The organism is Microvirga medicaginis (assembly GCF_052658925.1).
Genome location: NZ_JBQWEL010000031.1, coordinates 1 through 45,198, shown reverse-complemented (window position 1 = coordinate 45,198; position 45,198 = coordinate 1). Strand labels below are relative to the sequence as shown.

Sequence of the window (45,198 nt, the reverse complement as noted above, 5' to 3'; positions counted from 1 at the left end):
TCAGCATGGCCTTGTCTGCACCGGCCGGCGAGAACCCGAACGATTATTATGTCGACACGACCTATTCCTATGCGGTCACGGCCGTGATGGAGAACGGGGCCGAGACGGTGCGCAGCGCCGCCGTCTCGACGAACAATGACATCCGGTTCTATCCGGCGAACTACAACGTCATCAACTGGAACGCGGTCGCGGGCGCGCTGTTCTACAACGTCTACAAGATCGAGAACGGCTATTACGGGTTGATCGGCACGACGGAATCGACGACGTTCCGCGACCAGAACTATAAGCCGGACCTGCAGCAATCGCCGCCCACGGGCAAGAACCCGTTCAACGGCTCGGGCAAGTATCCGCGCGCTTCCGCGATCTTCCAGCAGCGGCGCCTGTTCGGCGGCACAATCAGCCAGCCGCAGACGACCTGGGGCTCGGTCTCGGGCAATTACAGCAACTTCACCGCCTCGCGTCCGGCCAAGGACAACGACGCGCTGGAATTCACGATCGCGGCGCGCAAGCTGCAGAAGATCCGGCACTATATCGCCTTAAAAGATCTGCTGATCTTCACCGAGACCGGCGAGTGGCGCGTGAGCGGTCCCGACAACGGAATCCTGACGCCGAGTTCGATCAAGTTCGACGCGCAATCCGAATACGGCATCGGGGACGTGCCGCCCATGGTGGCGGGCGATCAGGTGCTCTTTGTGCTGCGCGACGGCAAGCAGGTGCGCGATCTCGGCTATAAATTCGAGAGCGACAATTACGGCGGCTCCGATCTCACCATCCTGTCGCACCATCTCTTCGAGGCCAAGAAGGTGCGCGAATGGGCGCATCAACGCTACCCGAACGGGATCATCTGGTGCGTGATGGACGACGGCACCGTGAACGCGCTGACCTATATGCGCGAGCATGAGGTCTGGGGCTGGGCGCAGCACACCACTGACGGCACCTTCGAGAGCGTGGCGGTGGTGCAGGAGAACGATATCGACGTGCCTTACTTCGTGGTGCGGCGCTTCATCGGCGGCACCTGGCGGCGCTACATCGAGCGCATGAACCCGATGCGGCCCGCGACCCGTGCCGAGGCGTTCTTCGTCGATTCCGGCCTGTCCTATTCCGGGCCTGCGGTCACGACCTTTTCCGGCATGGTCCACCTCGAGGGGCGGCAGGTGGTCGGGCTTGCGGACGGGGCCGTGGTCGGCATGGACGGCGAACTGACGGTGGCGGGCGGCTCCGTCACCCTGCCGTTCGCGGCGTCGACCGTGCATCTGGGCCTCGCCTATGAAAGCCTCCTCGAGACCCTGTCGTTCACGCTGGGCGACCGGGTGACCGATGGCGTGATCAAGGCGGTGGGCGAGGTCACGATCGGCGTCAAGGACACGAGCGGGCTGGAGGTCGGGGCCTCCTTCGACGACATGAACGAGTTCAAGGCGCGCAGCTTCGAGGATTACGGCGAGGCGCCAGATCTCGTGACCGGATCGGACAGCATTCCGGCACCCTCGGATTACAACCGGGTCGGCGGCGTGTGCATCCGTCAACGCTATCCGCTGCCGGCCACCATCCTGTCGATCTCGCCGGATATCGACTATGCGGGCTAGGATCGAGGTACGCCCGGCGACGGCGGAGGATATCTCAGCCATCGTCGCCAACATCCGCGAGGCTGACCGGCGCGAATGCCTGGCCCAGACGATGCTGCCCCCTGCCGATGCGCTGGCCGCGACCATGAACAGCGCCCTGCGGGCCTGGGTCGGGCTGGTCGATGGCGTGCCGGCCTGCCTCTTCGGGGTGTCGCGCTCCTCGACGCTGACGCCGGAATGGGGGCGACCCTGGCTTGTGGGGACGCCGCTGCTCGAACGGCATGAGCGCGCATTCCTGCGCCGCAATAAGGCTTACATATCTGAATTCATATCTATAGCGCCTAAGCTGGAAAATTGGGTTGATATGCGCAACGAAAAAGCGGTGCGCTGGCTTGCATGGCTGGGCTTTAAAATTCATGATGCAGAACCGCACGGCCCGCTCGGGCGGTTGTTCCACCGCTTCACCATGGGGGTCTGACAATGTGTGTTGATCCGGTCTCTCTCGGCATGATGGCGTCCGTGGCCTCGGCTGCGGTCGGTGCGGTCGGCGCGATCCAGCAGGGCAACGCCACGGCGGCGGCGAACAAGTATCAGGCGGCGGTGAACGAGAACAACGCCATTCTGGCACAGCGCAATGCGGATGACGCGAGGAAGCGCGGCGAGGTGGCGGAGGAAGAACACCGCCGCAAGGTGGCGCAGCTCCAGGGCCGGCAATCGGCCGTCATGGCGGCGAACGGGCTGGATCTCACGTCCGGTTCGCCGCTCGACATCCTGGCCGACACGGCGCAGATGGGCGAGCTCGACGCGCTCACGATCCGCAACAACGCCGAACGCGAGGCCAAGGGCCACCAGGCGCAGGGCATGAATTTCCGGGCCGAAGCCGAGTTGAACCGCGCCAGCGCCAAATCCGCCAAAACGGCCGGGATGATCGGTGCCGTCGGCTCGGTGGTGTCCGGGATCGGGGGCGTGGCCGACAAATGGTATCGCATGGGCTCTAGCGTCGGGAAGATCGGATAATGCCAACAGTCCCCACTTACGACAGCCGGCAGGTCCGGGACGCGGCCGCGCCGGATCAGTATCAGCGCATTTCCGCCAGCCCGGACGATTTCGGGGCGGCGACGGGGCGGGCCTTGCAGGGGGCCGCCAACGATCTGGAGCGCACCGGGAGGGTCTTTACGGCAATCGCGGAGCAGGAACAGGAAAAGGATCAGGCGGCGCTGCTGCTCAACGCGCAGGCCGAATATTCCCGCCGGATCAATGCGGCCCTGTATTCCGACGAGACCGGCCCGGACGGCACCGTGCGCAAGGGGCTGTTCACGACGCAGGGCTCCGAGGCCATGGGCGTGGCCGGTCGTTTCGCCACGCTCGAGGACGACGTTTACAAGCAGATCGTCGGTACGCTGCCCGATCCGCGCCTGCAGGAAAAATTCAACCAGATCCGCACGCGCTCGCGCTCGAACTACGAGACGGCGGCGATGAAGCACGAGGCGGACAACCGGCTCAAGTTTCAGTCCGAGGCGCAGGACGCGAGCGTGAAGACCGCGACCCTGAACGCCGTCAACGCCTTCGACAAGCCTGAGATCGTGTCGGGCGAGATCGACAACATCCGGCGCGCGGTGGTGGCGTCGAACGTCGGGGCTCCGCCGGAAGTGCTGCAGTACAAGACCCGCGTGGCCGTGTCGGGCGTGCACAAGTCGATTGTGGGCCGGATGCTGTCGGACGACCCCAAGGGCGCGCAGGCCTATTACGAAGCGCACAAGGGCGATATTGAGGGCGGCGATCATCTGGAGATCCAGCGGGCGCTGGAAGTGCCGATGCGCCGGGTGCGCGGCGAAGAGACCGTGAACCGGATCATCGGCGGGGCGGGCAATGCCGGGTCGAAACTCGTGCGGGCCATGGTGCAGCAGGAGAGCTCCGGCAACCCGCGCGCGGAATCTCCCGTCGGCGCGTCCGGTCTGATGCAGGTGATGCCGGAGACGGGCCGGTATATCTCCGACAACATCAAGGACGGCACGAATCTGCGCGGCATGTCGGATGCCGAGATCAAGGAATTCTACAAGTCGAACCCTGCGGTAAACCTCGCTCATGGCGCCTGGTACATGCAGGAGCAGTTGACCCGCTACGGCGGCGACATCGAGGCGGCGCTCGTGGCCTACAATGCCGGGCCCCGCAATGCCGACAAGTTCGTGAACGCCAAGGCCGCGGGCAACCCCGATCCCTATTCGGTCCTGCCGAAACGCTCCGAGACGGAGCCCTATGTGCGCAAGATCATGGCGAACTTCGTTCGTGGCGGCGGCGATGCGCAGTTCACCGGACAGACCGGCGTTGCCACGCGCGGCCAGTCGGTGATCGATCCGGGCGCGACCTTGAACGGCCTCCCGGTGCCGGGCAACATGGCGGCGTTCGCCTCGGGTGCCCGCAATCCGGCGGCAGCTCCTGCGGCGGAAGCCCTGGCCGAAACAAGCGCGGCCTCGGCTGCAGCCTCGCTGACGCCGTTCATTGCGCCGCCGACTGACGATGAGGCGCCGGCCGCAACCGCCGTCCAGCCGGTGCCGGATGCGGCGGAAGCCGGCAAGCCCGTGCGCGTGCGCGTCGACGATTTCGACCCGGACGAATTGCGGGCGCAGGCTCAAGCCGCGGCGGAAGCCGACCCGGAAAACGCGATCATGATCCAGCGCAAGGTGGACGCCTATATCGCCCGGCGCGAGCGCGAGAAGAAGTCAGTCTTGAAAGAGGTTGCGAATACCGGCTGGGCCCATGTGATCCAGGGTGGCGATACAACCGACCTGCCGCCCGAGGTCTATTCCGCCCTGGTGGCGGACAATCCGCAGGTGATCAAATCCATGGAGGAGTTCGTCGACCGGCGCGAGCGGCGGCAGGACAAGACCGACGAGGCGACCTATTACAAGCTGTCCCAGATGAAGCCGGAAGATCTGACGGCGGACGATTTCAACCTGATGGACTACGCCAACAAGCTGTCGGGCGAGCATCTGCGGTTCTTCGCCCAGAAGCAGGCAGACGCGCGCAAGGGCATCCGGGACATCACCCAAGGGGCCGGAATCCTGACCGTCAAAGAGTTGGGCAACATGGCGCTGGGTAAGATGGGGATCGCCACCACGGGCAAGGACGGGGCCAAGCCTGAGAACGAGGCGCGGGCCGGGCTGTTCTTCATGCGGCTGGAGCAGGAGGTTTCCGCCCTGCAGGCGGCGCAGAAGCGCAAAGCCACAAATGAAGAAGTGCAGAAAATCGTGGATGCGCTGTCGACGCCGGTTTCGGAAGGCTGGCGCACGAGCGGCAACAAGTACCGTTTCGAGATGGGCACGGCGGCCGAGAACGAGCAGCGGCTCGCCTCCAACCTGCCGCCGATCGGGGAGGAAACGGGCGTGTTCGAGGCGGCCTCGGAGCCGAAGGATATCCCCCTCCCGGCGCTGCAGCAGATCAGCCAGACGCACCGCAGGCTCTACGGCGACGATCCGACGCCGACAAAAGCGGTCAACATATACAACGAAATATTGACGGCTTCGACCGGTCGTCCGGTGCCAGTTCCGTCTGACAAAATAAACTCGTTCAAAAGTGCCATGGCAAAGGCGCTTCAAAGGGTGCCAGATGACAAAGAATTGCCTATGCTATATTCACGTTGGTTACGTCGCGAATATCCCTTACGCATAGGTGAGTAAATGTCTGAGTTCGACGCGTTCGCCCAAGAGGTGGCCCAAGAGGAAACCAACCGGACGCGTCAACTCAGCGAGGCAACCAGTCTCGGCGCGGCGACCACCTTCGAGCCTGCGGGCCAAGGCAAGGCCCTGCCGAACCTGCCCGCGGCGTCCGAATTCGACGGCCTGGCGGAAGAGATCGCCAAGGAAGAAAATGACAAGGTTTCGCAGGGGCTCAAGCTCGCGGCCCAGGTCGACCCCGAGAAATACGGCTGGTCGAAGCTGATCGCGGACCGGGACGAGATCCCGGTTGATTACGTCTATTCCAACCTGCCCGAGCTTCAGAAGCGCGAAACCGTGTCCAAGATGCGCGGGGCGCTGGAGCAGAATCCCGGCTTGCGGGAATGGTTCAAGCAGGGTGACAACGCGGCGTTGCTCAAGGTCGACGAACTCGACCGGCTGTCCGGCCTGCCGTGGCTGTTCGGCGCGACGGGCGGCAAATTCTCGGAAGGCCAGCGGCAGGTCCGCTTGGGCGAGATCGGCGCGGCGATCCTGTCCGGCAAGGCCACGCCTGACCTGATCGAAGAGGGCGAGCGCCTGAACGCGATCCCGTCGCGCGAGATCGACACGGGCGGATTCCTGACCGGGGCACTGCCGTCCTTTGCCGAAATGCTGCCCTCCACGCTGGCGTCCCTCGGGGCCGGGTTCAAGGGCGCGGCCACGGGCGGTGCCACGGGCGCCACCATCGGCGGCGTCTCGGGCGCGGTCGGCGGCGCGGCGGCGGGTGGCGTTGGGGCGATCCCCGGTGCTCTGGCCGGCGCATCGGTCGGTCTCACCATCGGCGCACCGGCTGGCGCGACGGCAGGGGCGGCGCTCAAGGCCTACGAGCTTGAGGCGGGCGGGGCCTATTGGGAGTTCTCGCAATTCCGCGACGAGACCGGCAAGCCGCTTGATCCGGCTGCCGTCAAGGTGGCGTCGGTGCTGGCCGGCACGGTCAACGCGGGCCTGGAAATGTTCGGCCTCGAGACCATGGCGAAGCAGATTCCCGGCGTCGGCAAGGGCGTCGGCCTGTTCGGGCGCACGGCCTTGAAGGAGGCCCTGAAGCGTCCGGCCTTCCGCGACATGTTTACGAATTTCGCCAAGGGCTTCGGTGAGACCGTCGGGGCGGAAGTCGGAACGGAAGTTCTGCAGGAGTTCACGACCATGTTCGCCGGGGAACTGGCGAAGCAGGCGAGCGAGGGCGAGTTCACGCCGCTGACGGCGGGCGAGTGGGGCGAGCGGCTGCTTGATACGGCCAAGCAGACGGCCCAGGCCATGACCGTGATGGGGCCGCTGCTCGGGGGCTCGCGGGTGGCGAAGGATTATTCCGAGGCCAAGCGGGCGCAACGGACGGTCGATCTGTTCACGGCCCTGAACGAGACCGTGGCCGATAGCACGCTGCGGGCCAACAACCCCAAGGCGTTCAAGGAAGCCTTCGAGGCGGCGAGCGGCGACAGTCCCAAAGCCGTGTATGTGCCCGTGGAGCAGTTGAACGAACTGTTCCAGAGCTTCAACGTCAATCCTGCGGACCTGACGGATTTCACCGGATTCGGGGACAGCTACCGGGACGCGCTGCTGACCGGCGGCGATGTAGAAATACGATTGTCCGATTATGCGACGAAGCTGGCCGCCACCCCGTTCGGGGATGCGCTGGTGCCGCATATCCGCATGGACCCGGAAGGCATGACGCAAGCCGAGGCGCAGGCCTTTAACGAGGCGTGGGCCGAGACGCGCGAGCAGTTGCTTGCGGAGGATCTCGACCGGCTCAAGGGCGAGCAGGCGCGATCGGCTCCGGGCGAGGCGGTGTTTCAGGACGTGCGCGACAAGGCGGTGGCGGCCGGGCGCTCGCTCGACGTGGCGGAGCAATACGCGACCGTATGGCAGGCGTTCTTCTCGACGCTGGCCGAAAAGACAGGCGGCGATGCATTCCAACTGTATCAGGACCGGGGCGTGGAGATCCGCTTCGCGTTCCCGGAGCAACTGTCATACAAGAGCACGGACGATCTCGACCTGCTGCTCGACGACCTGCGCGCGGGCCGTGAGGTGGCGATCGACCGGGAACGGCGCAAGGCGCTGGGGCCGTCTCTGTCCACCTTCCTGCGGTCCAAGGGCGGGTTGAATGACAGCGGCGGCGAATTGCGGTCGCGCGACGTGGGCGGCACGCTGCTGGCCAAGAACGGAAAGGGGCTGAATCTCGACGACGCTGCGCTGGCGGCGTGGGAGGCGGGATACTTCCCGCAGTTCGCGGAGGAACGTCCGTCGATCGACGACCTGCTGAGTGCGATCGACAACGAACTGGCGGGCTCGCCGGTTTACAAGGACGGCCTGACGCCGGAAGCGGTCGACCTGTCGTCGGAATACTTGGCGCGGCTCGACACGATGGGCCGGACCCTCGACGAGTTGGGCCTGCCGGTGCAGTCGCTGAGTAACGAGGCGATCCGGCAGGAGCTGGAATCCGTTATCAATCAGGATGCGGAGCAGGGGGCGCTGTTTCAGTTCGCGGGCATTCAAGCCGCAGTACGTCTCGGCACGGCGGAAGTCCCGGCGCTGTACGAAGCCACGCGCATGCAGGCGGAGGGGGCTTACCCTGACGAGATCTTCGAGGCCACCGGGTGGTTCCAGGGCGTCGATGGCGCATGGCGTTTCGAGATTGCCGACACGGACGCGACCGTGGACACGTCGAAGTTCACGGACCCGGACCCCGACGAGGACGGGCGGCGGACCTATGCCGGACGGCTGGGCGATGTGTTGAGCCATCCGAACCTTTATCGGGCCTATCCGGCACTGGCTGATGCCGAAGTGACGCTTGTGCTCGGGGGCAAGGAGTCCGGCGCGTTCTATCCGGACACGGGCGAGATCGAGGCGCAGGCCCCCACTGAGGCGGCCTTGCGCTCCGTCCTGCTGCACGAGGTCGCCCACTGGATCCAGGGAACGGAAGGGTTCGCGCCTGGCGGCGATCTGAACATGGGAGAGATTTACGAGGGTGAGGCGGTCGAACGGCTCCAAGCGGAGGTGCGGCGCCTCTCGCAACAATCGGCCCTCAAGCCTGCGGACGAACTGCTGACCGCCAAACAGAGGCTAGTCCAGGCCGCTCGGTACGAATACTACCGCCGTATTGCTGGCGAGGTGGAAGCGCGCAACGTGGAGGAGCGCGACCGGCTGCGGCAGGCGGGGGAATTCGTCGACACGCCGAGTTGGACGCAGGACGTGCCGGACGATCAGCAGATCATTATCGCGCGCACGGATACGCACGGCGAGGCCATGCGGTCGGTGGGGGCTCCTGGGGAATCTGCCGCCAATCCGCTTGTGCAGGTCTCGACCGATCCGAATACGCCGGTTGAGGTCGTCAAGTCCGGGTACTTGGTCGAGAGCGTCGGGACGTGGCAGGAAGAAATCGCATGGCTGAAGGAGAACCTGCAGGGCCGCACGGTCACGGGACCGGACGGCCGCGAGATCCGCATTTCTCAACAGACCCGCAAGGCGTTGTCGTCCAACCGTGGCAGCAAACTCAAGGCCGTGGCCGTTCGCGCTCTGCCTGAACTCCTGGCCACGGCGCGGATCTACAACACCGCGCCTGACCGTCAAGGCCGCTCTAACCTGTCCTATGCCTATGCGGCGGGCGCAATCGAGATCGACGGGCAGACCTATAGCGTGGCATTGCGCTACCGGGTCGACGGTGGAGGCAACGCGATCGCCTACCAGCTTGAAGGGTACGAGGTGCGGTCTGGCGGTAGCATCTCTGCCGAAACTGCCGGGGCAGCGTCTAAGCAGCCTTCACCAGACCGCACCCTTACTGTAGGCGATGTGGTCGCATCTTTCAACGGTCGGGTGCTGTTCCAGAAGGACGATCTCGGCGGCCCGCGTGCGGACAAGCGCGGATCGATCCAGTTCTCGCAGGACAAGAGCCGGACGATCATCAACCTGTTCGAGAAGGCGGACCTGTCCACCTTCCTGCACGAGAGCGGTCACTTCTTCCTTGAGGTGACGCGCGACATGGCGCTGCGCGAAGGGGCACCGCAGGCCCTCGTCGACGACTGGCAGGCGATCAAGGACTGGCTGGGGCTCAAGGACGACACGGTAACGGTTGACGCGCACGAGCAATTCGCGCGCGGCTTCGAGGCCTACCTGTTCGAGGGCAAGGCCCCATCCGAATCTCTCCGCTCGGCGTTCGCCCGCTTCCGGGCGTGGCTCACCTTCATCTATCGCAAGATTACGCGCCTGAACGTCAACGTGACGCCTGAGATTCGCGCCGTGTTCGACCGCATGCTGGCGACGGAGGAGGAGATCAACGCGCAGGCCAACGCCAAGGAATTCCGCGGCTGGATGGATGCGGCTCAAGCCGGGATGGAGGAGGCGGAGTTCCAGGCCTATCGCAAGCTGGCCGATCAGGCGACGGAGCAGGCCAAGGCGGATTATCAGGCCAAACTCTTGGCGGACGTGAAGCGCGAAACCACGCGCGAGTGGAACGAGAACAAGAAAGCCGTGCGGGCGGAGGTGGTGGCGGAGTTCTCCCGCATGCCGGTCTATCAGGTGACGCATTACCTGCGGACGGGTCAGGCCATTTCCGAGGACGTGACGGTGCCGGGCGCGCGCCTGGTGCTCGACCGCGCCTATCTGGTCGACCGCTACGGCGACAGCGTGCTCACGCGCCTGCCGCGCTACGTGCCGCCGGTCTATGCCGATCCGGCGACCAACAAGCGCAAGGACGTGACGCCGGTTCATCCGGATATCCTGGCGGAGGCGTTCGGCTATGAGAGCGGCGACGCGCTGGTGCAGGACCTGCTCTCCGCTCCTCCGATGGCGCGGGCGATCACCGAGGAGGTGAACCTTCGCATGCGCGACCGCTACGGCGACCTGCTGAACGATCAGGCGCGGCGGGCGGACGAGGCGGTGGCCGCCATGCACAACGACAAGCGGGCGGAGTTCATCGAGACCGAAATGCGCGTGCTGTCCCGGCGCGGCGGCGTGCAGAACCCCATGCCGCGCCAGGTGGCGGCCCGGATGGCGCGCGACATCATCGCGGGCAAGAAGGTGGCGGACGCCACGCGCGTGGGGCTCTACGCAAGGCAGGAAGCCAAGGCGGCCAGGGATGCCGAAGCCGCCATGCTGGCGGGCGATTACAAAGCAGCGGCGGAGCACAAGCGGCGGCAGCTCTTCGCCCATTACCTCGCCATGGAGGCGCGACGGGCCAAGGAAGAAGTCGAGAGCGCGACCCGCTACCTGAACCGGTTCGGCAACCGCAAGCGTCCGGCGGCGGTCGACCCGGATTATCTCGATCAGATCGAGGGCCTGCTGGAGCGGTTCGACATGCGGCCCGGCACGAGCCTGCGCACGATCGCGAAACGCAAGGCCCTGGCGGAGTTCATCCGCGAGAAGGAAGTGGCGGGCGAGGCCATCGCGATTCCGCAGCATCTGAGGGACGAGGCGGCAACGGTCTCCTACAAGGACCTGACCGTGGACGACCTGCGGGCGGTGGTCGATAGCGTCAAGAATCTCGAGCACCTCGGCAAGCTCAAGAACAAGCTCCTGCTGAACCGCAAGGCGCTGGCTTTCCAGAACGTCAAGGACGAGCTCACGGCCTCGGCTCAGGCGAACGTCGACGCGCGCAAGAAAATCGAGGGGTTCAATCCGAACAGGTGGGAGGCCTTCAATCTCAACGTTCTCGGCGCGGCGGCGGTCATGGCGCGCATGGAACAGGTGATCGAATGGCTCGACGGCGGCGATATCAACGGGCCGTGGCGGCGCTATCTGTGGGCGCCCATGGCGGAGGCGCAGCGGCGTGAGGCGGATCTGCGCGAAAAGGTCATGGCGCCGATCCTGGCCGTGTGGGACAGCTTCCCGAAGGGCTATCTGGCGGAGAACCATTACTTCAAGTCGTTCGACCGCAACCTGAAGAAGTCGGAAATCTTCGCGCTCGCCCTCAACACAGGCACGGAATCGAACCTCGATCGTCTCTTGAAGGGTGAGCGGCTGCGGCAAGGCGGCGGCGTCGACACGCAAGGGAAGCTCGACGAGGTGCTGGCCGTCCTGACCAAACAGGATTGGGACGCGATCCAGACCATCTGGGACCAGATCAATTCCCTGTGGCCGGAAGCCTCCGCGCTCGAAAAGCGCCTCACGGGCCTGGAGCCGGTGAAGGTGGAGGCGCGCGAGGTGGTGACGCCGCACGGCACCTACAAGGGCGGCTATTATCCCCTGGTCTATGACAACGCGCAGGCGGTCGACGTGTCGGCGCGGCTGATGTCCAAGGAAGACCTCAAGATGGACCCGCAATTCGCGCGGCTCGGGCGCGAGGCCGGCTACCTGAAAACCCGCGTGGAGGATTACAGCGAACCGCTTTCCACAAAGCTGGACGTGATTACCCGCCACATCGAAAAGGTGGTGCACGACATCACCCATTGGGAGGCGGTGAAGGAGGTCAACAAGATCGTCATGGACCCGGAGATCGCGACCGTGATCCGCGACCATCTCGGGCAACCGTTCCACGACGAGTTCAAGAAATGGCTCAAGCGCATCTGGCACGGCGACGACCTGGGGGCGGACTTCAACGCCTTCCAGCGCGTGCTGGGACGGCTGCGCACGAATGCCGGGATCTATGCCCTGGCCTATCGCTTCACGACCGTGCTCACGCAGTTTGCGGGCTTCGGGCCGTCCGCTGGCCGCGTCGGCGTGGGTCCGCTCGCCTCAGCCATGAAACAATACTGGCTCGCCGGTCCGTCCTGGGGCGACAAGCGGAACGCCGTGGAAGAGTTCGCGTTCTCGAAGTCCTCCGAGATGAAGCACCGGGCGGGCTCGATCGACCGCGATATCCGGCTCGGCCTCGCCAAGCTGGAGGGCAAGAGCGGCACGCTGGCGGAGATGCAGCGCATCGGCTTCATGGGCATTGCCATTGCCGACCGCTGGGTATCCGTGCCGACCTGGCTCGCGGGCTACAACAAGCACATTGCCGAGTTCCCGGCGGACGAGCAGGGCGCGATCGAGGCAGGCGACCGGGCGGTGCGTCTGTCTCAAGGATCCGGCGGCACCAAGGACGTGAGCTCGATCCAGGTCGACCCGCGCATGCAGCCGTTCACGATGTTCTACGGGCCGTTCAACATCCTGTTCAACAACCTGTGGAGCCTCGGGCGGGATGCGAAGAGGATCGCGCGCGAGGGCGGGGCACCGCGCGAATACTTCGACGTGTTCGCCCGTGCCATGTTCTTCGTCGTGATTCCGGCCGTGATGGCGGACCTGATCACCGGCAAGGGGCCGGACGACGAGGACAAGGAGGAGAGGGGGACGGGGCTCGCCTATGCGCAATGGGCGGCGGCCAAGGTGGCGCTCTATCCGCTCGGCACGATCCCGATCCTGCGGGATGCCGCGTCCTTCGTCGATCTCGGGTTCGAGACCAATCCCTCGCCGGCCGGCCGCATGGTGAATGCCGCCGTCAAGACCGGCAAGGAACTGGCGAAGGGCTCGGAGGCGAGCCCGCGCGTGGTGGTCAAGAACTCCGCCGACACGCTCGGGATGCTCCTGGGGCTGCCGATCGGGCAGGCGACCACGACCGTGAACAACGTCTGGCGCCATGCGGAGGAGGACGATCTGCAGGTGCGGGACTTCCTGTTCTCCCGCCGATAATATGTTGACAGATATGTCAACCGAAATTCACGCCTAGAAATATCAGACCAAACCCGTTAAAAAGGATGCCGAATATGTAATGCGTTTTGGAAGGCATGACCATGACTGTTCCGGTTGGAAACGGGCGTTCCTCTCTGTGGGCCGCCGATGGCGTCAACCGGGACTGGGCCTTCCCGTTCAAGGTCGTGGACGCCTCGCATGTCCAGCTTGAGGTGACGGACGGCAACGGCGTGACCGCCACGGTCACGTCGGGCTTTACCGTCTCGGGCGTCGGTGAGGATGCCGGCGGCACCGTGACCTATCCCCTGTCGCCCACGGCTCCGCTGGCCGCTCCCGTCAAGGTGCGGGTGGTGCGCGACGTGCCGTTCTCGCAGCCCGACCGGATCGGCAATCAGGGCGCCTTCCACGCCAAGGTGCACGAGGACGCACTCGACCTTCTTTCGATGCAGATCCAGCAGCTCGCGGGCGAGAACGACGATCTGCACGAGCGGGCCGTGCTGGCTCCGGTGGGGGACAGCGGCCTCGTCTTCCCCAGTGTCGCGGCGCGTGCCGGGCGTGCGCTCTGGTTCACTGAGACCGGCGCCATGGACCTGCGCGATATCACGGTCGCGCCGCTTCCTGCGGGCGTCGAATACTCGACGGTGGCGGCGCTCGCCTTGGCGAACGTCCCGGCTCCGGTGAGCTACGTCCGAACGATAGGGTACACCACGGCGGGCGACGGCGGCGGGGCGCTTCTCGTGAGAGACGCTGCCGGCACGTTCCTGTCGGCCGACGGCGCCAAGTGGAAGGTGGCCGAACGGGTCGTGACGCCGCTCATGTTCGGCGCGAAGGGCGACAACGCCACCGACGACCGCAACGCGATCCAGGCCGCGATCGATTCCGGTTCACCCGTGGTCGACGGCCTCGGCAAGAGCTACCGCGTCGATACCGGCCTGACGGTCCGTTCCGATCTCGAACTGCGCAACGCCTTCTTCAATGTCTCGAATGCTGCCGCCGGCCTGACACTCCTGTCCGGGTCGGGCTCGCTGGGTTCGGCCAAGCCCGCGATCACCATCGACGCCAAGGGTGGCCAGAATCTGACGGTGACGGCGAGCGATGCCGCGCTCATGCCGCGCGACACGCTGGTCCGGATCGCCTCGGCCAACAAGTTCGACGCCAGCAACACCAACACGTTCCAGGGCGAGTTCAATATCGTCAGGACATCGAACGGCGGCACAGGCGCCATGACGGTGTTCAACCCGCTGCAGGGCACCTACTCCTCGAGCCCGACGATCGCTCCCGTCTTCCCGCTGAAAAACCTGCGCCTGATCAATCTCGGGGCGATCGGTCGCGCGACCGACGACAACGCGCAGCGCGGCGTCGTTATCGTGCTCGGTCAGAACGTGCTGATCTCGCATTGCCGCTTCGAGGAATTCGACGACCGCGCGGTGATGCTGCAGGACACGATCAATTCCACGGTGCGCGACTGCTTCATCTACAAGGCACGCACCAACGGCACCGGGTACGGCGTGAGCGTGGCCGACGCCTCGCAGGATATCGTCGTCCAGGGCAACCACTTTCAGGACGTGCGGCACGCCTTCTCGACGAATAACAGCGTCTCGCCCGGCGGTGTCACGCGGCGCATCACGTTCGCCAACAACAGCGTCTTTCTCTCGGCTACCACGATCGGCGGCGCGGGCGGGGACGCGATCGACACGCACGGCGCTGCCGAGAATATTACGATCGAAGGCAACACCGTGACCGGGGCATCGGGGAACGGCATCAACATCGAATGCCGTTCGGCCAAGGTGTCGGGCAACACCATCCGGAACGCGACACTTGCGGGCATCAGCGCCCGCAACGAAAGCGATTTCGACGGCGATATCACCATCTCCGATAACACGATCGAGGTCTGCGGAGACCGGGGCATCTACGTCTATCGCGGCACGCGCGGCACGAATGCGACCTGGCGCACGGTGGTCGTCAAGGGCAACGACATCATTCAGCCGGGCGTGACCGGCATTACGGTGACGGATCCCGGCAACGCAGTGAAACTGCGCGGTGTCGCGATCAGCGGCAACGTCATTACCGCGCCCGGCTCGCACGGCATCTTCGCGAACCAGGTGAAGGGCGGCAGCATCTCCGGCAACACCATCAACGATGTGGCGGGCGCGAACAACGGCATCCGCCTCACCGACTGCATCACGATGGCGGTGGGTGGTGGACAGACGATCGAGATGCTGACCGGGGCCACCGGTAGCGCCATTGCCGTGACAGCATCGGCGGCGTCGGGATCCTCGCGCGTCAACGTCAGCGGCAACACGGCGGCGATGGCGACGGGCACCTCGGCGACAGCCGCGATCGTGTTCGACAACAACACCACCTATTCGTCGATGTACGCCAACAACATCCGGTCGATGGGTGCCGTCAGCATCGGCACCGGCACCGGCAACGCTCAAGCGGACAATCTGGTTTAAGGGGCAGGCATGAATCTCGACCGGGCCGAATTCTTCAGGAGCGTGCGCGCCTCGCTGTTTGGCGGACGGCTGACGGAAACGCAGGTGCGGGGCATGGAAGCCATGCTCGACGCAGCCCCGGCCCGGTTCGCACCGGAGCCCCTCGCCTATTGCCTCGCGACCGCCTTCCACGAGACCGACGCGACCATGCAGCCGGTAACGGAGAATCTGAACTATTCGTCGGTGGCCCGTATCCGGGCGGTGTGGCCGTCGCGGTTCCCGTCCGATGCTTCGGCCAGGCCCTATGTGCGCAACCCGCAGGCCCTCGCGAACCGGGTCTATGGCGGACGCATGGGCAATGTCGGCGCGGACGACGGCTGGCTCTATCGCGGGCGCGGGCTTGTCCAGATCACGGGCCGCGAGAACTACGCGCGGGCCTCGCGCATCCTCGGCATCGATCTGCTCACCCGTCCGGATCTTGCCACGGATCCCAAGATCGCGGCGCTGATCCTGTACTGCGGCATGGCCGATGGCTGGTTCACCGGCAAGAAGCTTTCCGATTATTTCGGGCCCGGCCTCGAGGACCCGTACAACGCGCGCCGGATCGTCAACGGGCTCGATCGGGCGGCGGACGTGGCGGTCTATTACCGCAAGTTCCTCGCGGCCCTGCGCGCGGCCACGCCCGTGGAGAAGCCTGAATCCATCCCTGTTGCGGACGCTCATCCCGTCCCGCCGCCGCCGGATATCGAACCGATCCCGGAGCCCGTGAAGACGGGCTGGCTCTATGCGGGGCTGAAGGCGTTGCTCGAAGCCCTGTTCGGAAGGAAAGCATGATGCCCCCGATCATTGGACTGCTCCTCCAATACGCGCCCGACCTGATCGGGTTGTTCGCCGGCAAGAACGCCGGGGCCGCAGCCGGGAAGGTGACCGATGCGGCCAAGGTGGTCTTCGGCACGGACGACGCCCGGCAGGTGCAGCAGCAGATCGAGGCGACCCCGGAGCTGCTCACCGCTTTCGTGGAGAAGGCCCGCGCTGAACTCGGCTACATGACGCAGGCCAACCAGGCGCAGTCCGCCCTGGCGCTGGCCGAGGTCGAAAAGAGTTTCTGGCATTCCGGCTGGCGGCCGGCGCTGTCATGGATGCTGATCTTCATGTGGCTGTGGAACGTCTGCGTGGGATGGACCGTGCAGGTTCTGTCCGGCGTCCCGGTTCCGATCATTCCGTGGGAGCACCTTCTCGCCTTCTCGGGGCTCTGGCTCGCGATCTATGGCGGCGGCCACACGATCAAGAGCATCATGGGCGGGCGCTGACCATGCAGTTTTCCTGGGACATCAACCTGTCGACCATCTTCATGATCGGGGCTGCGGCTCTGGGCGTGATCCGGTTCTGGATCCTGGCGGAGCAGAAAGCCCTGGCGGCCGAGAAGCGGGCGCAGGAGGCGGAGGACAAGGCCGACAAGGCACACGAGAAGATCGCCATCCTGCAGGCCTCGGTGAACGCGCACCAGATCACGCAGGCGGAGCGGCTTGTGTCGCGCGAGGTGCTGCGGGAAGTCGAAGAACGCCTCGCCAAGGCCATCGAGAAGCTCGGCTCGCAGCTTCAGGATCTCGTCAAGGAGTTCATCAAGGGCAACCACGGCCCATAGGATCTCCGCCGCTTCGCCTCCTTCTGCGGTGGGATAGGGCGGCTCGCGTTAGGAATGGCTGGCGCGGGCCGCTTTCTCTTTGATAACCCTAGCGGTTTTCGGCGGAATCGTAGGAAAGCTCGGCCTTGCTACGGTCGCCCGGATAGAAGATCGAGCAGAACAGAACCTTTTGATCCTCCTGCCACTGCGCCAGCCATTGGGCGATTTCCTGCTCCTCTCCGGGGAAGAAGTTCTTGGAGAGGGCACCCTCTTCCTCGTGATGAACATATCCGATTGCTATTGGCCCCATGGGTATTTTTCCGGCTATTCGGATTTAGGTGTGGATTTAGCATGATGCGTGAACCACTCGTCGGTGTGGAATTGATTGCACCGCCAACATATGACGAAGCCGTTCTGAGGAGGGTGCGACATGGCGAGTCCTTCAAGATGGGCTGCCGGAAGGAAGTGGTCAGTGCTTACCGGGAACTGCCCCAGGCAGGACTCACAGACCATCCAACGCTTCTCATTGAGCCTCGGCATGGTCAGCGCCTTGGCCCGGATAGCCTCAAACCGATAGCCACGGCCCGCACGGTTGACGATCTTGATCAGCCCGTTAGCGGACTCAGTGTAGGCGTTGGTGTAGCGGTGGTCGAAGTAGACGAAGACCTCCTCCCGCCAGTTCTCGACGGTCTTGGCGAGAGCCCCAAAGTCTCCCTGGACCTCGCTGGGAAGATTGGCCTTCCAGTGGTCGAAGAGGGCTTCCGCCTCGCTCCGGTTCGCCGCGTCCCAGATATCGTAGAACGCCTCCTTGGTGTGCCAAGCCGCCGAGAGAAGGTCGTTGTTCTTCAGCATCCCGTCGAGAAGAAGCGCCCTCTGCGGCGAGAGGTTCTTGCCGCGGGCCTGGATCAGCCGTCGCGCCTTCCACGGGTTCTTGCGGGCCTTCCCCTTGGCCGCTCTGCGCTGCCGGTTGCGGATCACGTCCAGGAGTTCGTTGACCTTCTTCTGGATGTGCCACCTGTCGGCCACGATGATGGCTTCCGGCAGGATCGCTCGGACGGCCTCGCGGTAAGGCCCCCACATGTCCATCGTGACCAACTGGATGCGCTTCCGGTTGGGCAGGGTGTAGAGCCAGCGGTCCACCTGAGAGCGGTTCATACCGTCCATCAGGTCGATCACACGGCGCTCGCCCACATCGGTGAAGATGGTGCGCTTCTTATGGAGGAGCGTCAGTTCGTCGATCCCGAGGATGACCGGGGCATAGGGTTGGTGAGACGCCAGAAGTCTGTCGATCTCCTCGTTACAGATGTCGCGGACGGTCTTCTCCGTCACGCCGATCTCGCGGGCGAGTTGCGTATAGGGACGGAGAAGACCTTGTTCCTTGATGTGCTCGACACAGCGGCGGGTCATCTGCCGCTTGGGGTCCATGTCGGGCAGGGGTTGCATGAACGTTCCGCCGCAGTCGCGACAGCGATAGCGTTGAACCTCAACGTCTACGACCGTGCGCCAGCCGTGGACCGGAGCATCGACGTATTCGATCACCCTCGGCCCATGGCCGTAGGGCTTCCGGATCGAGCCGCACTTCGGGCAATGGCTGGGCTCGACATCGTATCGAGCCTCAAGCCGGTAGCCGTTTTTGGTTTTGTGCAGCTTCTCCACGGTCCAATCGTCCAGATAGAGAGCGTTGACCATACCTTAGGAGCCGGTATCCACATCGACGTTGATCAGGTCGTATGGGTTCGGCTCAACCGCCAAATCAATATTCTCGTCGTCGGGCGCTTCTGTCGCCATGCCATTGGCAAAGGCGCAGCGCACACCTTCCCCGGAGCCGTCGTCGTAGAGATAGACGATGGGCATAGAGTTGTCGCGGCGGTCGGTGCAGATGATGCGAGCCTTCCAGCCATTGCGGAGGCGGACAGGTTTAGCCGGGTCGAACGTCATGTCTTATTCTCCACACTTAAATCCGAAATGAGAGTAGCATGAACCATGTCCGTTTCAACACTAAAATCCGAATACCCATTTTTCCTTTGCTGTGCCGGATTCCAGTAAAATAATCCTTCCGTTGCGGCAACTGGTATTGTCCGCGCCTCGGAGTTCCTGTGTTTCAGAAACGTCTTCAAACGATCAGATGCTCGCAACAAGCGAAAGTGTACAAAGCGCCTAAGCGGCCTGTCTGACGGCAGTTCGTGCGATTGAAATCAGGAGGTCGCGGAACTCAGCTGGTGTGGCATCGCGAATGCGGGTCTTGTCCTTGCCCCCGATCATTGCCATCCAGCCGATCCGCCGCGCCTTCTCATAACCATGCAGTTCGAGGGCGCGAGGATGGATGCGCTGGCCGCTCTTGCCCCATTTCAGTTCCGGCAGATCGACACCAGCCGCATAGAGCCAGGTCGCCTTGCGGGAGAAATGACCGTAGTGGCCCTGTTCAACGCAGCAGGTCCAGCCACCGAAGTCGTCTGCCTTTATCCATCCGCCTGTGCCAGGTGGGATTGCTAGGCCGAAGTAGCGCCAGGCGTGTGAGTCTTTCGGATGCTCAAGCACACCGCCGAAATTGCGCACTGAGTTAAGGGCGGCAGCGAAGCATCCTTGATCCGCGCCGAGCTTGTACTGATGCGGCTTGTTGGGTGCGCCGTGCCAGTAGCGGCCCCACCGCTGACAGGGCGGGTGCGCCACGACCGGATGAGGTCCGGCATAGGTGCGGGCGTCTCTTGTGACATCCCAAGGATCTACGCCGGGAAGGCCAAAGTACGCGCCATCGGTTTCGACATACAACGCAGCAATCACTGTCTGCTCCTATTTTCCTAATTAGGAACGCCGAGATTTTATTCAGGCGCTCTGATCTACGTTTCTAAACGAACGTTTGAACGCGTGGATCAGCGCGGGAACTCGCGCTCCAGGATCTCGCGCAGCACGTCCGCCATCGGCTCGCCGCGATCGGCGCAGGCCTTCTTGATCCGGGTGTGCAGCGAGCGCGGCACGTCGAGCGTGAACCGCTTCATGGGCTCGCCGGCTGCGGGCTGGATCTGGCGGCCGGCCATCACGAATTCGTCCGCCGTGCGCGGCTTGGGCGGGGCCTTGGTGAGGCCTGTCTTCTTAGCCATTCGGGGTTCCTAATGCTGTGGCCACGTCCGCAAGCATGGCCTCGTAGTCGTCGCCAGCCCTGCGGATCTCGGCGGCGAGGTTGCGGATCTCTTCAGCGGCAGGATTGTTCGGCTCGTACTCTTCGACCGCCAATCCTTCCGCGGCGCTCTCGGAGAACGCCACGCGCGAAACGATGTGCGTCTTGAGCGTCGGAATCTCGTACTGCGCCAAGGCCTCCGTCACCTCACGGCCGATCACCGTATTTGGGATTTTGCGATTGACCGCAAACACGGCTTTCAGATTTTCCTTAAACACGCGCGCCTCGTTCACGAGCGCCACGGTGTCGGCTGCGGACCACACGTCATAGGGCGAGGGCTGGACCGGGATCACCACCATGTCGCTGGCGAGGACCACGGAGCGGCCGATCTCCGCGAGCTGCGGGGCACCGTCGATAATCGTAATGTCGTAATTCTTCGCGACCGCCGGCAGGTCCTTGTGCAGCGTGGGCTTGGCCATGCCGATGACCGGGAACAGTTGCTCGATCTCGCGGGCCGAGCTCCATCGGGTGGCGCTCTTCGACTGCGGGTCGGCGTCCACGAGCAGCACGCGCGCGCCCTGACTGGCGTAGACGTGAGCCACGTTGGTGGATACGCTCGTTTTGCCGACGCCGCCCTTTTGATTGATGATGCCGATGATCACGGGCGTGCCCTCCGGACAGCGCGCAATTCTTCTTCTGCCTCGCTAAGCTCCTCGTCGGACAATTCATCCAGCCGCTTGCCATTGTAATAGGTGACTAGGCCAAGCGCCTTGTCTTGTTCCATCCTCGCGGCCAGGACAGTGGAGCGCATCGCTTCGGCTTCTGCCCGGTCCTGCCTTTCGATTTCTCGATAAATGGCCCTCGGGTCTGGTTGGTCGTGGAAACGAGCCTCCTTTTCAAAAGGCGCGCGGTACCAGAATTGCTTGCTCATCTCTAATTCCCCGTCTGTGCCGTAAAAGCGTATCTACGATAACCCGCTTCCCTTGCGCGTCAAGCGTCTCGTAAATACGCCTTTGCGGTTTTACGATTAGACGGGCCGGAAAAAGGACGGCGCTCAGGCCGCCCTCTTCCTGGCCCTACTTCTTAGTTGAGGGTGACTTCCTCGTATCGCTGCGCGACGGTTCGGCCAAATCGTCCGCCGCGCTGCTGCTGGGATGAGGCAGACTCCTCGTCCGTCTCTTCCTCTCCGGCCCGGCCGGTGCCGGTGTTCCAGCTCGTGAAGGTCTGCTTGAATTCCTTGATCTCGAATTCCTGGCTGTCCAGCAGGCCGGCAATGTCGCCGCCCTCTGCCTTCTGCACAGCCTTGGCCTTCGCGATCGTGTCGGAGATATCCTTCTGGTCCACCGGCAGGCGGAGCCGCAGGACGATTTCGTAACCGGCTTGTCTAGCCATCTGCTTTTTCCTTCAAGGTTAGTTTTTCTTGTTCTCGAAAGGGCAGGTGTTGCTGCACCAGCCCCTCCGTCTTCAGATCACGTCGCCTTCGGTTGTGTCCCCCAGGTCGTCCGTGGTCTGCTCAGTCGGCGCCTCGTCGTGCGCCTCTCTGAACTCTGCATCCTCGATTTCGCCGGTCTCGGGGTCGTGCGGGGTCTCTTGATTGAGAACTGCTGCCGCTGCCCCCTGGCGCTTTCGAGTGGGCCTTGCGGGCTGGGCGTCGGGTGCTTTGACCTCTTCCGCCTCACCCTCAAGGGTCGTTCCGCCGTCGTAGTCGTCGCTCTCGAAGATCCTGCGCAGGTCGGCGTCCATGGGTAGGTCTTTGGAATGGCGCCGCAGGCAGGTTTTCTTCATCATCTCTTCATAATCGGTCACCCAAGGCCCTGAATTAGCGGAGCGGGACCGGGCCCTAATCTTGTCGACCTGATCCCTCCGCATAACGCAGCGCGAAATGGAGCCATCACGAAGCCGAGCGATGCTATAAACAAGGACTGGTTTGCCTGGATCACGGTCATAGATCGGCTCATGCTTGATATACCCGTCGTCGCCGGCCTTCCAGACGAATCGTCCTTGAGCGATTTCTTCCTCATAAACAACCGTCTGGTCAAGTGTGCTGACTTCCCCAGTATTTCTAATTCTTTTTATAAGTCCATTGCGCATTGGGATATATTGGGCCGTTTTCACGTATTCCTCGACCCATTGGCCCCGTTCATTCTTCACCTTTTTCTTAGCGTTGAATGTAACAATTGCCGCCTCCCGGCCGTCAATGATCAGCCCGTCTTGCGCGGCTTTAGAAACGCAGTCCAAAACAGACTGAGGATCACAGTCCTTTAGTTCGGGCTGGCGCCGCATCGTGGCCCAGAAAGTATTAAGAAACCTTTCGCTGGGCAGATTGCGCGGCAAAAGCTCCGCAATAGACTTGGTTCGCCCCTCGATCGCGGCAACGACTTGGTTCTTCGGTTTGGCGGTGGTCAAAGCGGTTCCGGCCATAGGTATATCCTGTTCAATATGTGAGCGATGGGAAGGGTTATTCGGCGGCGTCGAGCTGCGGCTGAACGAAGCGGAACGCCCACTTGGGCAGGCGCATCTCCTGCACCGTGTCGGCATAGCCGGGCCAGGAATTGGTCTTGCGGCAGTCGGCGTAGATCTTGAGCGCCGCGCGGTAGATCTGGCGGCCCTCCTCGACGCTGTCCGGGTCGAGTTCGTAGACCGCGAACAGGTGAGGGGGGTCGCGCTCGACAACGACGAACACGAACCCGTCCACGTCGCCGCCGCCGGCCAGGCTCCAGCCGTCGGAATAGAACGGCTCCTGGACGTGATAGCCGAAATCGACCGCGCGGCGGATCCATTTGTCATGCGCGGCGCTGGTGGTGGTTTTTAAATCCCCGATCAGTTTGTGCTTGCGCGAATAGGCGTCGGGCCTCACGCGGCACAGCTCGCCGGTCTCCTCGTCGATCCAGTAGGCGGATTGCTCCAGATCGGCGTCGGTGGTCAGGGCGCGCAGGATCGGGTGCTTGGCCGCCTGGTCGCGCAGGCGCTCGACGGCGGCGTAATCGGAGGGTTTTAAAATCGTCTTGCCGTGCTGGGCGGCGTAGGCGGCGGCGTCCTTCCAGACATTGGTGTTGCGGCGCACGTCCGGGCCGCAGAAGAACTTCTCCTCGAACACTTCCGGTTCCAGGATGGCGGCGTGCGCGGCCGACCCGAAGTCCTTGGCGTCGTCGCTGGTGTCGGTCTGCTCCTGCAGGCCTGCATAGTAGTGCGCGGGCGTCTGGTTCCAGATCGTCCACAGGCCTGACTTCGAGATTCCGGGCCCGGAATGGTAGGCCTCGTTCGAGATGTCGTAAATTCCCGGCTGCATGTCAGTGGCCCTCCATCTCTTCAAGGGCGACCCGGGCCGCCGTGTCGAATTCCTTCTCGGCAACCTTTGAGGCAATCAGGTTCTCGCGGGTGCGGTCCTTGAAGTAGGCGGCCTGTGCCTGGCGCATGGCCACGCCCAAACGCACGGCCGCTTCAAGCCGTCCGGCGTCCCTTGCGTGCTTCGCTCCGCTTGTCTCAGTAATTCCCGGCTGCATTTTCAGCTCCATATTCATGCCAACATCACTCAAAATATCTATTGTTCGCCGCTTGTCAACGTGCTTAAATATGTTCGCTGAAATTTTGACCGGTGAGGTAATCCGAATGGCTGAATATCGAGAGACAAAAGCCCGGAAGTTATTCGAGCTGTTCGGAGGGGTGACAAAGCTCGCGACGGAATTGGGCGTCAGTAAGTCCGTCATATCGCGCTGGGACAGCGAGGCCTACCGAGGCAATCACGGGCACGTTCCCACGCATTACAACATCAAGATCATGGAGCGGGCGAAGGCGCTAGGGCTCGACATTCATGCGGTCTCGCAATGCCTCGACGAGCATATCTGCCCGTGCTGCAAGCGTCCGCTTGAACCGGGAATGACGATCGACAAGCGCTATCTGCGCACGGTTCTGGCGGGGATGGGGGCTTAAGCGTGGCTGTTCGTATTCTTGTTGGTGACGTGCGAGAACGTCTTAAGGACCTGCCCGACGAGTCCGTGCATTGCGTGGTGACATCGCCGCCATATTTTGGCCTGCGCGACTATGGCGTGGCTGGGCAGATTGGCCTTGAACCAACGCCGGCCGAGTTCGTCCAGACCATGGTTGATGTGTTCCGTGAAGTGCGGCGGGTGCTGCGGGCTGACGGGACGCTCTGGCTGAACCTCGGAGATAGCTACTGCAACACTGACAAGTGGGGCGGCGGCGGCAACGTTGGCAAGAACACGGTCGCGGCCGACGGCTCCGTTCCGTCGTGGGCTGTGCGCCGCAAGCGCCCGCATATGCCCGGCTTGAAGCCCAAGGATCTAATCGGCATCCCGTGGCGTGTCGCCTTCGCCCTGCAAGATGACGGGTGGTGGCTGCGCTCGTCGATCATTTGGCACAAGCCGAACCCGATGCCTGAGAGCGTCACGGACCGGCCGACGAGCGCGCATGAAAACATTTTCCTGCTGGCGAAGTCGGAACGGTACTACTACGACCACGCGTCGGTGAAAGAAGCCCGCGCCAGCGACGAGGATGCCAATGGCTTTCGCGGCGGGGCCTATGTTGGCGGGAACATCGACAACAACGCTACCGGCAAACGAACCGCCGTCGGCAACAAGCGGGTCATGCGCTCACGCGAGACGGAGTCCTCCGCGCGGCCGCCAGCGTCTCGGCCGCACAAAGGGCTCTCCGCCTTTGAGGCTGAGAACGGGCGTCAATATGGCTCTCGCAATCTGAGAAACGTCTGGACGGTCGCCACGCAGCCATTCAGTGAGGCGCACTTTGCAACCTTCCCGCCTTCCCTGATTGAGCCCTGCATCAAAGCCGGATGCCCGGCCGGCGGTACCGTGCTCGACCCCTTCGGCGGCGCCGGCACAACCGGGCTTGTGGCCGACCGCCTCGGGCGCAATGCCGTCCTGATCGAACTCAATCCCGACTATGCCGCCATGGCTCGCCGCAGGATCGAAGGTGACGCGGGTATGTTTGCGGGCGTTGCCCTGGAGTCCGCAGAATGACCATTCAACTGCGCCCCTTCCAGGAGGACATGATCGCCTCCATCCGCGCGGAACTGCGCCGGCATCAGTCGGTCCTGGCGCAACTGCCCACGGGTGGCGGCAAGACGGTTCTGTCCGCCTTCATGATGCGGTCGGCTCGATCCAAGGGCCTGCGCGCGTGGTTCGTGTGCAACCGGGATTTCCTGATCGATCAGACATCGCAGACGCTCGACAACGTGGGCGTCGATCATGCGTTCATCGCGGCGGGCTGGCCGTGGCATGCGGCGCATCCGACGCAGATCTGCAGCATCAACACGCTCGTCAAGCGCCTGCACCTGCTGACGCCTCCGGACCTGATCGTGTGGGACGAGGCGCATCACATCGCCGCCGGGTCGTGGGCCAAGGTGTTCGCGTGGGCGGCCAAGTCCAAGCACATTCTTCTGTCCGCCACGCCTGTGCGTCTCGACGGGCGCGGGCTGAACGATTACGCGGGCGCCATGGTGCGCGGGCCGGATCCTGCCTGGCTCATGGATCAGGGTTATCTCTCACGCTATCGCGCGTTCGCGCCGTCCATGCCGGATCTGTCAGGCGTCAAGTCCCGCATGGGCGACTATGCCAAGGGCGAGCTCGACGACGCCATGGACCGCAGCGCGATCATCGGGGACATGGTGAACCATTACCGGCATCTCGCGGCGGGCAAGCGCGCGGTTTATTTCGCGGTGTCGATCAAGCATTCGCAGCACATCGCGGATACGTTCAACGCCGCCGGGATTCCGGCCATGCATCTCGACGGCAATACGGGCCGGGCTGAACGGGCCATGGCGGCGCAGGCGCTTGCGCGCGGCGATCTCATGGTACTTAGCAACGTAGACTTATTTGGAGAGGGTTATGATCTCAGTGCACAAGCGGGCATGTCTGTCACGATCGAGGCTGTGGGTTTGGCCCGCCCTACACAATCCCTCGGGCTCCACCTGCAGCAGGTGGGCCGTGCGCTCCGTCCGAAGGGTGAACCGGCAATTATCCTCGACCACGCAGGCAACCTCCTACGGCACGGTCTCCCTGATGACGAGCGAGAGTGGAAGCTCGAAGGCATGGAGCGCAAGAGCAAGACGCAATCCGGCTCCGTGAAGCAATGCCCGTCGTGCTTCGGTGTGCATAAGGCGGGCCTGCCGAAATGCTCCTATTGCGGGCACGACTACCGGTCGGCCACGCCCCAGGCGCGCGAGGTCGAGCAGATCGACGGCGTGCTGGAAGAGGTCGATCCCGTGCGCTTACGCGAGGCCCGCAAGGCTGAAGAGAAAGAGGCCAAGACGGTGGAGGATCTGATCAGCCTGGGCAAGCGCCGGGGCTACAAGGATCCGGTCGGGTGGGCGGCCAACATGATGACGGTGCGCGCGAAGTACGCCAAGGGCCGGCAGGCTGCGGCGGCGCGGCGCATGGAGCACCAGGTGCAGACACAGAGGTGGTGGTGATGGCTACGATTGCAGAAGTCGATAAGGTGGTGGCGGCGATGTTCCAGGCTCTGGTAGCTGAGAAAGAGCGCTCCGGCTGGATCTATGTCGAAGAGGACGAGACCGACACGGAGAAAGAACGCGTTCAGATAGACGGGCATGTTGACCTGCGGAAACTGGCCGTCGCCGCTATAGAGGCGCTGCGCAATGGCTGAACGCGACGAACTCATCAACCCGATCCTCCTGCGCGCGTCCGAGATGGGCGCGCGGCTCTTCCGGCAGAACACGGGCATGGCCTGGGTCGGCAAGGTGATCCGCAACGGGCACCAGGTGGTCGTGACGGAAGCCCGGCCGTTTCATGCGGGCTTGTGCGTGGGCTCCTCGGACATTATCGGGATCACGCCCGTGCTGGTGACGCCGGACATGGTCGGCAAGACGGTCGGCGTGTTCACGGCCTACGAAGCGAAGACCGGCAAGCTCCAGGCGACCGCCGATCAGAAGCGGTTCATTGAGATGGTCCGCAAGCTAGGCGGCATTGCCAAGGTGGTGCGGTCGCCGGACGATATAGAGAGGGTGCCGTGAGAGCCGCGCGCAACCGTTCCTTTGAGCGCAACTGACGAAGCCCGAAGACAATCTTCCAGCAGTCCTACTTAGGAGAAAAGATACATGGCCTACACGAATTTGAGCATTAAGGACGACACCCACAGCCGTAAGGCTTGGACCCTCTTAGAGGCCGAAAAGAAGTTTTGGGAGGATGAGGCTCTTCGTCTCCAGATGAAGCTGGACAACATCCCCCGCGCTATCCGTGAGCATGGATATATCACCGTCCATGATGGGGGCGACGCTCTCATCCTTGTGCCGAAAGACGAGGGCAAAGACGAAGCCTAGACGGAAATTTAGTCCGCCATACTGGCGACCGTGCCCGCTGCACCGGGAACCGTCCAGACGAGCGTAGCCAAGCGCCCGTTCGCTCCCGGTACGGATCCGCCATGCTTGCAATTCAATGGCTTAGCAAGTGCCGAGCTGCGGCGTCGGGGCGTGGCGTGATTATCGGAACCCCAGAACGAACAAACCCGGCAGCGCGAGGCGTACCGGGCTTGTCTTGTTGGCATACCCTGACGGGAAATCAAGGATGTCACTACAATAGGGATTCCTCGTCCTCGGTCAAGACATCTTCGTGGTTAACGGTGTCTAAATCCTGCGGAAATTCGTAAGCCGGCAACAACATCTTGTGCGCGCGCAGCACCGTGTCGCGGTTCTCCTGCAACCACTTCAGCGTGGCGAGGATCGCGTGCCGGCGGCGGCGCCTGTGCGTGGCCTCGGCCGGGGTGATCTGGCCGTTGCCGATCCGACGCTGGAGGTCGAACTCGGTCTCGGCCACGATCCCGATCATCTCGGCGCATTGCTCGTCGATCGGCACCCGGTCGGCGCGGTGATCAATCGTCTGTCTGATTGGTGAGGGGATGGTCATTGCTTTGTTTTGGCGGAGCTGCAAAGCGCATCCAATGCGTGGGCCGTGTTGGGCCTGGCGCTGCTCCAGTAAGGGTTTCCCATCTCGGCAGGCCTTCAGGCGTGAAAAACTCCGCCTTCATTTGCCGGGGCTCAAACCATCGTGGCCCCCAGCCTATGATATATTCGTGCGTCGGCGCGGTCTCGATCGGTTGCCACTCGCTCATGTCTTATTCCTCCGTCTGGTCTGCGCGGACATAGAAATATTTCAACTGGCCCTTGTCGCGGCGGCGGGTGCGTTTCCAGCCGGTCGCCTGCAGGTGGTCGGCGATCCGGTTCATGGCCTTCTGGTTCTGCTGCGCGCGCGGCAGGGTGAGGGCGTGCATGATCTCTTCCATGCGGACCTGGGCGCGGTTGGTCACGAACTCGTCGATCGCGTCGGCCCACGGCTCCTGCTCCTGGCGCTTCTCCTGCTCGACGCGGGCGAGAACCTCCTCCTCGTCGGTGAGCCACCATTGCACGCCGCTCTTATAGAGGTGCACGGCCTCGGCCCAAATCTGCTCGCGGTCCTGCTCCAGGCGCTTGATGTCGATATCGCCCACGAACACGGGCCAAAAGCGGCGGTTCCCGGTGGCGTCCTTCAGGTATCCGGTCCCGCTGGGGTTCACGGTGCCCGCAAGAATCGAGGTGCGGGGGAAGTCCTCGGCGTGCTTGGAATAGGGCACGCGGATGTTGTCGACCTGGCGCGAGAGAAACGCCTTGATGGTCGAGGCCTCGCTGCGCCACATGGCGTCCAGTTCCGGGATCTCGGCGATCCACTTGCCGCGCATCTGCTGCACGGCGTTGGTCGATCCGATATCGTGCAGGCTGTCGGTGAAATAGTCGTGCCCGGTGATCGTCGCGAGGGTGCGAAGCGCGGTCGACTTGCCCTTGCCCTGACCGCCTTCGAGGATCAGCATGGTGTCGACCTTGCAGCCCGGCTCGTACACACGGGCCACGGCGGCGATGAGCCAGCGCATGCCGAAGGCGCGGTTGACCTTGGTGGCGCGGGCGCCAAGGTATTCGGTGAGCCAGGGATCGAGGTTGGCCTCGCCCTGGACCCGGGCGGTGCCGTCCCAGGCGAGTCCGTCGAGGTAGTCGCGCACCGGGTTGATCCGGCTCGCCTTGGCGGCGGTGAGCATGGCCTTGCCGCACTCGTCCTCCTTCGGCTGCAGGCCCACGGCGCGCGAGAACCAGGCGGAGGCGAGGCGGGCGTCGTCGTCGTCGAACTTCCTCGGCTCCCAGGCCTCGGTGCCGGCGATCCACGGCGGGCGCTGCATCAGCATCATGCGGCCGGAAAAGTCGTCCCAGGCCAGAACGCCGATCATCTGCGGGTGATAGCGCGAGGCGGCAATGTAGTTGTGCAGCGATTTCTTGCGCGGGTTGCCCTTGTCGTCCATCTCGAAACGCGACAGCAGGGGAATGTCCACGGTGTCGTCGATCGCGAGCGCGGTCGAGTACCGCTTGATCGCTGGCACTTCGCCCGGCTCGACGATCCGTTCCGGCTGCGGCGCGCGGGCCTGCATGGCCGCAGGCTGCGCCTGCCCGCCGGGGAGAACGCGCATCTGCGGGCGCGATGGGGGAACTGGGGAGGGAGGGGCGACAACCTCCCCGGTATCCGCGCCCTTTTGTTTGGGGGCGGGCGCGGATTCTTTCAGCGAGCGTTTGCGCTCGGCAATGTCGTCCAAGGTCCAGACGCGGGCGCGGTCCTTGGCGTAGGCGAGGATCTCCTTGGTGCCCCAGCCGTCCTTCTGGTGTGCGTCGGCAATGTCCCAGCCTTTCGGCTTGGTCTCGTCGCGGCCGATCACCTTCACGGTCTTGGTGCCCGCATGGAGCAGGATCTCGACGAGACCGGGTTTCCAATCGTCCGCCTTCCAGAATCCCAGCGTCGTGCGCTCGCCCTCGTCGTCGTTGTCCATCCAGACCACGACGTTGCGGCCCTTGGCCGGGCTCCAGTCGCTGCGGGCATAGGCCTTGCCGCCGCCCTGCCACGAGACCGAAACCATCTGCGGGATCAGTTCGGCCGCCACGTCGGCGCATTTCTCGCCCTCGGTGACGAGCCATTGCATGGACGGGTGCGCGGCGGTGTCCTCGAGGCGGTACAGCGGGCGCGGCTCGGGCATCGGGTGATGCGTCCAGCCCGTAAAATCGTCTTTCTGTGCCCACAGAATTAAGGGCGTGATCTTGTGGCCCGGATCGATATCGACGCGCAGGACGTAGCCGATCAGCGATCCGTCTGCGGCACGGTAGGGATGAACGAGGGCCGGGGTGTAGGTGACGAACTTGGGCCCGGTGCCGTCCTCGCGCTTCGGGTTGCGGAGCTGCGGCGTGCGCTTGCCTGCTTCCATCGCGGGCGCATCGGCCGGCGGCGAGAGAACGGAGAACCCGGCGTAGGGGTCGAAGGTCTCGGCGGCGGGCTTGGGCTCGGGTCTGTTGCGCGTCGGCGCCTCGCGGGTGCCGCCCAGGATCTCGCAAGCCTCGGGGAATTCCACGCCGTCATACTGCTGCACGAAGTCGATCACGTTGCCGAACGATCCGCAGCCGAAGCAATGGAATTTCTCGAAGCCTTCCCGCGATCGGAACACCGTGAATGACGGTGTGTCCTCGGTGTGGAGCGGACAGCAGGCTTTAAACTCCCGTCCGTCTTTTTCCAGCCCGATACCGCGTTTCATCAGGTATCCGGACAGAGGATTATCGCGTTTGATTTGTTCGGTGTCGAATTTCTCGGCCATAATTGCCGCGCCCTTATGATTTCCCGTCGCCGTGCCAAGGCGAATATTTAGACCATATTTGTGGAGTAATCCGCAAGGATTATTAGGCCGCAAATATGCGTTTGTTTATGTCGCCAATCCTGTGGATTGCGGGCGTAATGCTGGGAGCAGGGGTTGCTATGGGGGCGCATGCGGCCGTCCAGCCGCGTCTGTTCTGATCCATGATGTCCCGTCCTTTCACCGCCGCGAGGGTATGCCGGCCCTCGCAGCAGCGTCGTATTGCCGCGCTTATGCTGCGCTCAAGTTTGAAGATTCGCAAGCCGGGCTGTTATCCTGCCCGTCTGCCGCTTTCCGGCGCCGCGTTTCCCATGATCGTCTGACCCGCAGCCAGGTCGACCGCGGGTACTTTTCGCCCTCGCGTTCGGGCCATAGACGACCGCGGCGGATGTCCTTGATCGTGGACAGGCTGACGCCATAGCGCGCTGCAAGGTCCGTGTAGCGGTCGCCGCTGGCCCGGATCTCGCGCACCTTCTGCCAGTCGAGCCTGGCCCGGTGGTTGTTCGCGCCGGATTGCCCGCGTCCGACCTCCTTGCCCTGGCGCTTGCGGTTCAGCCGGGACGTGCAGCGGTCGCGGATCTTCGCGATCTCTGGTGGCAGATCGTGCCATTTCGCCAGGAACGCATTGGCGCCGATCAGGTGCTCGTGCCGATCGACGAGGGCCTTTTCCTCGGGCTTGAGCATGTCGCGCCAGTTGAGGCCGTCCGGTGATCGGGTCGGGCGCGGCGCGTATTTCTTGGGCTTGTGCATCACTCCCCTTCTCCTTCCTGTGCGGAGAGAGCGGAGCGGGCACGATCAAGGATCGCGAGTTCATCAGGAGGCGATTTCTCAGGGCCGTATGCGCTTGCCAGCATGTACGTCTCCTCCAGTGCTTTGCGGAGAGAGACGCAGTGAGCCTCAAGCCGCTCGCATTCTTTCGATAGCGAGGCGATCATGATGCGCTGTTCGGCGTTCTCCGCAGTCAGAGACTTGACCTGCTGTGAGAGGGTGGTGAGGGCTGCTTTGGCGTCCTCATAGAGCGGCGATCCAATCTGAATGTCGCTGTTCTCAAAGGCCCAATCGAACATGCGCTCAAGAGCCTTGAGGGCTCCCTCTACCTCCCCCTCTGTGAAGAGGGGAGGGGGAAGGGGCGTCTCGGCGTTGCCGACCGCGCTGGCATGCTGCGCACTCAGCCCGCTCTCGCGGTCTTCGCTCTGCGAGTGCTCATCGCTGACTCGGGGGCGCGTCGTGATGAAACGGTGAACGGCAATTGCGATAAGGTCGTCTATGTCGCCGCTGAACCATGCATTCCGCGCTTCACAGATCACGGTGCTGAGTTCGTTTACGGTGGGCGGCGCAACATAGCGGCGTGCCTCCGACTGCCCTTGATCTTTCCCAAGCGAAGCGGAGGGCACAAAATCCCTCTCTCCCCTATTATTAGTCATGGGAGGACTCCTTCCGCTGATAAGGCAGCAGCCCCAGGCTCTTGGCGCGCAGGTAGGCCATCTGCGATGTGACACCGAACAGTGCTGCGCAGCGCCGGATTGCCGCGACATCAACAAAAGTGATTTGCGGGTCTTTGAAGTCTTCCCGTGCCTCGGCCTCAATGCGTTCCAACTTGGCGAGATCTTCGGCTAAGCGCAGTTCGTCAAGCATGGTCGCCCTCCCTCTTGTTGGAGGGGAGGGGGCGGCGGCAATCATGGCGCGGTAGCATTCACGAGAAGCCTCTCCTCCGATTGGCTTGCCGTACTTCTTGTACGACCAATCGCGAGCTGCGTTCTGCATCTCCTCAGTCGGCTCTCTCGGCACCATTACCATCTCTCCTGATGGCTGGAGAGCGGCGATGATCGTGTCTAGGTTGTTGACGAGTTCGCAAACCAGATCGAGGTTGTTCTTGCCGTTGCGGTCAGGCTCAAGCCGACCGAAGAGGTTCAGCCCGTGGGCGTACATGGGAATACCGTTCCACTCGCCCATCTGATCGACGCGGCCAGCATAAACGGTTGCCACGCCGTCCCCGTCATCTTCCCAAGACCACGTTCCCTTTGTGGCCTTCTCTCTCAACTCAATCAGTCTTGTTCTCAAATCGGTCATGTGTTCTGGCCTTTCTAAATTGCCGCCAGCAGCAGGCCCGCAATCAGCATGCAGGCCGCGAGGCGCTTGATGTGGCAGGGTCGGATCACAGCAGCGAGCTCCATCCGATCAGGAACGCGCCGCCGACCACGATGGACAGGGCGGCCACGAACTCGGCGGCCTGGTCGAACCGTTTCATGCGGGTGCTCATCAATGGGCACTCCTGCGGCCGAACGGGCTCACGGTCTGGCGGGCCACGACGGGGCCGAATTCGTGCTCGACCTGGGCCTGCAGGTTCGCGACGATCGCCTCCTGTAGTGCGATCTTGCGTTGCATCTCGGGGAGCTTCATCACTCCGTCCATGACGCGGCGGGGGTAGACCCAGCGGCGCCATTGCAATTCCTCGCGGGCCTCGGCCAGGAGGTCGGTGGTGGTGGGCTCAGTCATGGCTGTTCCTCCTGGCGCTCTCGTCGGACAGGTCGCGCGCCCATTCGCTGGCGCTCTCGTAGGCCTCGGCCTTGGTGGTGAACGGTCCGATGGGGCCGTGTTCCTCGCCGGTCGGGCTGTAGAGCAGGGCGTAAAACCCTGCTCGCGTTTCGACGTCGTTCTCGTGACCGGGCGCAACCCGGTAGGTGCTGATGCTGTAGCGGGTGCGGTTCACGATTGGGCCTCATAGATCCGGCGGTTGTGCTCGCGGGTTCTCTGGCGCTGGCGCTCCATGCGGCGGTACTCGTCCGCCATCACGAGCAGGGCCTCGTCGGTGAATGCGCCCTCGATCCCCAGCTTGCGGATCACATGGGCCAGGATACCATCGTCGTTGTGCGGGTAGATCCCGCGCCATTCGTTGATCACTTCCAGATCCTGCGCGCGTTCGCGGGCGTCGATATCGAGGATGCGCTGCAGTGCCGGCAGCAGGGCTTCGCCAACTGTCTGGGCCATCGCCTTACTCCGCCGCTTCGAGGAGCTGCACGCGCAGGGCGTAGCGGGTCGCGCTGTCGGCCTTGCGGTAGCGGATCTCGGCCACGGCGCTGGCGGCATCCCGCGCCCACGTCGCGGCGCGGCCGGTCCGGAGGATGGAATTCAGCTTCACATAGAGCCGACGCTTTGTCTGAACTTTTGTCATCACGTTTTCCCGTCGTGAGTGGTGTAACCAACGGGAATAAATTTAGGCGAAACGTTCGCCATATGTCAACGCATATTACGCAAAATATGTTGGCGAAAATGTCGAGACCATGCGGGCATGAAAAACCCCGCTCGCTGGCGGGGCTGGGGTTAGATGATGTCTTCGCTGCCGTCGGTGGGGGGCGGGCTGGGATCGAGGGGGCGGTGCAGGGCGGCCTTGGCCAGGACCCTGATCAAGTGCCCTGTCGAGTTCGACCCATCGATTCCCCATTCGCGCGCCAGATCCTGAAGGTCAAGCCGATTCCCGGCAATGGCGGCCAAGGCGTCATACATCATCTGTACACGTTCGGCGGGGAGATCGCGCACATCCGGAGGGGTGCCGGAGAGAAGCCGGCGAACCTGCCGCGACGCCTCCCGCTCCTTGTGCCGTTGAATGATCCGGGAAATGCGGGTCACGCTGACACCGTACATATCGGAGAGAGATTGGAGCGTCGCTCCCTCTGCTCTGGCGCGCACAATGGCCGCGTTTCGGTCTTCCTGCTCCTCATAGGGGTGGTCGTTCATGGGCCTGTTCCTCCTGTTTAACTACTTTAACCACGTTAGATGTTGAATTTGCCAACACTACTTCAACCCCATTTGATAGGCAAGGCTGTTCCTGCCCAAAACGGGACTCAATCAGTCTAGGAACAGAAAAACCCTTGGGATATCAAACGGTTGGGAATTTTCTGTTCTGGGTCTCGGTAAGAGTGGGAACAGAAGTAGGAACAGAAAATCATAATAAAACTCAATAGCTTAGCTCTTATATATACTACTGTTCCCCCATTCCCCCTTAGATAGTAAGAGTTATAGGTATTATACAGAATATAAGCCTATATAGTAATACTATACCGATTAGGGGGTTAAATGGTATATATAGGGAAAAGGGCCGGAACAGGGGGAACAGGGAACAGGGAACAGCAGCCTCGGCCAGATGGCCTAGACCGAAGGCTCTAGAAGCGTGGCCGTTGACATATGGCGAACGATAAATGCCTGTGACTTAAGTAGAATTTCGGATGCGGCATGACGGCATTGTGAGCCGCCTGGGCTTTATTCCCACCGGAATCCATGTAATATCCGGCGCGCAGATTTGCTGATCTGCTTTTTCCTTCTGCCCGGTTCATTTCCTCCCGAACCGGAACTTACAGCGGCCCACTATGGAGCCGCTTTTTTTTTGAAATATGCCGTGGTAGTTTGCAGGACCTTTTTCTGCGGAACAAAAGCGTGCCCATTCTCGACAATCCAAGACATGAACGCTTCGCCCAAGCCCTCGCCAAGGGCCTCCCGGCCTCACGCGCCTATGTCGAGGCTGGCTATGCGGAGAACGATTCCAACTCGGCCAGGCTGAGCGGGAATGAACGGGTAAGGGCCAGGGTGCTCGAACTCCAGCAGCAGGCGGCCAAGAAAACCGTCGTGACCGTGGAGAGCATCACGGACGAGCTGAACGAGGCCATGGAATTCGCCCGGACCTGCATGGCGCCGGCCGCCTTCGTCTCCGCCATCATGGGCAAGGCAAAACTGAACGGGCTTCTGGTCGACAAAACGGAGGTATCCGGATCCCTCGACATAGGTACCGCTTTACAGGCAGCCCGGAGGAGAGCTAGAATGCGTAATACGTCGGAAGATATGTCCGGCGATACTGACGGGGAAAATCAGTCGTGAATTTTTCGGATCACGATCGGCATACGCCGAACAAATTGAACAATCAGGCCATTCGCCGGATCCGCGAGGCCTGGGCCAACGGTGCCAACATCAACGACCTTGCGGGCGAGTACGGCGTGAGCCGTCCGGCGATCTACTATCATGTCCAGGATGTCGAGCGGAAAGTGCCCGTGCGCATGGGGTGCCCTCCCTACTTCGACCATGCCAAGGCGCTGGAGCTGCGCCTGCAGGGGATCCCGCTCGGGGTCGTGGCCTACCGCATGGGCGTGACCCGTCAAAGCGTCTGGCGCGTGACCAAGGATGCTCTCCGGGCGCAGGCAAGGGAGATGCGCCATGCAGCCTGAGTTCCTGCTCGAGGTGTTCTTCTGGGTCGCGGTCTTTCTGTGGCCGCTCTCCCTGATCTGGTACGGGCGCATGAACTACCGTCACGGGATCTGGGACGGGAGCAGCAACCAGTTCCTGCCGCATGTCCGCAAGGAGATCGAGTGGTATCGCGGGCACCCTCTCACCGAGAGCGAGATCGCGCGACTGATGGATTTTCACCATGACGCCTGAGTTCCGCGTGGTCTCGATCTGCTTCGAGACGCACGACCTGCTGGTGGAAACGCCCGACGCGTTCCTGATGGTCGACATCGCCGGCTATGAGAACGCGAGCGGCGGCACCGTCCTGCCTGAGATGGCGCAGCAGGCGGCGGCGTTCGTGCGGTTCCAGTTGTACGAGCAGGAATGGACCGTGCCGCTGGGCTCGAACGTGTCCGACGCGGCGCTGCTCCGTCCCGACCATCGCGCCGGGACCGAAAAGGCGGTGCTGCAGTGAGCGACTGGGCGAGTCAGGGCGTCTACAGCGCCGCTGAGATTCGCAGGCGCCCGTTCCCGATCCGCTTCCTGCGGTCCTATCGGCTGTGGCGCACGTTCCTGCCGGTCTGGACATCCCTGCTCAATGCCTGGGTGGTGGCGCGATCATGAGAACCGACCCCATCAACCCGCGCCATATCGGCAAGCACGCCGTTGCTGCTGTCGAATACCTGGCGCAGCTCGGGCTGACGGGGATCCTGACCAAAACCAAACACTTGCGCCTCGAGTGGCGGCACAACGGGCGTATCTACCATATCGGCCTGCCGTGCACGCCTCGCGACGAGGACGCAGCGGCCAACCAGGCCAGGCAGAAGATCAGGCAAGAGATTAGGAGGGCCTACACATGACGGACCATAAGCCGATGCCGGTATCCGGCTACAAGCCGCAGAAGCAAGCGGCCATTGACTTGGCGAATGAGGGCAAGGCGCTGGAGGAACGGGTGTTGCGCTATCTCGACAGGCTTCAGCGCATACCGCCCGCGGCCACGAGTGAGGCGGTGGATATCGACCAACGTATGGTCGCGCTCGGCCGTACGAACATCCAGCAGGGCTTCATGTGGGCGATCCGCTCCATCTTCCAGCCCGGTCGCGTCTCCCTGCCTGAAGACAAGTAGCACCAGGAAATCCGGAGGGCATACGGATGACGGACAGGGAACAGGCGCGGGTTGACCATGTGGCGCGGGCGATCATTCAAAGCCTCGGCGGCATCGTACTGTCTGAGCAGGAATGGCTGGAAGCCACGACCATGGAGGAGGAGGCGGACTTCATCGAAGCCTGCCGGGTCGCTGCGCGCGTGGCGATTGCGGCGGCCGATCAGGTCGTGGGGCCAGTATCGTGATGCGGCCATTCCATGCTAAGACGCTCTTCCTGCAATGGGAGGGGCGTCATGGCCGAGTGGATCGGGTTCGCGGTGTATGTGGCTCTCGGGCTGGCGTTCTGGCTGTACGAGCATCGGCGGTTGAAGCGGGTGCTCGGGGATGACTACATCAGAGCTCGACGCCGCCCTCGTTGAAGACTTCGCGGAACTCTACGACGACCCGCTCGGCTATGTCATGTATGCCTTCCCGTGGGGTGAAGGCGAACTGGCGGACTATGACGGGCCCGACCAATGGCAGGCCGGATTCCTGAAGGAGCTCGGGCAGGAGATCCGGGCGCGCGGCTTCGATGGCGTCACCCCGGTTGAGCCGATCCGGTTCTCCACGGCCTCGGGCCACGGCATCGGCAAGTCGGCCCTGTCCTCGTTCCTCGGCTGCTTCGTGCTCGACACGCGGCCACACTCCAAGGGGATCTGGACGGCCAACACGGCGCCGCAGCTCCAGACCAAGACCTGGGCCGAATTCGCCAAGTGGCGCAAGCGGTCCATCGCCGCCCATTGGTGGGACGTGTCCACCTCCAAGGGCAACCTGCGCTGCACCCACAAGCAGCACCCGGAGACCTGGCGCATTGATGCCATGGCGTGGCTCGAGCACAACGCGGAGGCCTTCGCCGGTCTGCACAATGCGGGCTCGACGCCGTGGTATCTGTTCGACGAGGCCAGCGCGATCCCCCGGGCGATCTTCGAGGTGGCGGAAGGCGGCCTGACGGACGGCGAGCCGATGCAGTTCCTCTTCGGCAACCCGACCAAGAACACGGGCTTTTTCTACGAGACCTTCCACAAGCTGCGGCACCGCTTCAAGACGTTCCAGATCGACAGCCGCACGGCCAAGATGACGAACAAGAAGACGCTGCAGGCCTGGATCGACGACTACGGCCTCGACAGCGATTTCGTAAAGGTCCGCATCCTCGGCCAGTTCCCCAGCCAGTCGTCGAACCAGTTCATTGCGCGCGACGTGGTGAAGGCGGCGCAAAAGCGTGAAGTCGTGTATACGGCGACCGATCCGATCATCATGGCGGTGGACGTGGCCCGGTTCGGTGACGACAAGTCGGTGATCCGCATCCGCCGCGGCCGGGACGCGAAGTCGATCAAGCCGGTGAAGTTCGTCAAGCTGGACACCATGCAGATTGCGGCCAAGGCTTTTGAGCTCGGGCGCGAGCACATGGTCGATGCCCTGATCGTCGACGGCGTGGGCGTGGGCGGCGGCGTGGTCGATCGTATCCGGCAACTCGACCCGCACAACTCCCTCAACCTGATCGAGTTCAACGGCGGCTCCTCCGTGCCGGTGATGGACGGGGCCTATCACGACTGGAACGCCTACGCCTGGGGCAAGATGCGCGAGGGCCTGCAATCGGGCCTCGCCATCGACGACGACCCGGAACTCGAAAGCGACCTGACGGCGCGCGAATACTCATTCGACGCCAAGAACGCCATTGTCCTGGAAAGCAAGAAGCTCATGAAGGAGAGGGGCGAGGCCTCCCCGGACAATGCCGACGCGCTGGCCATGACCTACGCGATCCCGGTCGGGCCCAGAGACCCGGCCAAAACTCGCCGTGAATTCGCGGGAATATCTAGTGACATAAACGCAACCGTTGACTATGATCCGATGCGAAATTTGCGCTAGGATATGTCAGATGTGTTTTTCGACGCCAAAGATGACACCGCCGAAGCTGCCCAGCGCCGCCCCTGAACCGGCCAAGTTCAACGATGCGGATGTCAGCCGCGTCCGCGACGACGCCGCGCGCCGGGCTCGGGCCTCTTCCGGTGCCGCCTCGACGATCCGGGCGGAGCCTTCGGTGTCGGCGGGAACCTCCCTCTATGGCGGCGCGAAAACGCTCCTGGGACAGTAGCCCATGGCAACGCTCGGGGATAAGCCCAAGCCGCTCCTAAAGCCTCGGTTCGTGTTGACCGACCGGCCGAAAGAACCGTTCGCCAAGCGGCTCGCCATGCTGCGGCAGGAGCGGGATTACCACGTTGAGGACTGGAAAGAGATTTCGACCTACATCCGGCCTCGGCGCGGGTTGTTCACGCGCGAGGAACAGCGCAAGCGCCGGTCGCAGAATGCGCTGTTGCAGAACGAGGCCATGTTCGCCAGCCGCACCTGCGGCAACGGCATGATGAGCGGCATCTCTTCTCAGGCCCGCCCATGGTTCCGGTTGACGACGCCCGATCCGGCCCTGGCCGAATTCTCAAGCGTCAAGCAATGGCTCTATGAAGTCACGAGCCTGTTCCGCTACATCCTGTCCGTCTCGAACTTCTACGCCTCGCGCAAGCAGGTTTATCCGGACGTGGCCGATTTCGGAACGGCCGTCACGATCATCGATCCCGACTATGACGATGTTGTGCGGTTCACCGTTATCCCGCCGGGTCAGTATTGCCTCGCGACTGACCACAAGGACCGGGTGAATACGCTCTACCGCGAATTCTCCATGACCGTGTTTCAGGTGGTGGAGCGGTTCGGCCTGGAAAACTGCTCGTCCTACGTGCGCGACCGCTACGACCGCGGCGCCTACGACGAACTGGTCGATATCGTCCATGTGATCGAGCCGAACATGCAGCAGGTGCGCGGGCTGAAGGGTCCGCTCGGCATGCCGTATGTGTGCGTCTATTACGAGGTCAACAGTTCCGCCGACAAGCTCCTGTCGTTCAAGGGCTACCCGATCTGGCCTGTCGCCTCACCGCGCTGGGATGTTCAGTCCGGTGAGGTGTACGGCACGGGCTGCGGCTTCATGGCCCTGCCGGACGCCAAGGGCGTGCAGGTGTTGGAGCGGCGCAAGGCGCAGGCGATCGACAAGCTGGTGACGCCTCCGACGCAGGCACCGGCGGGTGTTGCAGCCGGCAACGTCAACCATCTGCCGGGTGGGACCACGATCCTGCCGCAGGTCACGGCGCAAGGCGGGCCGGCGATCCGTCCGATCTACGAGCAGTCGGCGCAGGGCATCACGGCCGTGCGCGGCGAGATCGACGGCCACACCGACCGCATTCACCGGGCCTACTTCTCCGACCTTTTTCTCATGCTGGCCCAGTCCGACCGCCGCGAGATCACGGCGCGCGAGATCGACGAGCGGCATGAAGAGAAGCTGCTGCAGCTCGGCCCGGTGCTGGAGAGCGTGCACGGCGAAGATCTGAACATCGTCATCGACAACCTGTTCCACTGGTGCGCGGAAGCCAAGATTCTGCCGCCGCCGCCAAAGGAGGTTCAGGGCGTCGAGCTCAAGGTGGAGTTCATCTCCATCCTGGCGCAGGCCCAGAAAGCCGTCGCTGTCGGTGGTATCGAACGCCTGGTCGGGTTCGTCGGCAATCTCGCGGCCGCGCGTCCGGATGTTCTGGATAAGGTCGATTTCGATCAGGCCATTGACGAGTATTCGGATTCACTCGGCACGCCTCCGGCCCTCGTGCGCTCCGACGATGCGGTGAAGGAGATCCGCGCCGCCAACGCCGCCGCCGCCCAACAGGCGCAGGCCGCTGCCGCCATGCCGGCCGCCGCGCAGTCCGCCAAGGTGCTGTCGGAAGCGCGCACCTCTGACGGCGGTTCCATCCTCGATCAGGTCTTGGGCATCAACCAATGAGCCAACTTGACGAGTTCAACCGGAAACTGGCCGCCGAACAGGAAGCCCGCGACCGTGAGGACCTGCGCAAGGTGATCGGCACGGCGGAAGGCCGCCGCTTCATCTGGTCGATCCTCTCCTCGTCCCAGGTCTATGGCCGCGCCTTCACGGGCGACCCGCTCACCACGGCGCACAACGAGGGGCGGCGCTGGGTCGGGATTGAACTTCTGGAGCGCATCGAGACGGACGTGCCGGGCTCCTACCTCGCCATGCTGCGCGAGGCTCTCGACGAACAGACGGCAATTGAATCGAGCCGCAAGCTCCTGGCCGAACAGGACGCCAAGGCGGACGAACAAGGAGGACGATGATGTTTATGAAGTGGATGCAGTTGCGGGCTTTGCTCGAAGCGGAGGGCGTGGATGGGGGCGGTTCTGGTGACGGCGCAGCTGCGGCTGGCGCTGATGCTGGCGGCAATGCTGCCGGCGCTGGAGGTGCAGCAGGTGACGCGCCCAAGGTCGCGGTCGACGGCACCGTGCCGGGAGCAGGCGAAAGCGGTTCAGGCGAAGGTGCACCGCCGTCAGGGCAAGCCGATCCGGCCGCAGAGGGCGGTGCTGAAAAGAAGGCTGGCGAGGGCGAGGTAAAGGACGGCGAGAAGAAGGACGACGAGGCGTTCGCCTTCAAGCCCGAGGATTACGCGTTCAAGCTGCCCGATGGGGCGGAGGCCGATCCGGCGCAGGCGGAGCAGTTCACAGCGTTCGCGCTGGAGAACAAGGTGCCGCCGGAGCTGGCGCAGAAGCTGGTCGATTTTCATGCGGACGTGATGCAGCGGCAGGTCAAGGCCTGGACCGATCAGGTCACGGCCTGGGGCGAAGAGACGAAGAACGATCCCGAATATGGCGGGGCCAATTACGATCAGAATATGGCGGTTGCCAATCGGGCGCTGGCGGAATTCGGCGGACCCAAGCTCGGGGAGGCGGCGCGTCAGTTCGGCTGGGGTAACCATCCCGAGTTCGTGCGGTTCATGGTCAATGTCGGCAAGGCGCTCGGCACCGCCACCACGGAACGCGGCGGCAACTCAAATGTGGGAAACCAATTAAGCCGCGCTGAAATCCTTTACGGGGATGCAAAATAAGGTTAAACATTTCAACGCCCATATTCGGCGTCATATGATCCGCCGATTTGTTAGTGTAGGAGTACCCAAATGGCACTGATCGGAACCCAGGTTCTGACATTGGCGGATCTCAAGGCGCGGTTCGGCGCTGACGGAAAAGTCGAAAGCACCATCATCGAGACGCTGAACCAGGCGAACGAAGTCCTTGACGACATGATGTTCAAGGAGGCCAACGGCGGCATCGTCCACAAGACGGTTATTCGCACCGGCCTTCCGTCCGTCGCATGGCGCATGCTCAACTACGGCGTGCCGAAGTCCAAGAGCCAGACCGCGCCCGTGCAGGATACGGTCGGCATGCTCGAGGCCTACGCCGAGGTCGACAAGTCGCTGGCCGATATGTCCGGCAACGTCGCCGCCTTCCGCGATTCCGAGGCGCAGCCCTTCCTGGAGAGCATGTCACAGGCTGCGGCCACGACACTCTGGTACGGCAACACCGACGTGAACCCGGAGCGTTATCTCGGCCTTGCTCCGCGCTTCTCCAAGATCTCCACGGACGCCACGCAATCGGGATCCAACATCGTCGATGCGGGCGGCACGGGCGCCACCAACACGTCGCTGTGGCTCGTCGTGTGGGGCGATCAGTCCGTGCACGGCATCTATCCCAAGGGCTCGAAGGCCGGTCTTTCGCGCAACGACAAGGGCCAGGTGACGCTGCAGGACGCCAGCGGCAACAACTACGAAGGCTATCGCGATCACTTCAAGTGGGATCTCGGCCTGACCGTCCGCGACTGGCGCTATGCGGTGCGTATCGCCAACATCGACGTGGGGCTGGCCCGCACGGACATGACCTATCTCAAGGGCCTGCTGAACTACATCATCGACGCCGAGGAGCGCGTCTACCGCATCCCCGGCACGGCGACCGAGGCCGGCATGCCGCGCGCGGCCTGGTACGGCAACCGCACCGTTCGCGCTCTGCTCCGTCGCGCCCAGCAGGAGAAGATCGCCAACAACATCACGACGGAAACGATCTACGGCAAGCCGGTGACTGCCATCAACGGCATTCCTCTCCGTCTGGCCGATACGCTCCTCAACACTGAGGCGCGCGTCGTCTGATAACAGCGGGGCCGGTTCGCCGGCCTCTCCCGTTCTCCTGGATCGGTGAGGTTTTGAAATGATCCTTGATAAGCAGCTTGAATTCTCGAACGCGCAGGCGATCACCGTCACTGCGCCGTCCACCAATGTCGTCGATCTCGGGCCCAAGAACGGCCGCGGCATGTCTGGCTCCGGCCATCTGCCGATCGAGTTCACGGTCGGCACCACGTTCGCCGCTGCGGGTGCCGCAACGCTCACGATCCAGATCCGCACCTCGGATTCCGCGGACATGAGCGGCGCGACCGTCATCGAGCAGTCGCAGGACATCGCCGTGGCCGATCTCGCGGCCGGCAAGGACGTGGCCTATTACCCGACGCTGCCGGTGAACACCAAGCGGTATGTCGACATCAATTATGTCGTCGCCACGGGCCCGTTCACGGCCGGCACTATCTCGGCTCGCGGCGCTGCCGCCCAGCAGATCGGCGGCTAACAGGCCGCCTTTGCACAAGGGGACAGTCACAAGGAGCCGATAAATGGCACGTAAACCACAAGACACCACGCGCGACGACGTGAACGAGGGCGACGTGCGCGCCTCCGTTGCGGACGATCCGACGCCGCGTCCCTCCAACCCGCAGACCTATGACGGCGGCGACGTGCTGCCGGCCGATGCGGGGATCTCGGGCAACTCGACCGTGGACAACACGGCCAAGGGTGCGCCTGAGCCTGCTCCGATCTTCGCTCCCGCTCCTCCCGCCATGGTGAAGGTGGAGCCCGCGAAGCACGAGCAGCTCAAGGGCGCCAAGATCCGCCTCACGGAAAAGGCCTATATCGGTGACGTGCTCTATGACGCGGGCGCGGTGATCGAGGACTATTCGGGCCCCAAGGGCCCGCACATGGAAGTTCTGAAATAAGCGCCGTTTCAAGTCTCGCGTAGGCGCGAAGCAACGGGGGGCCTCGCGCTCCCCGTTCTCATATCAAGGGGTCATCATGGCGTCCGTCGATGTCGATATCTGCAACCTGGCGCTGGGGATCATAGGCGACAAGCGCATCCAGTCGATGACGGAACGCTCGACGGAAGCGACCGAGTGCAACCGCTTCTATGCGCAGGCGCTCGACGAATCTCTCGAGGCCTTCGACTGGCCGTTCGCCCGCACCTATGCGCGCGGCGTGTCTCCCGATGGCGTCGACATCGTGCCGGGCTATTCTTATGCCTATGCGGTGCCGTCCGATGCGATTGCGGTGCGCGGTATCGCGCGCGACCTGAAAAGCGAGGTCTCGCCGGAATTCACGATCTCGGTCGTGACGACGGATAACGGGGATTCCCTGCGGCTCATCCACACCGACAAGTCCGGCGGCGTGGTCGTCTACACCCGCCGCGAAACCTCAGTGCCGTCCTTCTCGCCGCTGTTCGTGGCGGCCGTCGCGGCGAAGCTCGCGCAGTATCTCGCCATGCCGCTGACCAAGAGCGAAAGCAAGCGCGACAAGGCGGAAAAGCTGTTCGAGAAGACGATCGAGCAGGCGGCCGTGAGCGTCGGCAATCAGGGCCGTGCGGCGCTTACCGCCGATGTCGCGCCCGACTGGGTCCAGGCGAGAGGGTAGCGCATGAGCCTCGTGAAAAACTCTCAGGCCTCGTTTACGGCGGGCGAGCTCGCGCCCTCGCTGCATGCGCGCGTCGATCTCGCCAAATACCGCACGGGCGTGAAGACGCTGAAAAACTGGCTGATCCATCCGCATGGCGGCGTCTCGAACCGGCCGGGTCTGGCCTATGTCGGCACGGTCGGCAACGAGGCGCAGCGCCCGCGGCTGGTCCCGTTCCAGGCGTCGAGCAACGATTCCTACATCCTCGAATTCGGGCATCTGTACATGCGGGTCTACCGCAACGGCGCGCTGGTGGCCTACACCTCCGGCGCCAATGCGGGCAATCCCTTCGAGCTTGCGCTGCCCTATTCGGCAAGCGCGCTGCAGGGGCTGGTCATCGAGCAGTCGAACGACGTTCTGACCATCACGCACGAACTCTATGCCCCGCGGGAAATCGCGCGCTACAATCACGACGACTGGCGCGTGACGGTGCTCACCTTCGCGGCACCCACGGGCGGGCCTTCGATCACGAGCGTGGTGCCGGGCA

Annotated in this window: 53 protein-coding genes and 1 pseudogene; 33 read left to right on the top strand and 21 right to left on the bottom strand. The window is 63.3% G+C overall.

The window, feature by feature from the left end; genetic code table 11:
* The 9 genes from ACUXUR_RS25030 to ACUXUR_RS24990 form a co-directional block, all read left to right on the top strand.
* On the top strand, positions 1-1,583 hold a 1,583-nt coding region (locus tag ACUXUR_RS25030; RefSeq protein ID WP_445505063.1), incomplete at its 5' end, for a phage tail protein.
* The gene (locus ACUXUR_RS25025) at positions 1,573-2,040 is read left to right on the top strand and encodes a hypothetical protein (RefSeq protein ID WP_445505062.1); all 468 of its coding nucleotides are present in this window, start codon (positions 1,573-1,575) and stop codon (positions 2,038-2,040) included. The genes ACUXUR_RS25030 and ACUXUR_RS25025, both read left to right, overlap by 11 nt.
* Before the next feature lie 2 nt (positions 2,041-2,042).
* Positions 2,043-2,579 carry a virion core protein, T7 gp14 family gene (locus ACUXUR_RS25020; RefSeq protein WP_445505061.1) on the top strand — a complete coding sequence of 179 codons (537 nt, stop codon included), beginning with the start codon at positions 2,043-2,045 and terminating at the stop codon, positions 2,577-2,579.
* Positions 2,579-5,239, top strand: a complete 2,661-nt coding sequence (locus tag ACUXUR_RS25015) for a lytic transglycosylase domain-containing protein (protein ID WP_445505060.1) — start codon at positions 2,579-2,581, stop codon at positions 5,237-5,239. The genes ACUXUR_RS25020 and ACUXUR_RS25015 overlap by 1 nt, the downstream gene beginning before the upstream one ends.
* Positions 5,240-12,871: an LPD23 domain-containing protein gene (locus ACUXUR_RS25010; RefSeq protein WP_445505059.1), complete on the top strand. Its 7,632-nt coding sequence runs from the start codon at positions 5,240-5,242 to the stop codon at positions 12,869-12,871.
* Positions 12,872-12,972: 101 nt separating this feature from the next.
* The gene (locus ACUXUR_RS25005) at positions 12,973-15,327 is read left to right on the top strand and encodes a right-handed parallel beta-helix repeat-containing protein (protein ID WP_445505058.1); all 2,355 of its coding nucleotides are present in this window, start codon (positions 12,973-12,975) and stop codon (positions 15,325-15,327) included.
* 9 nt (positions 15,328-15,336) lie between these two features.
* Positions 15,337-16,140 (top strand): hypothetical protein, encoded by an 804-nt coding sequence (locus tag ACUXUR_RS25000; protein WP_445505057.1) that lies wholly within the window; start codon positions 15,337-15,339, stop codon positions 16,138-16,140.
* A complete protein-coding gene (locus ACUXUR_RS24995; RefSeq protein WP_445505056.1) occupies positions 16,137-16,616 on the top strand; it encodes a 3TM-type holin in 480 nt (159 codons plus the stop codon). The genes ACUXUR_RS25000 and ACUXUR_RS24995 overlap by 4 nt, the downstream gene beginning before the upstream one ends.
* A gap of 2 nt (positions 16,617-16,618) precedes the next feature.
* Positions 16,619-16,951 carry a hypothetical protein gene (locus ACUXUR_RS24990; protein WP_445505055.1) on the top strand — a complete coding sequence of 111 codons (333 nt, stop codon included), beginning with the start codon at positions 16,619-16,621 and terminating at the stop codon, positions 16,949-16,951.
* Positions 16,952-17,039: 88 nt separating this feature from the next.
* Here ACUXUR_RS24990 and ACUXUR_RS24985 read toward each other — a convergent pair whose 3' ends face one another.
* From ACUXUR_RS24985 to ACUXUR_RS24935, 11 genes are all read right to left on the bottom strand, one after another.
* The gene (locus ACUXUR_RS24985) at positions 17,040-17,240 is read right to left on the bottom strand and encodes a hypothetical protein (protein ID WP_445505054.1); all 201 of its coding nucleotides are present in this window, start codon (positions 17,238-17,240) and stop codon (positions 17,040-17,042) included.
* Between the two features lie 14 nt (positions 17,241-17,254).
* Positions 17,255-18,619, bottom strand: coding sequence for an ISL3 family transposase (locus ACUXUR_RS24980; RefSeq protein WP_445505053.1), 1,365 nt, complete (start codon positions 18,617-18,619; stop codon positions 17,255-17,257).
* A gap of 3 nt (positions 18,620-18,622) precedes the next feature.
* Positions 18,623-18,868, bottom strand: coding sequence for a hypothetical protein (locus tag ACUXUR_RS24975; protein WP_445505052.1), 246 nt, complete (start codon positions 18,866-18,868; stop codon positions 18,623-18,625).
* 219 nt (positions 18,869-19,087) lie between these two features.
* The gene (locus tag ACUXUR_RS24970) at positions 19,088-19,711 is read right to left on the bottom strand and encodes a hypothetical protein (protein WP_445505051.1); all 624 of its coding nucleotides are present in this window, start codon (positions 19,709-19,711) and stop codon (positions 19,088-19,090) included.
* A gap of 89 nt (positions 19,712-19,800) precedes the next feature.
* Positions 19,801-20,028, bottom strand: a complete 228-nt coding sequence (locus ACUXUR_RS24965) for a hypothetical protein (RefSeq protein WP_445505050.1) — start codon at positions 20,026-20,028, stop codon at positions 19,801-19,803.
* Complete coding sequence (parA, locus tag ACUXUR_RS24960; protein ID WP_445505049.1) at positions 20,021-20,707, bottom strand: ParA family partition ATPase; 687 nt, start codon at positions 20,705-20,707, stop codon at positions 20,021-20,023. The genes ACUXUR_RS24965 and parA overlap by 8 nt, the downstream gene beginning before the upstream one ends.
* Positions 20,704-20,976: a hypothetical protein gene (locus ACUXUR_RS24955; protein WP_445505048.1), complete on the bottom strand. Its 273-nt coding sequence runs from the start codon at positions 20,974-20,976 to the stop codon at positions 20,704-20,706. Before ACUXUR_RS24955 ends, parA begins: the two co-directional genes overlap by 4 nt.
* A gap of 152 nt (positions 20,977-21,128) precedes the next feature.
* Positions 21,129-21,437 carry a hypothetical protein gene (locus ACUXUR_RS24950; RefSeq protein WP_445505047.1) on the bottom strand — a complete coding sequence of 103 codons (309 nt, stop codon included), beginning with the start codon at positions 21,435-21,437 and terminating at the stop codon, positions 21,129-21,131.
* A gap of 72 nt (positions 21,438-21,509) precedes the next feature.
* The gene (locus ACUXUR_RS24945; protein ID WP_445505046.1) at positions 21,510-22,466 is read right to left on the bottom strand and encodes a recombinase RecT; all 957 of its coding nucleotides are present in this window, start codon (positions 22,464-22,466) and stop codon (positions 21,510-21,512) included.
* A gap of 37 nt (positions 22,467-22,503) precedes the next feature.
* Positions 22,504-23,334, bottom strand: coding sequence for a PD-(D/E)XK nuclease-like domain-containing protein (locus ACUXUR_RS24940; RefSeq protein ID WP_445505045.1), 831 nt, complete (start codon positions 23,332-23,334; stop codon positions 22,504-22,506).
* A gap of 1 nt (position 23,335) precedes the next feature.
* A complete protein-coding gene (locus ACUXUR_RS24935) occupies positions 23,336-23,548 on the bottom strand; it encodes a hypothetical protein (RefSeq protein ID WP_445505044.1) in 213 nt (70 codons plus the stop codon).
* Positions 23,549-23,654: 106 nt separating this feature from the next.
* On the opposite strand from ACUXUR_RS24935, the gene ACUXUR_RS24930 reads away from it, so the two are divergent.
* The 6 genes from ACUXUR_RS24930 to ACUXUR_RS24905 all read left to right on the top strand — a co-directional run bounded on the left by ACUXUR_RS24930 (position 23,655) and on the right by ACUXUR_RS24905 (position 27,357).
* On the top strand, positions 23,655-23,975 hold the full coding sequence (locus ACUXUR_RS24930) for a hypothetical protein (RefSeq protein ID WP_445505043.1): 321 nt from the start codon (positions 23,655-23,657) through the stop codon (positions 23,973-23,975).
* Positions 23,976-23,977: 2 nt separating this feature from the next.
* A complete protein-coding gene (locus tag ACUXUR_RS24925; RefSeq protein WP_445505042.1) occupies positions 23,978-25,039 on the top strand; it encodes a DNA-methyltransferase in 1,062 nt (353 codons plus the stop codon).
* The gene (locus ACUXUR_RS24920; protein ID WP_445505041.1) at positions 25,036-26,490 is read left to right on the top strand and encodes a DEAD/DEAH box helicase; all 1,455 of its coding nucleotides are present in this window, start codon (positions 25,036-25,038) and stop codon (positions 26,488-26,490) included. Before ACUXUR_RS24925 ends, ACUXUR_RS24920 begins: the two co-directional genes overlap by 4 nt.
* A complete protein-coding gene (locus ACUXUR_RS24915; RefSeq protein WP_445505040.1) occupies positions 26,490-26,684 on the top strand; it encodes a hypothetical protein in 195 nt (64 codons plus the stop codon). The genes ACUXUR_RS24920 and ACUXUR_RS24915 overlap by 1 nt, the downstream gene beginning before the upstream one ends.
* Positions 26,677-27,051: a hypothetical protein gene (locus ACUXUR_RS24910; protein WP_445505039.1), complete on the top strand. Its 375-nt coding sequence runs from the start codon at positions 26,677-26,679 to the stop codon at positions 27,049-27,051. Before ACUXUR_RS24915 ends, ACUXUR_RS24910 begins: the two co-directional genes overlap by 8 nt.
* Positions 27,052-27,135: 84 nt before the next feature.
* Positions 27,136-27,357, top strand: a complete 222-nt coding sequence (locus ACUXUR_RS24905; RefSeq protein WP_445505038.1) for a hypothetical protein — start codon at positions 27,136-27,138, stop codon at positions 27,355-27,357.
* A 250-nt stretch (positions 27,358-27,607) separates the two neighbouring features.
* Here ACUXUR_RS24905 and ACUXUR_RS24900 read toward each other — a convergent pair whose 3' ends face one another.
* The 10 genes from ACUXUR_RS24900 to ACUXUR_RS24855 all read right to left on the bottom strand — a co-directional run bounded on the left by ACUXUR_RS24900 (position 27,608) and on the right by ACUXUR_RS24855 (position 34,460).
* Positions 27,608-27,940: a hypothetical protein gene (locus tag ACUXUR_RS24900; protein WP_445505037.1), complete on the bottom strand. Its 333-nt coding sequence runs from the start codon at positions 27,938-27,940 to the stop codon at positions 27,608-27,610.
* Positions 27,941-28,148: 208 nt separating this feature from the next.
* A complete protein-coding gene (locus ACUXUR_RS24895; protein WP_445505036.1) occupies positions 28,149-30,689 on the bottom strand; it encodes a virulence-associated E family protein in 2,541 nt (846 codons plus the stop codon).
* Positions 30,690-30,956: 267 nt separating this feature from the next.
* Entirely contained in the window at positions 30,957-31,478 is a 522-nt protein-coding gene (locus tag ACUXUR_RS24890) for a hypothetical protein (protein ID WP_445505035.1), read from the bottom strand.
* Positions 31,475-32,149, bottom strand: coding sequence for a hypothetical protein (locus ACUXUR_RS24885; RefSeq protein ID WP_445505034.1), 675 nt, complete (start codon positions 32,147-32,149; stop codon positions 31,475-31,477). The genes ACUXUR_RS24890 and ACUXUR_RS24885 overlap by 4 nt, the downstream gene beginning before the upstream one ends.
* Complete coding sequence (locus ACUXUR_RS24880) at positions 32,142-32,795, bottom strand: hypothetical protein (RefSeq protein ID WP_445505033.1); 654 nt, start codon at positions 32,793-32,795, stop codon at positions 32,142-32,144. Before ACUXUR_RS24880 ends, ACUXUR_RS24885 begins: the two co-directional genes overlap by 8 nt.
* 189 nt (positions 32,796-32,984) lie before the next feature.
* A complete protein-coding gene (locus ACUXUR_RS24875; protein WP_445505032.1) occupies positions 32,985-33,221 on the bottom strand; it encodes a hypothetical protein in 237 nt (78 codons plus the stop codon).
* Positions 33,214-33,435, bottom strand: a complete 222-nt coding sequence (locus tag ACUXUR_RS24870) for a hypothetical protein (RefSeq protein ID WP_445505031.1) — start codon at positions 33,433-33,435, stop codon at positions 33,214-33,216. Before ACUXUR_RS24870 ends, ACUXUR_RS24875 begins: the two co-directional genes overlap by 8 nt.
* Complete coding sequence (locus ACUXUR_RS24865) at positions 33,432-33,713, bottom strand: hypothetical protein (RefSeq protein WP_445505030.1); 282 nt, start codon at positions 33,711-33,713, stop codon at positions 33,432-33,434. The genes ACUXUR_RS24870 and ACUXUR_RS24865 overlap by 4 nt, the downstream gene beginning before the upstream one ends.
* A 4-nt stretch (positions 33,714-33,717) precedes the next feature.
* Positions 33,718-33,897, bottom strand: coding sequence for a hypothetical protein (locus ACUXUR_RS24860; protein WP_445505029.1), 180 nt, complete (start codon positions 33,895-33,897; stop codon positions 33,718-33,720).
* 149 nt (positions 33,898-34,046) lie between these two features.
* A complete protein-coding gene (locus ACUXUR_RS24855; protein WP_445505028.1) occupies positions 34,047-34,460 on the bottom strand; it encodes a helix-turn-helix domain-containing protein in 414 nt (137 codons plus the stop codon).
* Positions 34,461-35,156: 696 nt separating this feature from the next.
* Here ACUXUR_RS24855 and ACUXUR_RS24850 point away from each other — a divergent pair.
* From ACUXUR_RS24850 to ACUXUR_RS24765, 18 genes and pseudogenes are all read left to right on the top strand, one after another.
* A complete protein-coding gene (locus ACUXUR_RS24850; RefSeq protein ID WP_445505027.1) occupies positions 35,157-35,594 on the top strand; it encodes a terminase small subunit in 438 nt (145 codons plus the stop codon).
* Positions 35,591-35,938, top strand: a complete 348-nt coding sequence (locus tag ACUXUR_RS24845) for a hypothetical protein (RefSeq protein WP_445505026.1) — start codon at positions 35,591-35,593, stop codon at positions 35,936-35,938. The genes ACUXUR_RS24850 and ACUXUR_RS24845 overlap by 4 nt, the downstream gene beginning before the upstream one ends.
* On the top strand, positions 35,928-36,149 hold the full coding sequence (locus tag ACUXUR_RS24840) for a hypothetical protein (RefSeq protein ID WP_445505025.1): 222 nt from the start codon (positions 35,928-35,930) through the stop codon (positions 36,147-36,149). Before ACUXUR_RS24845 ends, ACUXUR_RS24840 begins: the two co-directional genes overlap by 11 nt.
* Entirely contained in the window at positions 36,139-36,411 is a 273-nt protein-coding gene (locus ACUXUR_RS24835; RefSeq protein WP_445505024.1) for a hypothetical protein, read from the top strand. Before ACUXUR_RS24840 ends, ACUXUR_RS24835 begins: the two co-directional genes overlap by 11 nt.
* Positions 36,408-36,560: a hypothetical protein gene (locus ACUXUR_RS24830; protein WP_445505023.1), complete on the top strand. Its 153-nt coding sequence runs from the start codon at positions 36,408-36,410 to the stop codon at positions 36,558-36,560. The genes ACUXUR_RS24835 and ACUXUR_RS24830 overlap by 4 nt, the downstream gene beginning before the upstream one ends.
* On the top strand, positions 36,557-36,796 hold the full coding sequence (locus ACUXUR_RS24825; RefSeq protein WP_445505022.1) for a hypothetical protein: 240 nt from the start codon (positions 36,557-36,559) through the stop codon (positions 36,794-36,796). The genes ACUXUR_RS24830 and ACUXUR_RS24825 overlap by 4 nt, the downstream gene beginning before the upstream one ends.
* Positions 36,793-37,062 carry an Acb2/Tad1 domain-containing protein gene (locus ACUXUR_RS24820; RefSeq protein ID WP_445505021.1) on the top strand — a complete coding sequence of 90 codons (270 nt, stop codon included), beginning with the start codon at positions 36,793-36,795 and terminating at the stop codon, positions 37,060-37,062. The genes ACUXUR_RS24825 and ACUXUR_RS24820 overlap by 4 nt, the downstream gene beginning before the upstream one ends.
* Positions 37,063-37,088: 26 nt before the next feature.
* Positions 37,089-37,286 (top strand): hypothetical protein, encoded by a 198-nt coding sequence (locus ACUXUR_RS24815; protein WP_445505020.1) that lies wholly within the window; start codon positions 37,089-37,091, stop codon positions 37,284-37,286.
* 139 nt (positions 37,287-37,425) lie between these two features.
* Complete coding sequence (locus ACUXUR_RS24810; RefSeq protein ID WP_445505019.1) at positions 37,426-38,946, top strand: terminase; 1,521 nt, start codon at positions 37,426-37,428, stop codon at positions 38,944-38,946.
* A gap of 10 nt (positions 38,947-38,956) precedes the next feature.
* Positions 38,957-39,172, top strand: coding sequence for a hypothetical protein (locus ACUXUR_RS24805; protein WP_445505018.1), 216 nt, complete (start codon positions 38,957-38,959; stop codon positions 39,170-39,172).
* Between the two features lie 3 nt (positions 39,173-39,175).
* Positions 39,176-40,891 carry a portal protein gene (locus ACUXUR_RS24800; protein WP_445505017.1) on the top strand — a complete coding sequence of 572 codons (1,716 nt, stop codon included), beginning with the start codon at positions 39,176-39,178 and terminating at the stop codon, positions 40,889-40,891.
* Complete coding sequence (locus ACUXUR_RS24795) at positions 40,888-41,238, top strand: Bbp19 family protein (RefSeq protein WP_445505016.1); 351 nt, start codon at positions 40,888-40,890, stop codon at positions 41,236-41,238. The genes ACUXUR_RS24800 and ACUXUR_RS24795 overlap by 4 nt, the downstream gene beginning before the upstream one ends.
* Positions 41,235-42,002, top strand: coding sequence for a hypothetical protein (locus ACUXUR_RS24790; RefSeq protein ID WP_445505015.1), 768 nt, complete (start codon positions 41,235-41,237; stop codon positions 42,000-42,002). Before ACUXUR_RS24795 ends, ACUXUR_RS24790 begins: the two co-directional genes overlap by 4 nt.
* A gap of 69 nt (positions 42,003-42,071) precedes the next feature.
* The gene (locus tag ACUXUR_RS24785; RefSeq protein ID WP_445505014.1) at positions 42,072-43,094 is read left to right on the top strand and encodes a major capsid protein; all 1,023 of its coding nucleotides are present in this window, start codon (positions 42,072-42,074) and stop codon (positions 43,092-43,094) included.
* A gap of 58 nt (positions 43,095-43,152) precedes the next feature.
* A complete protein-coding gene (locus ACUXUR_RS24780; protein ID WP_445505013.1) occupies positions 43,153-43,563 on the top strand; it encodes a Bbp16 family capsid cement protein in 411 nt (136 codons plus the stop codon).
* Between the two features lie 43 nt (positions 43,564-43,606).
* Positions 43,607-43,984 (top strand): hypothetical protein, encoded by a 378-nt coding sequence (locus ACUXUR_RS24775; protein WP_445505012.1) that lies wholly within the window; start codon positions 43,607-43,609, stop codon positions 43,982-43,984.
* Positions 43,985-44,060: 76 nt separating this feature from the next.
* The gene (locus ACUXUR_RS24770) at positions 44,061-44,672 is read left to right on the top strand and encodes a phage connector family protein (RefSeq protein ID WP_445505011.1); all 612 of its coding nucleotides are present in this window, start codon (positions 44,061-44,063) and stop codon (positions 44,670-44,672) included.
* 3 nt (positions 44,673-44,675) lie between these two features.
* Positions 44,676-45,198 (top strand): annotated as a pseudogene (locus tag ACUXUR_RS24765) (hypothetical protein); the annotation flags it as partial.

Bases quoted from the DNA above. Each gene is read 5' to 3' on its own strand.
- ACUXUR_RS24945 (WP_445505046.1), bottom strand. From the start codon at position 22,466: ATGGCCGGAACCGCTTTGACCACCGCCAAACCGAAGAACCAAGTCGTT.
- ACUXUR_RS24975 (WP_445505052.1), bottom strand. From the start codon at position 18,868: ATGACGTTCGACCCGGCTAAACCTGTCCGCCTCCGCAATGGCTGGAAG.
- ACUXUR_RS24815 (WP_445505020.1), top strand. From the start codon at position 37,089: ATGACGGACAGGGAACAGGCGCGGGTTGACCATGTGGCGCGGGCGATC.
- ACUXUR_RS24875 (WP_445505032.1), bottom strand. From the start codon at position 33,221: ATGACTGAGCCCACCACCACCGACCTCCTGGCCGAGGCCCGCGAGGAA.
- ACUXUR_RS24780 (WP_445505013.1), top strand. From the start codon at position 43,153: ATGATCCTTGATAAGCAGCTTGAATTCTCGAACGCGCAGGCGATCACC.
- ACUXUR_RS25020 (WP_445505061.1), top strand. From the start codon at position 2,043: ATGTGTGTTGATCCGGTCTCTCTCGGCATGATGGCGTCCGTGGCCTCG.
- ACUXUR_RS24885 (WP_445505034.1), bottom strand. From the start codon at position 32,149: ATGACTAATAATAGGGGAGAGAGGGATTTTGTGCCCTCCGCTTCGCTT.
- ACUXUR_RS24940 (WP_445505045.1), bottom strand. From the start codon at position 23,334: ATGCAGCCGGGAATTTACGACATCTCGAACGAGGCCTACCATTCCGGG.
- ACUXUR_RS24910 (WP_445505039.1), top strand. From the start codon at position 26,677: ATGGCTGAACGCGACGAACTCATCAACCCGATCCTCCTGCGCGCGTCC.
- ACUXUR_RS24980 (WP_445505053.1), bottom strand. From the start codon at position 18,619: ATGGTCAACGCTCTCTATCTGGACGATTGGACCGTGGAGAAGCTGCAC.
- ACUXUR_RS24895 (WP_445505036.1), bottom strand. From the start codon at position 30,689: ATGGCCGAGAAATTCGACACCGAACAAATCAAACGCGATAATCCTCTG.
- ACUXUR_RS24820 (WP_445505021.1), top strand. From the start codon at position 36,793: ATGACGGACCATAAGCCGATGCCGGTATCCGGCTACAAGCCGCAGAAG.
- ACUXUR_RS24915 (WP_445505040.1), top strand. From the start codon at position 26,490: ATGGCTACGATTGCAGAAGTCGATAAGGTGGTGGCGGCGATGTTCCAG.
- ACUXUR_RS25015 (WP_445505060.1), top strand. From the start codon at position 2,579: ATGCCAACAGTCCCCACTTACGACAGCCGGCAGGTCCGGGACGCGGCC.
- ACUXUR_RS24835 (WP_445505024.1), top strand. From the start codon at position 36,139: ATGACGCCTGAGTTCCGCGTGGTCTCGATCTGCTTCGAGACGCACGAC.
- ACUXUR_RS24880 (WP_445505033.1), bottom strand. From the start codon at position 32,795: ATGACCGATTTGAGAACAAGACTGATTGAGTTGAGAGAGAAGGCCACA.
- ACUXUR_RS24995 (WP_445505056.1), top strand. From the start codon at position 16,137: ATGATGCCCCCGATCATTGGACTGCTCCTCCAATACGCGCCCGACCTG.
- ACUXUR_RS24920 (WP_445505041.1), top strand. From the start codon at position 25,036: ATGACCATTCAACTGCGCCCCTTCCAGGAGGACATGATCGCCTCCATC.
- ACUXUR_RS24795 (WP_445505016.1), top strand. From the start codon at position 40,888: ATGAGCCAACTTGACGAGTTCAACCGGAAACTGGCCGCCGAACAGGAA.
- ACUXUR_RS24990 (WP_445505055.1), top strand. From the start codon at position 16,619: ATGCAGTTTTCCTGGGACATCAACCTGTCGACCATCTTCATGATCGGG.
- ACUXUR_RS24985 (WP_445505054.1), bottom strand. From the start codon at position 17,240: ATGGGGCCAATAGCAATCGGATATGTTCATCACGAGGAAGAGGGTGCC.
- ACUXUR_RS24805 (WP_445505018.1), top strand. From the start codon at position 38,957: ATGTGTTTTTCGACGCCAAAGATGACACCGCCGAAGCTGCCCAGCGCC.
- ACUXUR_RS24965 (WP_445505050.1), bottom strand. From the start codon at position 20,028: ATGGCTAAGAAGACAGGCCTCACCAAGGCCCCGCCCAAGCCGCGCACG.
- ACUXUR_RS24840 (WP_445505025.1), top strand. From the start codon at position 35,928: ATGCAGCCTGAGTTCCTGCTCGAGGTGTTCTTCTGGGTCGCGGTCTTT.
- ACUXUR_RS24855 (WP_445505028.1), bottom strand. From the start codon at position 34,460: ATGAACGACCACCCCTATGAGGAGCAGGAAGACCGAAACGCGGCCATT.
- ACUXUR_RS24775 (WP_445505012.1), top strand. From the start codon at position 43,607: ATGGCACGTAAACCACAAGACACCACGCGCGACGACGTGAACGAGGGC.
- ACUXUR_RS24950 (WP_445505047.1), bottom strand. From the start codon at position 21,437: ATGGCTAGACAAGCCGGTTACGAAATCGTCCTGCGGCTCCGCCTGCCG.
- ACUXUR_RS24935 (WP_445505044.1), bottom strand. From the start codon at position 23,548: ATGCAGCCGGGAATTACTGAGACAAGCGGAGCGAAGCACGCAAGGGAC.
- ACUXUR_RS24955 (WP_445505048.1), bottom strand. From the start codon at position 20,976: ATGAGCAAGCAATTCTGGTACCGCGCGCCTTTTGAAAAGGAGGCTCGT.
- ACUXUR_RS24825 (WP_445505022.1), top strand. From the start codon at position 36,557: ATGAGAACCGACCCCATCAACCCGCGCCATATCGGCAAGCACGCCGTT.
- ACUXUR_RS24865 (WP_445505030.1), bottom strand. From the start codon at position 33,713: ATGGCCCAGACAGTTGGCGAAGCCCTGCTGCCGGCACTGCAGCGCATC.
- ACUXUR_RS24800 (WP_445505017.1), top strand. From the start codon at position 39,176: ATGGCAACGCTCGGGGATAAGCCCAAGCCGCTCCTAAAGCCTCGGTTC.
- ACUXUR_RS25025 (WP_445505062.1), top strand. From the start codon at position 1,573: ATGCGGGCTAGGATCGAGGTACGCCCGGCGACGGCGGAGGATATCTCA.
- ACUXUR_RS24770 (WP_445505011.1), top strand. From the start codon at position 44,061: ATGGCGTCCGTCGATGTCGATATCTGCAACCTGGCGCTGGGGATCATA.
- ACUXUR_RS24785 (WP_445505014.1), top strand. From the start codon at position 42,072: ATGGCACTGATCGGAACCCAGGTTCTGACATTGGCGGATCTCAAGGCG.
- ACUXUR_RS24790 (WP_445505015.1), top strand. From the start codon at position 41,235: ATGATGTTTATGAAGTGGATGCAGTTGCGGGCTTTGCTCGAAGCGGAG.
- ACUXUR_RS24930 (WP_445505043.1), top strand. From the start codon at position 23,655: ATGGCTGAATATCGAGAGACAAAAGCCCGGAAGTTATTCGAGCTGTTC.
- ACUXUR_RS24900 (WP_445505037.1), bottom strand. From the start codon at position 27,940: ATGACCATCCCCTCACCAATCAGACAGACGATTGATCACCGCGCCGAC.
- ACUXUR_RS25000 (WP_445505057.1), top strand. From the start codon at position 15,337: ATGAATCTCGACCGGGCCGAATTCTTCAGGAGCGTGCGCGCCTCGCTG.
- ACUXUR_RS25010 (WP_445505059.1), top strand. From the start codon at position 5,240: ATGTCTGAGTTCGACGCGTTCGCCCAAGAGGTGGCCCAAGAGGAAACC.
- ACUXUR_RS24810 (WP_445505019.1), top strand. From the start codon at position 37,426: ATGACTACATCAGAGCTCGACGCCGCCCTCGTTGAAGACTTCGCGGAA.
- ACUXUR_RS24905 (WP_445505038.1), top strand. From the start codon at position 27,136: ATGGCCTACACGAATTTGAGCATTAAGGACGACACCCACAGCCGTAAG.
- ACUXUR_RS25005 (WP_445505058.1), top strand. From the start codon at position 12,973: ATGACTGTTCCGGTTGGAAACGGGCGTTCCTCTCTGTGGGCCGCCGAT.
- ACUXUR_RS24860 (WP_445505029.1), bottom strand. From the start codon at position 33,897: ATGACAAAAGTTCAGACAAAGCGTCGGCTCTATGTGAAGCTGAATTCC.